52 protein-coding genes and 6 pseudogenes (1 of these 58 only partly in view) are annotated in these 55683 nt (G+C 70.5%); 31 read left to right on the plus strand and 27 right to left on the minus strand.

Going from position 1 to position 55683, the window contains the following annotated elements:
• Window positions 1-302 precede the first annotated feature (302 nt).
• Window positions 303-1070, plus strand: coding sequence for an enoyl-CoA hydratase/isomerase family protein (locus ABZS54_RS16850; RefSeq protein WP_355535859.1), 768 nt, complete (start codon window positions 303-305; stop codon window positions 1068-1070).
• Window positions 1071-1125: 55 nt separating this feature from the next.
• Here ABZS54_RS16850 and ABZS54_RS16855 read toward each other — a convergent pair whose 3' ends face one another.
• The 6 genes from ABZS54_RS16855 to ABZS54_RS16880 all read right to left on the minus strand — a co-directional run bounded on the left by ABZS54_RS16855 (window position 1126) and on the right by ABZS54_RS16880 (window position 6680).
• A complete protein-coding gene (locus tag ABZS54_RS16855; protein WP_355535710.1) occupies window positions 1126-2259 on the minus strand; it encodes a cytochrome P450 in 1134 nt (377 codons plus the stop codon).
• Window positions 2260-2629: 370 nt separating this feature from the next.
• On the minus strand, window positions 2630-3862 hold the full coding sequence (locus ABZS54_RS16860) for a cytochrome P450 (RefSeq protein ID WP_355535862.1): 1233 nt from the start codon (window positions 3860-3862) through the stop codon (window positions 2630-2632).
• A gap of 158 nt (window positions 3863-4020) precedes the next feature.
• Window positions 4021-4629, minus strand: coding sequence for an ATP/GTP-binding protein (locus ABZS54_RS16865; protein ID WP_355535713.1), 609 nt, complete (start codon window positions 4627-4629; stop codon window positions 4021-4023).
• The gene (locus tag ABZS54_RS16870; protein WP_355535716.1) at window positions 4610-4978 is read right to left on the minus strand and encodes a DUF742 domain-containing protein; all 369 of its coding nucleotides are present in this window, start codon (window positions 4976-4978) and stop codon (window positions 4610-4612) included. The genes ABZS54_RS16865 and ABZS54_RS16870 overlap by 20 nt, the downstream gene beginning before the upstream one ends.
• A complete protein-coding gene (locus ABZS54_RS16875) occupies window positions 4975-5376 on the minus strand; it encodes a roadblock/LC7 domain-containing protein (protein ID WP_355535719.1) in 402 nt (133 codons plus the stop codon). Before ABZS54_RS16875 ends, ABZS54_RS16870 begins: the two co-directional genes overlap by 4 nt.
• Window positions 5373-6680 carry an ATP-binding protein gene (locus ABZS54_RS16880; RefSeq protein WP_355535721.1) on the minus strand — a complete coding sequence of 436 codons (1308 nt, stop codon included), beginning with the start codon at window positions 6678-6680 and terminating at the stop codon, window positions 5373-5375. Before ABZS54_RS16880 ends, ABZS54_RS16875 begins: the two co-directional genes overlap by 4 nt.
• Before the next feature lie 1011 nt (window positions 6681-7691).
• Between ABZS54_RS16880 and ABZS54_RS16885 the strand changes: the two genes are divergently transcribed.
• Window positions 7692-9260, plus strand: a complete 1569-nt coding sequence (locus ABZS54_RS16885) for an FAD-dependent monooxygenase (RefSeq protein WP_355535723.1) — start codon at window positions 7692-7694, stop codon at window positions 9258-9260.
• 150 nt (window positions 9261-9410) lie between these two features.
• Window positions 9411-9833 (plus strand): DUF3052 domain-containing protein, encoded by a 423-nt coding sequence (locus ABZS54_RS16890; RefSeq protein WP_355535725.1) that lies wholly within the window; start codon window positions 9411-9413, stop codon window positions 9831-9833.
• 160 nt (window positions 9834-9993) lie between these two features.
• Here the strand turns inward: ABZS54_RS16890 and ABZS54_RS16895 are convergent, their stop codons facing one another.
• The 3 genes and pseudogenes from ABZS54_RS16895 to ABZS54_RS16905 all read right to left on the minus strand — a co-directional run.
• Window positions 9994-11130, minus strand: a complete 1137-nt coding sequence (locus ABZS54_RS16895; RefSeq protein WP_355535727.1) for a hypothetical protein — start codon at window positions 11128-11130, stop codon at window positions 9994-9996.
• Window positions 11131-11486: 356 nt separating this feature from the next.
• The gene (locus ABZS54_RS16900) at window positions 11487-11963 is read right to left on the minus strand and encodes an indole-3-glycerol phosphate synthase (RefSeq protein WP_355535729.1); all 477 of its coding nucleotides are present in this window, start codon (window positions 11961-11963) and stop codon (window positions 11487-11489) included.
• 490 nt (window positions 11964-12453) lie between these two features.
• Window positions 12454-12735: pseudogene (locus ABZS54_RS16905) on the minus strand (EamA family transporter); the annotation flags it as partial.
• A gap of 53 nt (window positions 12736-12788) precedes the next feature.
• Between ABZS54_RS16905 and ABZS54_RS16910 the strand changes: the two are divergent.
• The 5 genes from ABZS54_RS16910 to ABZS54_RS16930 all read left to right on the plus strand — a co-directional run bounded on the left by ABZS54_RS16910 (window position 12789) and on the right by ABZS54_RS16930 (window position 18903).
• Window positions 12789-13367, plus strand: a complete 579-nt coding sequence (locus tag ABZS54_RS16910; RefSeq protein WP_355535731.1) for a hypothetical protein — start codon at window positions 12789-12791, stop codon at window positions 13365-13367.
• 183 nt (window positions 13368-13550) lie between these two features.
• Window positions 13551-14192 carry a TetR family transcriptional regulator gene (locus ABZS54_RS16915; RefSeq protein WP_355535733.1) on the plus strand — a complete coding sequence of 214 codons (642 nt, stop codon included), beginning with the start codon at window positions 13551-13553 and terminating at the stop codon, window positions 14190-14192.
• The gene (locus tag ABZS54_RS16920; RefSeq protein WP_355535736.1) at window positions 14189-15862 is read left to right on the plus strand and encodes an acyl-CoA dehydrogenase family protein; all 1674 of its coding nucleotides are present in this window, start codon (window positions 14189-14191) and stop codon (window positions 15860-15862) included. Before ABZS54_RS16915 ends, ABZS54_RS16920 begins: the two co-directional genes overlap by 4 nt.
• Window positions 15863-16156: 294 nt before the next feature.
• Window positions 16157-18172: an aconitate hydratase gene (locus ABZS54_RS16925; protein ID WP_355535739.1), complete on the plus strand. Its 2016-nt coding sequence runs from the start codon at window positions 16157-16159 to the stop codon at window positions 18170-18172.
• Window positions 18173-18504: 332 nt separating this feature from the next.
• Window positions 18505-18903, plus strand: coding sequence for a hypothetical protein (locus ABZS54_RS16930; protein ID WP_355535742.1), 399 nt, complete (start codon window positions 18505-18507; stop codon window positions 18901-18903).
• Between the two features lie 85 nt (window positions 18904-18988).
• On the opposite strand, the gene ABZS54_RS16935 is transcribed toward ABZS54_RS16930, so the two are convergent.
• Together ABZS54_RS16935 and ABZS54_RS16940 are read right to left on the minus strand one after the other, a co-directional pair.
• Window positions 18989-19423, minus strand: a complete 435-nt coding sequence (locus tag ABZS54_RS16935) for an SRPBCC family protein (RefSeq protein ID WP_355535745.1) — start codon at window positions 19421-19423, stop codon at window positions 18989-18991.
• 234 nt (window positions 19424-19657) lie between these two features.
• Entirely contained in the window at window positions 19658-20299 is a 642-nt protein-coding gene (locus ABZS54_RS16940) for a helix-turn-helix domain-containing protein (RefSeq protein ID WP_355535748.1), read from the minus strand.
• Between the two features lie 204 nt (window positions 20300-20503).
• Here ABZS54_RS16940 and ABZS54_RS16945 point away from each other — a divergent pair, with 204 nt between their 5' ends.
• Both ABZS54_RS16945 and ABZS54_RS16950 read left to right on the plus strand, forming a co-directional pair.
• On the plus strand, window positions 20504-21304 hold the full coding sequence (locus ABZS54_RS16945; protein WP_355535751.1) for an alpha/beta hydrolase: 801 nt from the start codon (window positions 20504-20506) through the stop codon (window positions 21302-21304).
• A complete protein-coding gene (locus tag ABZS54_RS16950) occupies window positions 21304-22623 on the plus strand; it encodes a SpoIIE family protein phosphatase (protein ID WP_355535754.1) in 1320 nt (439 codons plus the stop codon). The genes ABZS54_RS16945 and ABZS54_RS16950 overlap by 1 nt, the downstream gene beginning before the upstream one ends.
• A gap of 211 nt (window positions 22624-22834) precedes the next feature.
• On the opposite strand, the gene ABZS54_RS16955 is transcribed toward ABZS54_RS16950, so the two are convergent.
• Both ABZS54_RS16955 and ABZS54_RS16960 read right to left on the minus strand, forming a co-directional pair.
• Window positions 22835-23065, minus strand: coding sequence for a hypothetical protein (locus ABZS54_RS16955; RefSeq protein WP_355535757.1), 231 nt, complete (start codon window positions 23063-23065; stop codon window positions 22835-22837).
• Window positions 23066-23342: 277 nt separating this feature from the next.
• Entirely contained in the window at window positions 23343-23957 is a 615-nt protein-coding gene (locus ABZS54_RS16960; protein ID WP_355535760.1) for a DUF2867 domain-containing protein, read from the minus strand.
• 124 nt (window positions 23958-24081) lie between these two features.
• Between ABZS54_RS16960 and ABZS54_RS16965 the strand changes: the two genes are divergently transcribed.
• Complete coding sequence (locus tag ABZS54_RS16965; protein WP_355535763.1) at window positions 24082-24651, plus strand: helix-turn-helix domain-containing protein; 570 nt, start codon at window positions 24082-24084, stop codon at window positions 24649-24651.
• 156 nt (window positions 24652-24807) lie between these two features.
• On the opposite strand, the gene ABZS54_RS16970 is transcribed toward ABZS54_RS16965, so the two are convergent.
• The gene (locus ABZS54_RS16970; protein ID WP_355535766.1) at window positions 24808-25647 is read right to left on the minus strand and encodes an NAD(P)H-binding protein; all 840 of its coding nucleotides are present in this window, start codon (window positions 25645-25647) and stop codon (window positions 24808-24810) included.
• 120 nt (window positions 25648-25767) lie between these two features.
• On the opposite strand from ABZS54_RS16970, the pseudogene ABZS54_RS16975 reads away from it, so the two are divergent.
• Window positions 25768-26565 (plus strand): annotated as a pseudogene (locus ABZS54_RS16975) (LysR family transcriptional regulator); the annotation flags it as partial.
• On the opposite strand, the gene ABZS54_RS16980 reads toward ABZS54_RS16975, so the two are convergent.
• Both ABZS54_RS16980 and ABZS54_RS16985 read right to left on the minus strand, forming a co-directional pair.
• Entirely contained in the window at window positions 26538-27389 is an 852-nt protein-coding gene (locus tag ABZS54_RS16980) for an alpha/beta hydrolase (RefSeq protein WP_355535769.1), read from the minus strand. The pseudogene ABZS54_RS16975 and the gene ABZS54_RS16980 sit on opposite strands and share 28 nt — an antisense overlap.
• Complete coding sequence (locus tag ABZS54_RS16985) at window positions 27386-27550, minus strand: hypothetical protein (protein WP_355535772.1); 165 nt, start codon at window positions 27548-27550, stop codon at window positions 27386-27388. Before ABZS54_RS16985 ends, ABZS54_RS16980 begins: the two co-directional genes overlap by 4 nt.
• 304 nt (window positions 27551-27854) lie before the next feature.
• Between ABZS54_RS16985 and ABZS54_RS16990 the strand changes: the two genes are divergently transcribed.
• Both ABZS54_RS16990 and nadE read left to right on the plus strand, forming a co-directional pair.
• Complete coding sequence (locus ABZS54_RS16990) at window positions 27855-28055, plus strand: hypothetical protein (protein ID WP_355535775.1); 201 nt, start codon at window positions 27855-27857, stop codon at window positions 28053-28055.
• Between the two features lie 245 nt (window positions 28056-28300).
• Complete coding sequence (gene nadE / locus ABZS54_RS16995; protein ID WP_355535778.1) at window positions 28301-29143, plus strand: ammonia-dependent NAD(+) synthetase; 843 nt, start codon at window positions 28301-28303, stop codon at window positions 29141-29143.
• A 106-nt stretch (window positions 29144-29249) separates the two neighbouring features.
• Here nadE and ABZS54_RS17000 read toward each other — a convergent pair whose 3' ends face one another.
• Window positions 29250-30272, minus strand: a complete 1023-nt coding sequence (locus tag ABZS54_RS17000) for a WYL domain-containing protein (protein ID WP_355535781.1) — start codon at window positions 30270-30272, stop codon at window positions 29250-29252.
• A 168-nt stretch (window positions 30273-30440) separates the two neighbouring features.
• On the opposite strand from ABZS54_RS17000, the gene ABZS54_RS17005 reads away from it, so the two are divergent.
• Window positions 30441-31550: a winged helix DNA-binding domain-containing protein gene (locus ABZS54_RS17005; RefSeq protein ID WP_355535784.1), complete on the plus strand. Its 1110-nt coding sequence runs from the start codon at window positions 30441-30443 to the stop codon at window positions 31548-31550.
• 131 nt (window positions 31551-31681) lie between these two features.
• Window positions 31682-32761, plus strand: a complete 1080-nt coding sequence (locus ABZS54_RS17010) for a MerR family transcriptional regulator (protein WP_355535787.1) — start codon at window positions 31682-31684, stop codon at window positions 32759-32761.
• Window positions 32762-32822: 61 nt separating this feature from the next.
• On the opposite strand, the gene ABZS54_RS17015 is transcribed toward ABZS54_RS17010, so the two are convergent.
• Window positions 32823-33827 carry a YafY family protein gene (locus ABZS54_RS17015; RefSeq protein ID WP_355535790.1) on the minus strand — a complete coding sequence of 335 codons (1005 nt, stop codon included), beginning with the start codon at window positions 33825-33827 and terminating at the stop codon, window positions 32823-32825.
• Window positions 33828-33990: 163 nt separating this feature from the next.
• Here ABZS54_RS17015 and ABZS54_RS17020 point away from each other — a divergent pair, with 163 nt between their 5' ends.
• Complete coding sequence (locus ABZS54_RS17020; RefSeq protein WP_355535793.1) at window positions 33991-34452, plus strand: VOC family protein; 462 nt, start codon at window positions 33991-33993, stop codon at window positions 34450-34452.
• 58 nt (window positions 34453-34510) lie between these two features.
• Here ABZS54_RS17020 and ABZS54_RS17025 read toward each other — a convergent pair whose 3' ends face one another.
• Window positions 34511-35632 (minus strand): hypothetical protein, encoded by a 1122-nt coding sequence (locus ABZS54_RS17025; protein WP_355535796.1) that lies wholly within the window; start codon window positions 35630-35632, stop codon window positions 34511-34513.
• 43 nt (window positions 35633-35675) lie between these two features.
• On the opposite strand from ABZS54_RS17025, the pseudogene ABZS54_RS17030 reads away from it, so the two are divergent.
• A pseudogene (locus ABZS54_RS17030) lies at window positions 35676-36026 on the plus strand (carboxylesterase family protein); the annotation flags it as partial.
• A gap of 144 nt (window positions 36027-36170) precedes the next feature.
• Window positions 36171-39152, plus strand: coding sequence for a Tn3 family transposase (locus tag ABZS54_RS17035; protein WP_355535799.1), 2982 nt, complete (start codon window positions 36171-36173; stop codon window positions 39150-39152).
• Between the two features lie 206 nt (window positions 39153-39358).
• Here ABZS54_RS17035 and ABZS54_RS17040 read toward each other — a convergent pair whose 3' ends face one another.
• Window positions 39359-40183, minus strand: a complete 825-nt coding sequence (locus ABZS54_RS17040) for a class I SAM-dependent methyltransferase (protein ID WP_355535802.1) — start codon at window positions 40181-40183, stop codon at window positions 39359-39361.
• Between the two features lie 70 nt (window positions 40184-40253).
• On the opposite strand from ABZS54_RS17040, the gene ABZS54_RS17045 reads away from it, so the two are divergent.
• The 5 genes and pseudogenes from ABZS54_RS17045 to ABZS54_RS17065 all read left to right on the plus strand — a co-directional run bounded on the left by ABZS54_RS17045 (window position 40254) and on the right by ABZS54_RS17065 (window position 43741).
• On the plus strand, window positions 40254-40856 hold the full coding sequence (locus ABZS54_RS17045; RefSeq protein WP_355535805.1) for a TetR/AcrR family transcriptional regulator: 603 nt from the start codon (window positions 40254-40256) through the stop codon (window positions 40854-40856).
• Between the two features lie 133 nt (window positions 40857-40989).
• Window positions 40990-41595: a recombinase family protein gene (locus tag ABZS54_RS17050; RefSeq protein ID WP_355535808.1), complete on the plus strand. Its 606-nt coding sequence runs from the start codon at window positions 40990-40992 to the stop codon at window positions 41593-41595.
• A gap of 44 nt (window positions 41596-41639) precedes the next feature.
• A pseudogene (locus ABZS54_RS17055) lies at window positions 41640-41954 on the plus strand (carboxylesterase family protein); the annotation flags it as partial.
• A 71-nt stretch (window positions 41955-42025) separates the two neighbouring features.
• Window positions 42026-42499 (plus strand): aminoglycoside 6'-N-acetyltransferase, encoded by a 474-nt coding sequence (gene aac(6') / locus ABZS54_RS17060; RefSeq protein WP_355535811.1) that lies wholly within the window; start codon window positions 42026-42028, stop codon window positions 42497-42499.
• 390 nt (window positions 42500-42889) lie between these two features.
• On the plus strand, window positions 42890-43741 hold the full coding sequence (locus ABZS54_RS17065) for an aldo/keto reductase (RefSeq protein WP_355535814.1): 852 nt from the start codon (window positions 42890-42892) through the stop codon (window positions 43739-43741).
• Between the two features lie 363 nt (window positions 43742-44104).
• On the opposite strand, the gene ABZS54_RS17070 is transcribed toward ABZS54_RS17065, so the two are convergent.
• The 3 genes and pseudogenes from ABZS54_RS17070 to ABZS54_RS17080 form a co-directional block, all read right to left on the minus strand.
• Window positions 44105-44500 (minus strand): hypothetical protein, encoded by a 396-nt coding sequence (locus ABZS54_RS17070; protein WP_355535817.1) that lies wholly within the window; start codon window positions 44498-44500, stop codon window positions 44105-44107.
• 226 nt (window positions 44501-44726) lie between these two features.
• Window positions 44727-45206 (minus strand): DUF1801 domain-containing protein, encoded by a 480-nt coding sequence (locus ABZS54_RS17075; protein WP_355535820.1) that lies wholly within the window; start codon window positions 45204-45206, stop codon window positions 44727-44729.
• Between the two features lie 110 nt (window positions 45207-45316).
• A pseudogene (locus ABZS54_RS17080) lies at window positions 45317-45631 on the minus strand (carboxymuconolactone decarboxylase family protein); the annotation flags it as partial.
• Between the two features lie 44 nt (window positions 45632-45675).
• Between ABZS54_RS17080 and ABZS54_RS17085 the strand changes: the two are divergent.
• Window positions 45676-46695: a hypothetical protein gene (locus tag ABZS54_RS17085; protein ID WP_355535823.1), complete on the plus strand. Its 1020-nt coding sequence runs from the start codon at window positions 45676-45678 to the stop codon at window positions 46693-46695.
• A 92-nt stretch (window positions 46696-46787) separates the two neighbouring features.
• On the opposite strand, the gene ABZS54_RS17090 is transcribed toward ABZS54_RS17085, so the two are convergent.
• Window positions 46788-47114, minus strand: a complete 327-nt coding sequence (locus tag ABZS54_RS17090) for a DUF6087 family protein (protein ID WP_355535826.1) — start codon at window positions 47112-47114, stop codon at window positions 46788-46790.
• A gap of 219 nt (window positions 47115-47333) precedes the next feature.
• Window positions 47334-47726, minus strand: coding sequence for a glycine cleavage system protein GcvH (gene gcvH / locus ABZS54_RS17095; protein ID WP_355535829.1), 393 nt, complete (start codon window positions 47724-47726; stop codon window positions 47334-47336).
• A gap of 379 nt (window positions 47727-48105) precedes the next feature.
• On the opposite strand from gcvH, the gene ABZS54_RS17100 reads away from it, so the two are divergent.
• From ABZS54_RS17100 to ABZS54_RS17110, 3 genes and pseudogenes are all read left to right on the plus strand, one after another.
• The gene (locus ABZS54_RS17100) at window positions 48106-49509 is read left to right on the plus strand and encodes an SMI1/KNR4 family protein (protein ID WP_355535832.1); all 1404 of its coding nucleotides are present in this window, start codon (window positions 48106-48108) and stop codon (window positions 49507-49509) included.
• Window positions 49510-49701: 192 nt separating this feature from the next.
• Window positions 49702-49923, plus strand: a complete 222-nt coding sequence (locus ABZS54_RS17105) for a hypothetical protein (protein WP_355535835.1) — start codon at window positions 49702-49704, stop codon at window positions 49921-49923.
• 193 nt (window positions 49924-50116) lie between these two features.
• Window positions 50117-50432, plus strand: a pseudogene (locus tag ABZS54_RS17110) (maleylpyruvate isomerase); the annotation flags it as partial.
• A gap of 98 nt (window positions 50433-50530) precedes the next feature.
• Here the strand turns inward: ABZS54_RS17110 and ABZS54_RS17115 are convergent.
• Entirely contained in the window at window positions 50531-51595 is a 1065-nt protein-coding gene (locus tag ABZS54_RS17115) for a DNA alkylation repair protein (protein ID WP_355535838.1), read from the minus strand.
• Between the two features lie 231 nt (window positions 51596-51826).
• Here ABZS54_RS17115 and ABZS54_RS17120 point away from each other — a divergent pair, with 231 nt between their 5' ends.
• From ABZS54_RS17120 to ABZS54_RS17130, 3 genes are all read left to right on the plus strand, one after another.
• Entirely contained in the window at window positions 51827-52522 is a 696-nt protein-coding gene (locus ABZS54_RS17120) for a class I SAM-dependent methyltransferase (RefSeq protein ID WP_355535841.1), read from the plus strand.
• A 137-nt stretch (window positions 52523-52659) separates the two neighbouring features.
• Window positions 52660-53262 (plus strand): NUDIX domain-containing protein, encoded by a 603-nt coding sequence (locus ABZS54_RS17125; protein WP_355535844.1) that lies wholly within the window; start codon window positions 52660-52662, stop codon window positions 53260-53262.
• A gap of 198 nt (window positions 53263-53460) precedes the next feature.
• Complete coding sequence (locus ABZS54_RS17130; protein ID WP_355535847.1) at window positions 53461-54030, plus strand: GNAT family N-acetyltransferase; 570 nt, start codon at window positions 53461-53463, stop codon at window positions 54028-54030.
• A gap of 170 nt (window positions 54031-54200) precedes the next feature.
• On the opposite strand, the gene ABZS54_RS17135 is transcribed toward ABZS54_RS17130, so the two are convergent.
• On the minus strand, window positions 54201-55683 hold the 3' portion of the coding sequence (locus ABZS54_RS17135; protein ID WP_355535850.1) for a dihydrolipoamide acetyltransferase family protein. It continues 20 nt past the right edge of the window; the window shows 1483 of its 1503 coding nt (coding positions 21-1503); its start codon lies beyond the right edge, outside the window — the gene reads right to left on this strand; the stop codon is at window positions 54201-54203.

The raw sequence follows: 55683 nt of genomic DNA on the forward strand, positions 1-55683 counted from the left end.
GGACCGGCCGGGCGCGCGGGGTGGGGCGGTTTTTAGTTTAAAAAACAAAAAACCACCCCCGTGGGCCGCGGGGGCGCCGCCCCCCCCGCCCCCCCCCCCCGGCCATTTCGGCGGTTCCCGGCGAGCCCGTGCCCACACCGGCGCCCGGCGGCCGGCCGGTCACGGCGTGGCGTGAATGCCCTGGTAGAGCCCTCGAATGGCGTGGATTCGGCTCCTCAAGGCGTGATCACCAATGCGACGATCTGGTGATCGACGGGGGCTTCCGCGTGGTGCGGCGGCGTTTCCCCTCGCGACCGGAAGGGATCACCCTCGTGGACTCGCTGGATCTGAAGACGGTGCGCACCAGCCTCGAAGGGGCGGTACTGCACGTGCGGTTGGCCCGGCCGGAGGGAGGCAACGCGCTCGACGAGCAGATGTTGGACGACCTCCTGGCAGTGCTTTCCCACCTGCGTACGCGCGATGACGTGCGCGTGCTCGTCCTGTCCGGGGAGGGGGATTCCTTCTGCCTCGGCGGTGATCGCGGCGAGTTCCTACGCCTGGCGGCCGAGGATCCCGGCGGGCCGGCCGTGCGCCGGATCGGCGACAAGGCGCGGTCGGTATGCGAAGGGCTGGCCGCGGCAGATCCGGTCACCATCGCGCGCGTTCACGGCCAGGTGGTCGGGGCGGGGCTGGCCCTGGCGGTCTTCTGCGACCTGCGGGTGGGCGATATCGAGACACGGTTTCGGATGCCGGAGCTGGCCCTGGGGCTGCCGACCGCGTGGGGCGGCGCGATGGCCCGACTCATCGGCGAGGTCGGCGCCGCCCGCATCCGCGAACTCGTATTGACCGCAGACGCGTTCGATGCCCACACCGCACATCGGTTGTCGATCCTGCACCAGGTCGTGCCGGCCGACGAGCTCGATGCGGCGGTGAGCCGCTGGGTCAAGCCCGTGGTGCGCAGGCCCGTCGCGGCACTGCACGCGTCGAAGACGCTGATGAACGCCTACAGCCGGAGCGACCGGTTCGGTGATCTGTCCATGCTCGACGGCCACTTCCTGTCGGCGTTCCTGGGCGCCGGAATCGCGCGCTGACGCCGACGGGGCCGGTCGCGTCGGTGTGACGCGACCGGCCCCGTCATGCGATCGCTCAGCGCACGCTCACCGGCATCCGGATGATCCGGCGAAAGGCCAGCCGGGGCTCCCAGGTGGGCGGTGCCACGACCCGCAGCGCGGGCAGGCGACGCAGGATCGTCTCGAGCAGCACACCGGCCTCCAGGCGGGCCAGGCTCGCCCCGATGCAGTAGTGGATGCCGCCACCGAAGGAGATGTGCCGGGCCCGACGTGTGACGTCGAAGGCGTGCGCGTCGGGCGTCACGGCCGGGTCGTGATTGGCCGCGCCCAGCATCGTGTGCACGACCTCGCCCCGGGCGATGGGCATGCCGCCCAGGACCAGGTCCCTACCCGCGTGGCGGGTGGTCACGTGGATCGGCGGGTCGTAGCGGAAGACCTCCTCGACGGCATCGGCCAGGGCCGCCGGGTGCGTGCGCAGCCACTCCCGCTGCCCCGGGTGCCGGTCGAAGGTCCAGATCATCGTGGACAGCAGCGTGGAAGTGGTCTCCAGGGACGCGATGACCACGAACATGGCGAGCGAGTAGACGTTCTCGTCCGCCAGTTCCCGATCCGGCTCCAGCGCGTCCCAGGCGCGCAGCCACCCGGAGATCACGTCGTCGCCGGGGTTCGCACGGCGGCGCGCGACCAGGGCGGTGAAATACTCGCGCAACCCCCGGATGGCGTCGTCCGCCGCCAGGAGCTGCCGTTTGGTGGGCAGCAACTCCTGGGCGTACGCCTGCGCGTGGGTCAGTGCGCGCAGCAGGTCGAAGTCCTCGGCCGGCAGGCCCAGCCAGTGCCCGACGGTGGCCACCGGCAGTTGTTCGCCGACGAGTTCGGCGAAGTCCGCGTCCGCGCCTTTGGCGTGCTCGATCAGGGTGTCGAGCAGTGTGTTCGCCACCCGTTGCACCGTCGGGCGCAGCGCTTCGAGGGTGCCGCGGTCGAAGATGTTGTTGACGGATCTGCGGATTCGGGTGTGCTCCGGCGGATTGAGTGCCACCAGGGTCTGTTCGAGTTCGCGGGACGACGGTGTCGACCAGCGCGGGCCGTCGGTCTGTCGGGCGCGCCACGCCCGGTCCAGAGCGAGCCAGTCAGGGCTGCGCAAAACCTCGTCGCACGCGCGGTAGCCGGTCACCAGGAACCCGCCCCAGGGTGCGGGCACCACGTCGCCCATCTCCCGTAGACTCGCGTACAGCGGTAGGGGGTCCGCCTGGCCGGCCACGGAGCGTAGCCGGGACAACAGGGCGACGACACTTCGGCTGTCGATGACGGTGGTGGGCGCTGAAGACTGCACGACGGCTCCTTCGAACTCGACACGAGGTCAACTGACGACTCGGCACAGCGTTGATCGATCGGCCGCCCCGGGTGTGGGCGGTCGACGGTGAAGGGTGTCTGCGGTTGTCGGGCGGGGCGTTCGACGCAGGCGTCTTTCCCGCCCCGCTCGAAGGCGCCGGTGCCCGGCCCGGGAGAGAGCGACTCTCCCGGGCTGTGGCACCGGCACCGGTGGTGGCCGGCCCCGCCTGGTGTGGCGGGTCAGGGTGCGGCTATTGGCCTCGCCACCAGTTCAGGAACGAGCTCCATACCCCGCCCTTGCGCGCGCCGGGGTCCGGGCGCTCGGGGGCGGTGGCGGAGCGTGCGGGCGCCTGACCCGCCGGCCGAGGTACGGTGCGCGGCGGGATGGGCGTGAAGCGGGCCGGCAGCGCGGTGAGCGCCCGGTTGAAGGGGCCGGGACGCCAATCCAACTCCGCGACCGGAACGGCGAGTTCGAGGTCCGGCAGGCGGTTGAGCAGCTTTTCGATCGCGGCGGTGGCGATCAGCCAGGCGGAGTCCTTGGCCGGGCAGGCGTGCGGCCCCGCGCTCCAGGCCAGATGAGAGCGGTTGTTCGGCCTGCGGCCGTCCGCGAACAGGGCGGGGTCGCTGTTGGTCGCGGCGAAGCTGATCACCACCGGGGTGCCCCGGCGGAGCGTGACGCCCGCCAGGTCGACGTCCCGTACCGGGTAGTGCACCGCGTAGTTGGCCATCGGGGGGTCGGTCCACAACACCTCGTCGAGCGCGTCCTCGACGGACGCTCCGCCGCCGAACAGGCTGACCGAGAACCGCTCGTCGGAGAGGATCAACCGCAACCCGTTGGCGATCAGGTTGCGTTGCGGTTCGGTGCCGGCGCTCATGAGCATGACGAGTTGGTGGATCATCTCCTCGTCGTTGAGCCGGTTGGGGTGGGCCATCAGCCACGAGGTGACATCGGAGCCGGGCTGTTCGCGTTTGAGCGCGACGAGTTCGACCAGGGCGCCGGTCAGCAGGTGGTTGGCCGCTTCCGCGTCCCCGACCGCGTCGAAGATGCCGGCGATGCCCGCGACCAGGCGGTCGCCCAATTCGGGCGGACTGCCGAAGAGTTCGCTGAACACCAGGAGCGGCAGGGTCTTGGCGTAGGAGTTCAGCAGGTCGACGCTGCCGGTGCCCGCCCACTGGTCGACCAGGTAGTCCGAGCTGCGTTCGACGAAACGGCGCAGCTGGTAAGGGTCGATCCGGTCGAGGCTGTCGGTGACGGCCTGGCGCAGCCGCAGGTGCTCGGCGCCGTCGGTGAACAGGCAGTTCGGCCGGTGCATCATCATGGGCACGACCGGGCTGTCGGCGGGGACCGTGCCGTCCGCCAGCGCGAGCCAGCGTCGGGGGTCCTTGGCGAACAGTTCGGGGGAGTGCAGGACGCGCAGTGCGGCGGCGTGGTCGGTGACCAGCATCGCGTCCACCCCGGGTGCCAATTCCACCGATCCCGCCACGCCCTGTCGACGCAGGTGTTCGTACACGGCGCGGGGGTCGGCGGAGAACGCCTTGTCGTGCAGCGGGACGGCCCCGCCGGCGTGGTGTGCGGGGCAGCCCGGGGGCGGTGTGGGGTGATCGCCGGAAGAGGGTGCCGGACGATCGAGTGGGCCAGTGTTCACACGAGTTCCTTGGATGCCCGGAGCTGGAGGTAGCGGACGAGGGCCATCAGGGCCTCGGTCGAGGAGGCGCGGTCGCGGGCGTCGCAGGTGACCAGCGGCGTCTCCGGCAGCAGGTCGAGCGCGGTGCGCAGCTTCTCCAGGGGATGTTCGACGGCGCCGTCGAACCGGTTGATGGCGACGGCGTACGGCACGTCGTATTCCTCCAACAGGCCGATGACGTCGAAGGATTGGTCGAAGCGCTGGGGGTCGATCAGGACGAGGGCGCCGAGTGCGCCGAGGGTCATGTCCTTCCACACCTGGGCGAAGCGCTGCTGCCCGGGCGTGCCGAAGAGGTAGAGCACGAGTCGGTCGCTGAGGGTGAGTCGGCCGAAGTCCAGGGCGACCGTGGTGGTGGTCTTGCGGCCCGCGCCCGTCAGGTCGTCGACGTGTGCGCCGGCCTGCGTCATCGTCTCCTCGGTACTGAGGGGCCGGATCTCCGACATGGTGCCGACGAACGTGGTCTTGCCGACGGCGAAGTGCCCGACCACCAGGATCTTCGCCGCGACCTTGACGGAGTCGGCCAGGTAGACGTCGGTGGCGCCGCCGCTAGAGACGGGCGAGTCCATCCAGCACCTCCTGTAGAAGTTGGGTCTTGGGAAGCTCGGCGGTGGGGATGGGTCGGCGGGTGGCCACCAGGCCGGTGTCCATGAGGTCGGACAGCAGCACCTTGACCACGCCGATGGGCAGTTTCAGGTGTGCGGCGACCTCGGCGACCGAGAGGATCCCGCCGCGACACAGGTCGAGCAGGCGCGTGCTTTCGGGGTCGAGGATGTGCGGGGACTGGTCGCCGGGCAACGCGATCACCAGACTGACCAGGTCCAGACCCTCGCGGGTCGGGTGGCCGCGGCCGCGGGTGATGACGTAGGGGCGTACTAAGTCGGGGGCGTCGGTTTTCGCTGTGGGATCGTTGGTCATACCGAATGGTCCGCATTCCGTCGGGGCGGGCTGGTCAGTTCCTTTCCGAGTTGGCGAACCAGCTGTTGCATGCGGAACGTGATGATTTCCATGTCCACGTTCTGCGTGGCCGATACAGCCAGATAGGCGCCGGGACCGGCCGCCACCAGGAAGATGAATCCGTCGCCGAACTCGACGAGCGTCTGACGCCACGGCGTCTCGGAATCGCCGATGAACTCAGCCGTGCTTCGGCTGATCGATTGCAGCCCGGACAGCGCCGCGGCCTGACGATCGGCTTCGTCCCGGGATATCCCGTCGGAATGTGCGCGCAATATTCCGTCCGCGGACAACAGGATGGCGTGCCGCGCCTCCGGGACCTTGAGGGCGTCGTTGAGAATCCAGGCCAGGTCGTTGTTCATCGGTTTTCTTGCCCTTTGTCGTCTGTTTCGGGAACGCGGCCGGAGCGGGTTCCGCGCAGGAACGCGCCCATCAGCCCCGCCGTCTCCGCGTCCGATCGGTCGGCGGCCTCGGTCGGCGCCGGTTGGTGCGTGCGGTCGACCTGCAGCGGGGCCCGGCGGCGGCGCTGCGGCAGTTCTCCGTCCAGGGCGGCGGTTCCTTCGTCGGCGACGGGAGCGGTGGTTGCGGGTGTGGCGGGCCGGGCTTCGCCGGTCGCGGCGCGGGGGACGCGGGCAACGCGACGCTGCGCGGGGACCGGGGCGGGCTCGACGTCGACGGCGGTGGTGAGCAGTTCGGAGGGGAGCATCACCACCGCGCGCATGCCGCCGTAGGGCGATCGGGTGTCCACCGAGACGGTGAAGCCGTATTGGGCGGCGAGCATGCCGATGACGGGGAAGCCGAACTGGGGCGGGTGTCCCAGCCGGGTGATGCCCACCGGCTCGGTGGCGTCGAGGTAGCGGGCCGCGCTCTGCCGGGCCTCCTCGTGCATGCCCACGCCCGCGTCGTCGACCATGACGCACACCCCGTTGGGTACGGTCTGGAAATTGATTTCGACGGTGGTGTGCGGTGGGGAATAACTGGCGGCGTTGTCGAGGAGTTCGGCCACCGCGAGCGCGACCGGCTCGACCGCCCGGCCGATGACGGCGACGTTGGATTGCATCCGGATCTCCACGCGGAGGTAGTCGCGGATGCGGCCCTTCGCGCCGCGCATGACGTCGTACAGCGGTGCCGCGGCGCGTTGGCGTCCGGTCCACCCGCCGCAGAGTGCGGCGATGACCTGGGCGCGGCGGCCGAATTGCGAGTTCATGTGGTCGATCGCCAGCAGGTCCTGGAGCAGTTGCGCGTCGACGTAGTTGTTCTGCATGTCGGAGATCGCCAACTGCTGTTCCCCGGCCAGCGCCTGGAGGGTGCGCATGGCGGCCTTCAGCGCGTTCTTGGCCGAATGGTCGGCGCGGTCGCGGGCGTCCTCGACGGCGGTGGTGAACATCTCCACGACCGTCTCGATGTTTTGTGCGTACGGCGTGGCACGAAGTTCCGAGTGGAGGAGGAGCGATCCCTTGAGTCGTTCCCCGGTCTCGACCAGGGCCGGCAGCAACACCCGGACGACATTGTCGATCTCGTCGTCGCGCATGCGCACGTCCTCGGCCAGCAGGCGATTCCTCTCCCTCAGGTCCCTGACGGTTATTCGGCTGCGGGCCACGTAAACGGCCGCGGCACAGGTGCCGGCCACCCCGTACCAGAGTGCGGGGTCCTGTACAAAGTTCATTCCCACGGTCCTCGTCGCGCAATCAGGCGGGCAACGGCGCGCGCAGCGAGTGGATTTCGGCGTCGTCCGTGTGCACGAGGCGCGCCACACGGTCTCCGTCCGGCGCATCGCGGATAGCGCGACCCGCCCGCTGCACGTATCACTCTCCGCTGCTCTCTCGTCGATGGGGCGTAGCGAGTGTAATGGCGTCGACTTCCCCGTTCCCGGGGACGATGACACTTCTTCTTTCGCGTCGGCTACCCGCGGGTGATCATTCCCGGGATCGGGATATATGTCCGGTATATCGATTGATGGCAACCGAATTCGATGCGTCGAGCGTCGGGGGCGAATACTCGGGAAACCGGCCGGACGGGCGGGGGAAATGGTCTGAATGCATGGGTCATTCGGAGCATTGCGACCATTGCGACCGCCGAAACCCGGGCGCGTCGCAGGAGAAGCGGACGGCATCACGCCCCACCCGCCGAGCGCCGACGGCCCCGCTCGGCGGGCAGTCCGAGGAGATGCTGTGAGGATGTTCACGCACTGGGGACCCGATCGGCACAAAGTTCACGGCGGATGCCGGGGTGCGCGCGGCCCGGCTTCTCGTCCGGGAGCTGCCATGGCCGGTCGGTTGCCTCGATACCGGCCCGGAGCCGTCGACTTCGCCACGACGCGCATGGCGCTGCTTCAGCGGTTCGCTGACGCGGGCCCTGACGCCGGCGGCAAGGCAACGACTTCCGAACGGGTCCGGAGTCATCGTCCCGCCCGTCCGGCCCCCACGACACGCCGGTCGCCGGGTAGTGGCCGGCATGCGCCCGGCACGTCAAGGACGGCACTACGGTCGACCACATATCGGGACACATCCGAGCCACGTCGCCGGCCCGCCCCGTCCGGCGCCGTCCCCCACCCCCGAACCCCCTTTCGATCAGGGCGTGATGGCCGAGCCGAGCCGTCGACCGCGCGCCCGCCACGTCACAGTCACCGAGTGCCGAGACAGACCCGAGGTGACGAGGTGAGCAGGAGGAACTCGACATGCCCGGAGCAGACGCCGAGGTGGACGTATTGATCGTGGGTGGCGGGCCCGTCGGGCTCACCGCGCGAGCACTGCTGGAACGCTGGGGCGTACGGGTACTGCTGGTCGAGAAGCGCCGCGAGCTGTCCCCGTTTCCACGCTCGCGACTGGTCAACGTGCGCTCGATGGAGATCTATCGTCAACTCGGGCTCGCCGACGAGATCACGGCCGCCGCGTTCGCACCCGAGTACGCCCGCATCCGCTTCCGCGACACGCTGTACGACCGCGACTTCGCCACAGCGGCGATGGTCGGGGTCAACGCGCCGGTACCCGAGAGCCCCGTGATCGGCGTGCTCACCTCGCAGGATCGGTTGGAACCCATCCTGCTCGGCGCAGCCACCGCACACGTGCGGTTCGGCGTCGAGGTCATCGGCCTGACCGAGGGCCCCGACGGCGTCGTGGCCTCGCTCGTCGACCACCGGCGCGGGGGCGAGATTCGCGCCCACGCCCGCTACGTACTCGCCGCGGACGGCGCGAACTCCACCGTCCGGCAACTGCTCGGAATCGACACCACCGGCCCGGGAGTGCTGGGGGACTTCACCACCGTCGTATTCGACGCCGACCTCAACCGCTGGTGCGCGCACCAGCCCGCCGGGGTCTACGTCACCGCGCACGGATCGTTCCTTCCGCTCTACCCCGAAGGGGGATGGGCCTGGTTCGGTGTCACGCCCGAGGACGCCGCGCACGCCGACTGGCCCGACCTCGTTTCGCACGCCCTCGGTCCCGGTGCCGACGTACGGGCCGACGTGTTGCGGGTTCAGCACTGGGTCATGAACGCGTTCGTCGCCGAACGCTATCGGCACGGCCGGACCCTGCTGGTCGGCGATGCCGCGCACGCGCTCCCGATCACCGGCGGCCTGGGCATGAACGTCGGCATCGGCGACGTACACAACCTGTGCTGGAAACTGGCGGGTGTTCTGCACGGGTGGGCAAAACCAAGCCTGTTGGAGTCCTACGAGACGGAACGACAACCCGTTGCCCACCGGACGCTCCACCAGGCGGTGGCCAACACTCGCCTGATGCTCCAAGTCCAGACCCGGCGCCGGAACCAGCTGCAAACCGGCGAAGCAGCGACGGCCAGGATCGAACTTCCCTGGTCGGAACAGTACTTCGCTCAACTCGGTCTCGTACTCGGCGTCAGCTACCGCTCCGGTGCCGTCCTCGCCGACGGCAACGGCACGCCACCCGAGCCCTCGGCACGTGGCACCGACTACATCCCCTTCGCAGCGCCGGGCCACCGCATGCCCCACCTCCGACTCACCGACGATCGCTCCACGCTCGACGCCTTCGGCGAATGGTTCACCCTGCTCACCCCGAACCCCGCCCAATGGGAGCAACACACCACGCCACAGCCGCTGCGCATCGAGACGCTGCCCGCCGAGCACGCCGAGTTCTGCGGCCTCGGCCCGCACGGAGCCCTGCTCATTCGACCCGACGGCCACATCGCCGCCTGCCGGCCCGACCGCCCATCGAGCGACAGCAGCCTCCTCGACGCCCTCACCACGATCACCCGCTCGACAGCCCCCTGACAGCCCGGCACACCGCTCGAAAAGGACGTCCCCCGCTCATGGCAGCCTCGACTCGTGACCTCGCTCCACGTGAATCACGCGGATCACAGCGAGTATCTGGTTGGCTACGGTCGAGACGCGGCGAGCGCGTCCACGACACCGGAGGCAGTGATGAGCAGCGCCACGGCGGACCAGGCGGAAGAGCGCACCAACCCCGCGACGAGGCTGGACTTCGCGCCCGGCCAGATCGTCCAGGAGATCGGCTACGACGAGGACGTCGACCATGACCTCCGCGAGAGCATCGAATCGCTGACCGGTCAGGACCTGGTCGACGAGAACTACGACGATGTCGCCGACGCCGTACTCCTTTGGTTCCGCAGCGAGGACGGTGACCTCACGGACGCACTGGTCGATGCGATCGGGCTGCTTGAGGACGGTGGCCTGATCTGGATCCTCACCCCGAAGAAGGGCCGGGACGGATACGTCGAGCCCGGCGACGTCAGCGACGCCGCGCACACCGCGGGCCTCGGCCATACCGAGTCCGTCGGCGTGGGCAAGGACTGGAGCGGCTGCCGCCTCGTCAACGCCAGGTGACAGCCACTCGGGTCCGCTCCGGCCGGCCGAGGAGATCGCCTCGCGTGCACGTGGACGCGTGAGGCGCTCTCGTCGGCCCGCCGGTTCGCGGGCGGGAGTCGGCGACGGGACACGGTCTCGGAACGCCTGGCCGCTGCGGCCGCTGCGTCGGTGGCCTGCTCTACCCGGTCCTGCTCCGGTAGGGGCAGGCCAGTTGGGACAGGATCGCCTGTGCCATCAGATCTTCGGGGCCCTTCAGCGCGTCCGCCAGTTCGCGGTCGAGGGGGAACACCGTCTCCGCCGCGACGTTGTCCTGCACGATCCGGGCCAGGTTGTCGAGGGCGACGAAGACGGCATCGGCGGGCGGCTGGGCCGTCGGGAGGTCGATCAGGTGCGAGTCGGCGTTCGCGGGGTCCATGAAGCGCTTGACGATGATCGAGTTCTGGTTGAGAGCGGATGTCGTCCAGATCGACAGAACGACGATGTACAGCCCGGGCCAATCCGCCGCGCCGACCTGGTCGCGCCAGCGCGTCATGAGCGCTTCCACGCCCTCGATCTGAGCCTGCGCCGCATGTTCGATGTTGATGGCGATGTCGTTCGTCAACCTGCTCGTGTAGCTCTCGAACGACGTCATGTCGATGGAACTCCGTCGCACCGACGCGTCGACGAACTCGAGCGACGCGTCGAGGATTCGCGTGCTCGATGCTTCGAGCCCGTGTGGCATGCGTGCGTCGCCGAGTTGCCGGCGGGCGCCGGCCAGGGTGGTGGCGAACGAGCGAAGCGGACCCAGCCAGTCGGTCGTTCCGGGCCCTTTGAAGGCCACCATGTCCAGGTCGTGTCGGTCGAGGCGCGTCGAGCCGGGGAGGTCCGGGATCCGGTGGCTCAGGTACGGCGCGATGATCGAGTAGATGCCGAGGGGCGCGTGGGCGATCGACTTGGCCGACTCGAACATGTCGGATACCGGGTGCAGGGATTCCTGCGCTCCGTCGTGGATGAGGGTGTATCGGCCGCCCCGGTAGTCGTTCTGGACGATGATGACCGGGCTCAGCTGGTGGATCAGTTCGGCCCGGAGCGCGTCGTAGTACGTCCGGGTGTCGGTGTCGATCGCGAAGATCGCGTTGCGGGCCTCGCCTTGCTGCGCGAGCGGATCCGGGTCCCGAGTGTCCGCGTCGGGGTCCGCGATTGGGTCCGCGTCCGCGTTCGGGTCTGCGTCCAAGGCCGGGTCTGCGTCCGTCGAGGCCGCGGCTGGGCCGGCGCCGAGGAACGTCATGGCACCGGCGGTGGTGACGCCGCCGAGGAACTCTCGTCGTGTGGTCAATGTCCGCCCCTCCCCGTGCGCGCCTCGATCAGGCGATCGATCGCCGTGGCCGTGGGGGCCGGAATCCGTACCGGAGCGTCGACTTCACCGACGTGGCAACGGTCTCCCGGTATCCCGGAGACCGCGCGAAGCGCTGCGACGCGACGCGGTTCCGCCCCGAACTCCCCACGTCGGGTCAACGGCTCCGTAACGGAGTAGGACACGGTCTCGGTCCCGAAAATGCCACGACGGACGGTGCCGTACGCATCGCGACGGACGGGCCGAACGCCCGTCCGTCGCGGGTGGCTTCCCTCAGTCGAGCGGGCGGCGCCGTCGCGGCGACGGGTCGCCGGTGCGTACCCGTGGTCCGGGCCGGATCACTCCTGCTCATCCTCGCTGTGGGCGTAGAGCTTGAGCACAGGGACGCCCACCTTGTGGCGGGCCCGGCTCGCCCAGTCCCGGTGAAAGAACTCCTCGACCAGGTGCGGGGCGGTCAACACGACCACCTCGTCGGCGCCGACCTCCTCCACGACCGATCGCAGGACATCCAGTGGGTGGCCGTCGACGACCTGGCCGATGGCCTCGCAGCCGGCCTCGCGCAGCAGGCGGAGTGTGTGTTCCAGCGCGAGGGCGGCGGGCCGTCGGGCATCCTCGCCCTCGGGCTCGTCGCCCTCGTGGACCGCCTCTTCCAGTTCACCGAGGGCGACGTCGTCGATGGTGCGCAGAAGTCGGTCCTCCGAGCCCCGCGCGTTCATCAGGACGACGAACGACATTTTCTCGTCGTGGAGGGTGGTGACGAAGTCGACATCTGTCATGGACAACGGTTGCTCGACCATCAGGACGCTCGTGAACACGGCGGACCTTCCCTCGGCGCACCCGAACCGGCGCGGACGGGGAGTAAGGATAGCGACCCCGATCGCTCCTGCTCCCGACCTTCGGCAAGGTCACGACCGGCGCGTCGTCCCTTCGGTCACCCGCCGCACGCCGTGCGTCGCGGGCGCGTCGAGCGTGAACCTCCGGTCCGGCAGGCCCAGGCTCGGTGCAGTTCGACGGCCCGGAGGCCGGCTCGACGCCGGCGTGCATGGGCAACAGTCCGACGGCCGCGAGGGCGGCGAGGGTGAGCGTGCCGATCACGAGACCGGCGCCGGTCAGGGCCACCGGCGGCAGGCCGGTGTCGATGTCCGCCGCGATGAGGAAGTACGCCGTCAGGCCCACCATCGCCGCGAGCGCCCAGGCCATGCCCGACCATGCCAGGTCGGCGCCGGAGATCAGATCGACGGCCGACACCAGGCCGGCGGCCGCCATGCCGGCCCCGGCCAGGGTGTACGGCCGCGGGCGCTGGCCCCGGCGCGCCCACAACCACACCACGACGGCCGCCGGGGCGGTGTACTCGATGAGCAACGCCGGTGCGACGTCCATGGTGGTGACGGCGGAGAAGAAGCAGAACTGCGCGCCGGCCAGGCCCAGTACGCCGTACACCAGCACGGTGTGGGCCTGCGCACGCAGCCGATGCCAACGGCCGCGCAGGGACGCGGCGGCGAACGGTGCCACGACGAGCGCGGCGATGCCGACCCGGGCCCCGCAGCTCACGCTTCGGGGTTCCCATGCGGGGTAGGAGCCGGGCACCCGTGGTCGGGCACGGCCCCGGACCGATGTCGATCCGGAGAGGTACCCCGCCGATGCCCACCACCCGCCATGAGGAACTCCGCGCTGCGATCACCGCCGCCCGCGGGGCACTCGCCGCCCATCCCGACGCCGCGACCGCTCCGGCCCTGGTCGACCTGATCGCGGCCGCCGAGCCCTTCGCCAACTTCGCCCCCGCCGTACCACCGCCCGCGCCGCGCGTGAGCAGACGGGCGAGCCGATCCGTGGCGCGGTCCTCGGAACGGTGGGACGCCGACTCCGACCACGTGGGCGTGGTGATCGAGGATCCGGTCGACGACAAAGCTCGCGGCTCGGTTCCCCACCTGCGACAGGCGGACCCGGGCAGCTGCGACCGGCAGCCGCTGATGCGCCTCGACCGGGACGATCGTGCCGTCGGCGACGACGTCGACACGCCCATGGTCACACCCCCGGACCGGGGAGGCGTCGTTCACGCGTTCTCGCGGCCCTGGAGTTCGCTGACGTGGCGGGCGCTCGTGATGACGACGAAGGGGTGGCCCCGGGCGGTGTTCCCGCCGTCGATGTGGAGCTCGCCCTCGGTGCCGACCGGCATCTTGGGACCGTCGGGGATCACCGCACTCCAGGTGAACGGGTAGGCGAGCCAGGCCACCGGCCCGTCGTGCAGGGCGAAATCGACCTGCAGGTGATCCAGGCGGCACGGTGAGACGGCCGTGCGCCTCGACGATCTCCATCCTTCGAGTCCGACCCCGTTTCGGCGGTGAGCCCCTACGTGGGCGTCGACCTTGAGCTGAAGCTCTGAATAATGGTTCACTGTTTACATGGCGTATCGCAAGTCACCCGCCGAACACGACCGCCTGAACGCGGCCCGCGAACACCTGGTCGAGCAGGCCACCACCGTGGTCGCCGACGTGGGCTGGGCCAATGCCTCGGTGACGGCGGTGGCTGCCGCTGCGGGCATGTCGGCCGGCTCGGTCTACCAGCACTTCCCGTCCAAGGCCGCCCTGGCGGTCGAGGTCTTCCGCCGGGCCTCCGGGCGCGAACTGGAGGTCCTGGGCAAGGTCCTGCACGACGCGGACGGCGATGCCGCGCACCGCCTCGCGCAGGGTGTCGCGGTGTTCGCCCGCCGTGCCCTGGAACGGCGCGGCCTGGCATACGCCCTGCTCGCCGCGCCCGCCGAACCCGCCGTGGGCGAGCAGCGGCTGGAGTTCCGCCGTCGCTACCGAGAGCTGTTCGCGCGAGTGGTCCGCGAAGGCATGGCCGCCGGGCTCATGCCGGCCCAGGACCCGGAGATCACCGCCGCCGCCCTCACCGGCGCGATCGGCGAGGTCCTGGTCGACCCGCCGGCCGCGCCGGCCCAGGAGGCCGCCGAGGACCTCGTCGCCGAACTGACCGCGATGTCCCTGCGCTGCGCGGGCGCCCGCGTCGACGCACGTTCCGTCCATCCAGGAGGTTCCCGATGACCGTGATGGCAACGCCGCCGCAGCGCAGCAACCCGACCGCCCGCACCCACGAAGTCACCAACCAGCCCCCGCCGCTCGTCGGACACGACGTCGCCGACGACCCGGTGCTACTCGAGGGCATCCGGCGCGAGGGCGCCGAGTGGTACGAGGCGGACCTGCACCGGGTCGGGCGGCTCGCCGGCAGCGAGGAGGTTCGGCTCCAAGCGGAGCAGGCCAACCGCTGCGAGCCGGTGCTGCACACCCACGACCGCTACGGCAACCGCATCGACGAGGTCGAATTCCACCCCGCCTACCACCAGTTGCTGGATGTCGCGGTACGCGAGGGACTGGCCGCGGCCCCCTGGGCCGACCCCCGTCCGGGCGCCCACGTGGCCCGCGCGGCCGGGTTCATGGTGTGGACCACCCCCGAGGCCGGGCACGGCTGCCCCATCTCGATGACCTACGCCGTCGTCCCGGCACTGCGCGCCACCCCCGAACTCGCGGCGGTGTACGAGCCGTTGCTCACCAGCCGCAGCTACGATCCCGGCCTGCGCGCGCCCGCGTCCAAGCGCGGCCTGCTCGCCGGCATGGGGATGACCGAGAAGCAGGGCGGCACCGACGTCCGCAGCAACACCACGACCGCCACCGAACACGCCGACGGTACCTGGCGGTTGCGCGGCCACAAGTGGTTCACCAGCGCCCCGATGAACGACCTGTTCCTGGTCCTCGCCCAGACGCCCGGCGGCCTGTCCTGCTTCCTGGTACCCCGGGTGCTCCCCGACGGCAGCCGCAACACCTTCCGCATCCAGCGGCTCAAGGACAAGCTCGGCAACCGCAGCAACGCCAGCAGCGAGCCCGAGTTCGACGACACCGTCGCCTGGCTGGTCGGCGCCGAGGGGCAGGGCGTGCGCACCATCATCGACATGGTCACCATGACCCGGCTCGACTGCGTCCTCGGCTCCGCGTCCGGCACTCGCGCCGCCCTGGCGGAGGCCGCCCACCACGTGCGCCACCGCTCGGTGTTCGGCCGCAAGCTGATCGACCAGCCGCTGATGCGCAACGTGATCGCCGATCTCGGCGTGGAGTCGGAGGCCGCGAGCACGCTCGCCCTGCGCGTCGCCGGTGCCGTCGACCGGGCCGAGCGCGGCGACACCCACGAACGCGCCTTCCTGCGGCTGGCCACCGCGGTGGCCAAGTACTGGGTGTGCAAGCGGCAGCCCGCGGCCGTCGTCGAGGCGCTGGAATGCCTGGGCGGCAACGGATACGACGAAGCCTCGGGACTGCCGCGGCTGTATCGCGACGCTCCGCTCAACGGCATCTGGGAGGGCTCCGGCAACGTCCAGGCGCTCGACGTCCTGCGCGCGCTGCGGCGCGAACCCGAATCCCTGGACGCGTTCGCCGCCGAAATCGACGCCGCGTCCGGCGCCGACGCCCGCCTCGACACCGCCTGGCGCGCGCTCCGTGACGAACTGGTGCCGACACCGGACATCGAACTGCGGGCCCGCCGCCTGGTCGAACACATGGCCCTGGTCCTACAGGGCTCCCTGCTCGTACGGCACGCGCCGGCCGCCGTCGCCGACGCCTTCTGCGCCTCTCGCCTGACCCCCGAACGCGGTCTGGCCTTCGGTACCATGCCCGGCGGCCTGGATCTGGCCCCGATCCTGGACCGGTTGCCGGGACGCATCGGCTGACGCGCGGGCCGCCTCCGACGGCCGGCCGTCGGAGGGCGTGGGCATTGGGCCCCACCGATTTCGCGCCGACCCCGGACGGGATGCTTCGGTCACGGTGTCCGCACCGGTGCGGGTGCGCGGACCTCGATTTTCCATCGCGGTGTTTCGGGACGCACAGTGGAGATGGTCGACACAGCGGTCGGCCGTAACCCTCCGTGCAACCGTCGATCACTTCCCAGCCCGTTACAACACCGTCATTCCGGGCAGCCACGCAGTAGTGGCTGCTTCCCGCCCGGTGTCCGAAGAGGTGACGTGATGACGAATCCGCTCGGCATCGCCCAACAACTGATCGCCGCACACCTGGTCGACGGCTCGATGGTCCCCGGCACGGAGATCGCCCTGCGGATCGACCAGACGCTGTGCCAGGACGCCACCGGCACGTTGGTGATGCAGGAACTCGAAGCGCTCGGCGTGGACCGTGTCCGCACCGGGCTGAGCGCGCAGTACGTCGACCACAACATCGCCCAGGCCGACGAACGCAACGCCGACGATCACCTGTTCCTGCGCTCCGCCGCCCAGCGGTTCGGGTTGTGGTACTCCAAGCCCGGCAACGGCGTCTCACACCCCGTCCACATGCAGCGCTTCGGCGTGCCCGGCGCGACCCTGCTCGGCTCCGACTCGCACACCTGCGCGGGCGGCGCGCTGGGCATGCTCGCGATCGGGACCGGCGGCCTGGACGTCGCCCTCGCGATGGCCGGAGAACCGTTCCACCTCACCATGCCGCAGATCTGGGGCATCCACCTGGACGGCGAGTCGGCGGACTGGGTCAGCGCCAAGGACGTGATCCTGGAACTGCTGCGCCGCCACGGCGTCAAGGGCGCACACAACCGGATCCTGGAGTACCAGGGACCCGGGCTCGCCTGCCTGACCGCGATGGACCGCCACGTCATAGCCAACATGGGCGCCGAACTCGGCGCCACCGCAAGCGTGTTCCCCGCCGACGACGCCGTCCTTCGGTTCCTGCGCGCGGAAGGCCGCGAAGACGACTTCCAGCCGATCGCGGCCGACCCCGACGCCTGCTACGACCTCACCGACCGGCTCGATCTGTCCACTCTCGAATCGATGATCGCCATGCCGAGCTCGCCGGGTAACGTGGTTCCGGTCCGTCGGGTCGCCGGCACCCCGATCGGCCAAGTCGTCGTCGGCTCGTCGGCCAACCCGGGGTTGCGCGACTTCGCCGTCTGCGCCGCGATGGTGAAGGGCCGCAACACTTCCGCCGAGGTCAGCTTCGACGTCAACCCCAGCTCGCGCGAGGTACTCCAGGACCTCCTGCTCACGGGAGCCGCGTTCGACCTCATCACCGCCGGAGCACGGATCCATCAGGCGGGCTGCCTGGGCTGCATCGGCATGGGCCAGGCCCCCGCGACCGGGCGTCACTCGCTGCGCACGTTCCCACGCAACTTCCCCGGCCGCTCGGGGACCTCGAACGACTCGGTATGGCTGTGTTCGCCCGAGACCGCCGCCGCCTCGGCGCTGACCGGTGTGATCACCGATCCGGCCGCGTGGGCGCGCGACGAGGGGGTGGACCCGCCGCAGGTGGCCCTGCCCGAACACGCCTCGGTCAACGACGCGATGTTGGAAGCACCGCTGCCGCCAGGGCGGCCCAAGGCGGTCGAACTGGTACGCGGCCCCAACATCTCGGCGCTGCCCGCACTCGATCCGCTGCCCGACGAACTCGATGTCCCCGTCCTGCTGAAGATGGGCGACAACGTCTCCACCGACGAAATCAGCCCCGCCGGCACGCAGGCCCTGCCGTACCGTTCCAATCTGCCGCGCCTCGCCGATTTCACGCTGACCCGGATCGACCCCGACTACCCGGATCGCGCCCGCCGGGCAGGCGCGCATCTGATCGTCGCCGGCGACAACTACGGTCAGGGGTCCTCGCGCGAACATGCCGCCATCACCCCGCGTCTGCTCGGCCTGCGCGCCGTTGTGGCCAAGTCGTACGCGCGCATCCACTGGCAGAACCTCGCCAATTTCGGTGTGCTGCCCCTGGAGTTCGCCGACCCCGGAGACCACGATCGGATCGACCAGGGCGACCGACTGCTGTTGACGCGCCTGCGCTCGACCCTCGACCGGGACGGCGACGGCGCCGGGTCACCGCCGACGACCGTGCACAACGCCACGAAGAACGAGGACTACCCGGTCACCCACCGACTCTCCGCACGTCAACGTACGGCGGTGCTTGCAGGCGGCGTGATCCCCGCGGTGTCCGCCTCGCCCGGTTCCGGAGCGGTCGGTGCCCGACTTCGCGGCGTGAATGAATCATGATGGCGGATCCGGGTAGGCCGTTGGTCGAGCGACCCGAGGGAGAGAATCCGATGACCATTCCCATGCCGGTCGACCCGGACACCCGCCCGCCGCGGCCGTCACCGTTGCCGGATCCCGATCCGGTGCCCGAGCCGCCCCCGTCCCCGATACCGCCCAGCCCCGAACCGGAGCCGGAGCCCGAGCCGCAGCCCGTGTAGGACCGGCGGCGTCGGCGGCTCGCGCTCCCGCCGGGACGCGGCGCCGCAAGCAGACCGCGGACCCTCCGGCCGGCCCGGGACGGGCGTAGCGTTGACCGGGAGGGCGCCGCACCAGGCAGAACGGATGTGAGTGTCGTGATCGTCATCGGACTCCTCCTCGCGACGGTGTGCGCCGCATTCGCGGCCCTGCTCGTCGCGTACAACACCTCCGGGGGTCCCGAGTACACGGTGAGCATGTTCGACCAGGACATGGTCACCCTGAATACGTTGGCGGCGTTCCTGGCCGGCCTCGCCTTGGCCCTGCTGTTCTGTGCGGCGTTGGCGCTGATCGTCACCGGGATGCGGATGCGGATGCGGCGACGCCGTTCCGCGGCCCGCGTACAGGGGGGGTACGACACGAGCGGGCGCGCGGCTCGATACGCCGCCGCGCACGAATGGCAGGCCGAACCCACCGCCCAACCCCGAGGCGCAGACCTGCGCCGGGACCGGTCGGCATCCTCGGAACCGCCCGAGCCGCCGGTCGCCGACCGTTAGTGATCGGCAGGATTGGTGATCGGCAGGATCGGCGTCCGGGAGGTTCGGCGTCGGTCCGGGGCAACGCGGCTGTGTCGGATGTCGGTCAGATGTCGCCGTGTTCGCTTTGGGTTTCGACGAACTCCTTGAAGCGCAGGAGGTCCCCCTTGACCCGCCCCTGGGTGAACGGTGGTGCGGCGGCGTCCGTTTCGGCGAGTCCTTCGGGTTCGATTTCGGTGACGACGTTCACCGTGGTGTGGGCGGCGTCGACCGCCCGGAAGGTGACGAGGGCGTGTTGCCGGGGTTCGTCCGAGACCGTGCGCCACGACAGGCGCTCGTCCGCCAGTTCCTCGACCGTCTCGGTGCCGAACTCGCGGGTCGTCTCCCCGGTGAACGTCCTCCAGTAGTGGTGGTGGGCATCGAGCCGAACCACCTCCTCGACCCCGTCCATGAACCGCGGAAAGTCCTCGAATCGGGTCCACTGGAGATACGCCGTGTGCAGCGGGACGTCCACATCGACGGACTCCGTCAACGCAGCCATTCCGGTCACCTCCCACGGTCGGACGGACCGTACACCTGCGGCGTGCCCGACGGCCGGGCGCCCAAACGACGCCGGGGCCGCCTGCGGACCGGTGCACGCGCCTCGCGCCGGTGCGCCGACGGCCTTCACACTCGGCCGGGTGGCCGATCGCCCCGGCCGATCCACAGATCCCACGAGTCCGGCCGGGCACCGATGACGATGTCCTCGGGCGCGACACGCTCCGTGGTCCCGACGCTAGGGACCCGAAGTGCGCAGTCGCTCCGCGGGGCGGGGTGGGGCCGGGTCGGCCACCGGGAGGTCGTACATCCGGAAGAGGCGGGCGCGGACCGCGGCCAGCGGGTACGTGTCGGGGTAGACGGCCAGCTTGAAGATCACGCCTTCGAGGACGCTTCGGAGCGTGGCCTCCTCGGCGCCCGGGTCGACCGCGCCGCGTTCGGCGAAGATCGCCCGGATGCCATCCTCGGCCTCCTCCAGCGCGGCCAGGTTCGCCTGCTCGGCCTTGGCGTACGTTGCTCGGGTGGCCGGCTGCAACATGAGCGACAACAGGAGCCGTTGCACATCGACGCTCGCCGCCGCGCCCTGCAGCGTCCGGTCGATGAGCCCGGCCAGTCGCTCGTCGGCGGTTCGCTCGCCCGCCGACGGTGCGACCGCCCCGTACATCACCTGCAACGCCTCGGACAGCAACGCCTCCAGTAGCTCGTCCTTGGTCGAGAAGTAGTAGGTAATCAGGCCCCTGGCGACCTCGGCGCGGGAGGCGATCTGGGAGATGGTCGCTTCGGTGTAGCCCCGCTCGGCGAAGACAACGAGCGCGGCGTCGAGGATGCGCCGGCGCGAGCGCTCACGCAGTTCCTCGTTGGCCGAAGGCGTCCGTGGCACTTGTTCCACCCCTCCCCGACACGCGCGACTGTTTCGGCCATTGTTCCGGATGCGCGGGCCCTGAACACCGCCGACCCATGGACGCACCCGGAGCGGGGGAAAGCGCTCGCGCGGGTGCGGCACAGGTCGTCGGTTGGGCGTCCCACGCAGTGTCCGGCGTGTGGATGGTGTGGCTGGTCGCGGGAGGAGTGCGACCATGGTCGCATGCGTGTTCGGAGCGGGAATCATGTGCTGGTGTCGGGTCAAAAGGACGGTCCCGTCCTTTTGCTGGCGCACGGGTTCGGTTGCGACCTGAACATGTGGCGACTGGTCCTGCCCGCGTTGGAGGAACGCTTCAAGGTGGTGCGATTCGACCATATCGGTGCCGGGCGGTCGGACCCCGCCGCATGGGACCCCGAGCGGTACGCGACTCTCGCGGGCTACGCGGACGATGTCCTGGCCGTCTGTGCGGAGGCGGAGCTGCGGGACGTGGTGTTCGTCGGGCACTCGGTGAGCGCCATGATCGGTGTCCTGGCAGCCATCCGTGAGCCCGATCGCTTCGCCGGTCTGGTGCTGCTCACCCCCTCGCCGTGCTACATCGACGACGGCGACTACCGAGGCGGCTTCAGCCGCGCGGACATCGAGGAACTGTTGGACTCGCTGGACAGCAACTACCTGGGCTGGTCTGCAGCGATGGCCCCGGTGATCATGGGCAACCCCGAACGCCCGGAACTGGGCGAGGAGTTGACGAACAGCTTCTGTCGTACCGACCCGAAGATGGCCCGGGTGTTCGCGCACACCACGTTCCTGTCCGACAACCGCGCCGACCTGGCCGAGGTCGGTACTCCGACCCTGGTGATCGAGTGCCGCCACGACGCGATCGCCCCGCCGGAGGTGGGCCGATTCGTCCACGAACGGATCCCGGGCAGCCGCCTGGTCACGCTGGACGCCACCGGCCACTGCCCGCAGCTGAGCGCTCCGGAGGCGACCGCCGAAGCCATCGTCGACTTCGCGAGCGCACGATGATGTGCGCGTCCGGATCGGAGCCGGACGGAGGCGGGACGGGGGGCGGGGACGGTCCGCCGGACGGCGACGCCGCCGCCTTCGCAGCCCTGCTGGAGGACAGCGCCGAGGACCTGTACGAAAACGCACCCTGCGGCTACCTGTCCACGCTCCTGGACGGCACGATCGTCAAGGTCAACGCCACCTTGACACACTGGCTCGGGTGCACCCGCGAGGAACTCGTCGGCCGGCGTCGCTTCGCCGACCTGCTGACCGTCGGCGGCAGGCTCTACCACGAGACACACTTCGCGCCGCTGCTGACCATGCAGGGCGAGATCGGCGGCGTCGCCCTCGAACTGAAGGCCGCCGACGGCACCCGCCTGCCGGTCCTGGTCACCTCCCTGGTCAAGACGGGCGGTGACGGCCAGCCCCTGCTGATCCGCACCACGATCACCGACGCCCGCGATCGGCGCGCGTACGAGGTCGAACTGATGCGCGCCCACCGCGAAGCCGACGCCGAACGCGAACGCCTGCAACGCCTGGCCACCACCCTGCAACGCACCCTGCTGCCCCCGACCCTGTCCCGGGTCCCGAGCCTGGAGGTGGCCGCGTACTACCACATCGCCTCCGCCGACCGGGTCGGCGGCGACTTCTACGACCTGTTCCCGCTCGCCGACGGCCGATGGGGGTTCTTCCTCGGCGACGTGTGCGGCAAGGGCGTCGCGGCCGCGGCCGTCACCTCGCTCGTGCGCTACACGATGCGCGCGGCGGCCGTGTACGACGCGGACCCGGTCGCGGTGCTGCGCAACCTCAACACCGTCCTCAACCACGAATACCAGGGGGACGACCCGCGCTTCTGCACGGTGATCTTCGGTCTGATCACCCCGGATCTCGGCCCGATCGGCGCCGAGGCCGGTCGGATCGCCCCCGACGCCCACGGCTGCACCATCGTGCTCGCCGCGGGCGGCCACCCACCCGCGCTGCTCCTGCGCGCCGACGGCGGCGCCGAATTTCGGCCCACGCCCGGCGGGCAACTCGTCGGAGCCCTCCCGGACGCGCACTTCACGACCTCGACCATGCGCCTGGAACCCGGCGAGACGCTGCTCCTGTACACCGACGGCCTCACCGAGGCTCGCGTCCCGGGATCGAAGTCCGACCGCTACGGCGAGGAGGCCCTGTTCGACTTCGCCACCGCCTTGGCCCCCGCGGGCGCCCGTGCCGCCGTGGACGCGGTCACCGACCTCCTGGCTTCCTTCGGATCGGGCCTGGACGACGACGCCGCAGTCCTGGCGCTGGGCGTCCCCCGCCGGAGCGAGGAGGAAGCGCCGCTCTCGTCCGGCTGACGACAGCATCACGGAGCCGGGTGTTACCCAACCAGGCCCCGGGGTCCACTCGTCGCACATTCGGGCCGGCGCGCCGCAGAATGCCGGGCGCGCGCGTTCCGGGACGTTCGATGCGGCCGGGACCGTTGTACGGGGTGGGCGGGACCTCCTCGGGGACGATCCGCTGCTCGATGCGGAGGAAGGCCCGCACGCCGGCGCCGGCGGGCGTGGGTCACCCGCCGGCGTGGCGGTCGAGGTGGTCGATCAGTGCCATCTCCTTGCGGAGCAGCCGAGCGCGCTCGTCCGCAGGAAGCGATGCCAGGACGTCGACGAGCCGGCGTGCGCGGGGGATGTACACCATCGCGCCGAGGTAGATCCGACACCCGGAACACCACGCCAGGCCGATGCACCGCTCGAACATCGTGGACTCGGGTGGGTAGTGACGGTATTGGTAGGTGCGCACAGTCGTTCCGCACGCGGCGCAGGCTCGTCGATCCCCGTCCTCGACGGTGTCCCAGGTCGTGACCTTGATCCAGCGCTGCCGCCCGGCCGGTGCTCTTCAAGTCGTCATGCGTGGCATTCTCTCCCACGACCACGCGCGCCAGGCGGCGCCCCACGGTATGGGTGTTGAACATCGCCACGGCTGCGGGTACTTGCTGCCCCGCAGATTCGGTAAGCCGCGTCGGCGGCCCCCGGCCGTCGGACCGTCGCGGCTGTCCTGGTGCGCTGGGGGGCGGTGGTCACGGGCGGGGGTCGGCGGCCTCGGGGAGCGGGAAGGTGCGTTCGCGCCAGGCGCGTTCCCACTGGCGGGTCAGGGCCGGATAGACGATCAGGTAGCGGAACGGCGCGATGACGGCCATGTACAGGCGCCCGAAGCGGCCGTTGGGCTTGACCAGGACGGCCATCCGTAGTTCGTGGTCCCCGTCGCCGGAGGGCACCCAGCCCAGGTGCATCACGGTGTGGCAGGTCTTGTTGGCCAGTTCGCGAGCGGATTCGTCGGCCAGTTCGTACATCGGGGTGAACGGGGTGCCGCCGGTCTCGGTGACGTCCACGGTTTTGGCGAGGTCGTCCGGGAGACGGTCGCGCAGCGGCCGAACCCGCGCCCCCAGGCCCGCCGTTGGCCTGTCCCAACCGAGCAGGGCGCCGAGCTTCCAGCGCACCGCGAACAGGAACCGGACCGGAGGAGCCTGCTTGGCGAATCCGCCGCCGGTGCGCATCGCGGCGAGCATGGCGGGGAAGTCGTCCGGCCCGGCGCCTGGGGTGCGATAGGACCATACGTCCTCGACCCGGAAGTCGCGGGTGAACTCGTGGATCCGCCAGGGCTGATCGGCGTGGGCTGTGCGAACCCGCTTCATGGCTGCTGCCGCCTTTGCTGCGGTGGGATGATGTCTCCTCACCTGTTATACGCTTGCGTATAAGACAAGGCAAGATCGAATATGCGGTTGCGTATATCCGGATGGAAGAGTGAGGTGGGACACCGTGGGCGCTGCTCGCACGCCGCGCGACAGATGGGTCGAGGAAGGTCTGCGGGCCTTGGCCGACGGTGGCCCGGACGCCGTCCGGATCGAGGCGCTGGCGAAGCGCCTCGGCGTCACCAAGGGCGGGTTTTACGGCTACTTCGCCGACCGCGACGCGCTCCTGGAGGCCATGCTCGACACCTGGGAACACGAGAGCACCGACGAAGTGATCGAAAGGGTCGAACGCGAAGGCGGCGACCCCAGAACCAAAGCCCAGCGCGCCGGCAAGCTCACCTTCTCCGACGATCGACTGCTCCCCATCGACCTCGCGGTCCGCGACTGGGCCCGCCGCGACGAGGCCGTCGCGGTACGCCTGCGACGCGTGGACAACCGACGCATGGACCTGCTCCGCGAAATGTTCGGCACCTTTTGCTCCGACCCCGACGAGGTCGAGGCCCGCGGCCTGATCGCCTTCTGCGTGGCGATCGGACACCACAGCCTCGCCGCCGACCACCAGGGCCGTACCCGCGCCGAGGTCCTCGCCCGGGCCGGCGACCTGATCATGGACCGCGTCCGCGACCACGACCGGTAGAGCGCCGGGACGGTTCGCTGGGGGGCGCCCGGTATCGATGAGTCGTGGTCAACGCGCCTCCCTTTGTGGGCCGGCAGCCGAACCGGCCCCGCCGCCGGCCCCGAGGCCGGCTCCGGGGTGAGGGGGCTGCCCCGGAGCCGGCGGTGTGCGGCCGGTCTACGAGGCGGGCGGGTTCCAGATTCCGGCGGTGGCGGTGGCTCGCGCGTAGTCGGCGAAGTCGCGCGGAGCGCGGCCGAGGACCTGGCGGACGCCGTCCTCCGGGTGCGCGTTGCGCCCGTCGAGGACCGTGGTGAACAGGTAGAGGAGGAAGTCGACGTCGCCGGAGGGCAGGCCGGCCTCCTCGAGCGCCTTGGCGTACTCGTCCGCGCCCACGGACATGAAATCGATGGAGCGCCCGGTGGCGGCGGCGATCTCCGCGACGGCCTCGGCGAACGTGAGTAGACGCGGTCCGGTCAGCTCGTAGGTGCGCCCCTGGTGCCCGTCCTCGGTAAGTACGGCGACGGCGACCTCGGCGATGTCGTCCGCATCGACGAACGGCTCGCCGACGTCACCGACCGGCAGCACGACCCGGCCTTCCAGGACCGGCTCGATCAGGTAGTTCTCGCTGAAGTTCTGGCTGAACCAGCTCGCCCGCAACACGGTCCACGGGATCCCCGAGTCCGCCACGACGCGTTCACACGCCTGGGCCTCCTCCTCGCCCCGCCCGGACAGCAGCACCAGGTGCCGTACACCAGCGCTCGTCGCCACCTCCGTGAAGGCCCGGATCGTCGCCGGTGCTCCGGGGACCGCCAGGTCCGGGAAGAACGACACGTAGACCGCGTGCACGTCCTGCAGTACGGGAGCCCACGTCGCGGGGTTCTCCCAGTCGAACGCCGGGGTGGCGCCGCGCGAGCCCACCCGCACGTCGGCGTCGCGCGCGCGAAGCAGATCCACGATCCTGCGCCCGGTCTTGCCGGTACCGCCCAGCACCAGGAATTTGCTCGAACTCAGCGTCATGTCACGTCCGTTCGTCGTTGCGAATGTGCTCCTCCACGATCGATCCGGCAGCGGCCCCGAACAAGGACGTCAAGATCAACTATTGTTGAGCAGCACTCAACGATCGGGACGGGGGCCTGCGTGGAACGATACGAGATCGAGGCGTTTCTGACGGTTGCCGAGGAACTGCACTTCGGTCGCACGGCGGAGCGGTTGGGCGTGTCCACGGGCCGGATCAGCCAGATCATCAGCAGGCTCGAACGCCGCGTCGGAGCAGCCCTGTTCGACCGGACCAGCCGATCCGTGAGCCTGACCACCATCGGCGCACGGTTCGAGCAGGACCTGCGCCCCGGGTACGAACAGGTGCAAACAGCCCTGGAGCGCGCGATCATGGCAGCCCGCGGCTTCGAGGGTCCCTTGCGGGTCGGCTTTCTCAGCGCCGCGGCCGGCGCGCTCGTCCTGGAGGCGGCCCGCGCCTACCGCACCGCACATCCCACCGGTGAGGTGCTCATCCATGAGCTCCAGATGGACAACTCCTTCACCGAACTGCGCGAGCACCGAACCGAGATGGTTCTCAACACCCGACCCATCGAGGAACCCGACATGGTCGCCGGGCCCGTCCTGTGGACCGAACCCCGATACCTGGCCGTCTCTTCCCGCCACCGACTCGCCACCCGATCCCGGGTAAGCCTGGAGGACCTGGCCCGCGTCACCCTGCTGCGCATGCCCGCCAACGCACCCCCCGCGATCGCCGCCGACCGCATTCCGGCAGCCACTCCGCTGGGCAGGCCCATCGAGCACGGCCCTCGCGTGGCCTCGTTCCAGGAGGCTCTGGCCATGGTCGGCGCCGGCGAAGGCACCTTCACCGTCGGCGGTCAGGTGACCCGCTTCTACAGCCGCCCCGACATCACCTACATCCCCTTCTCCGACGCCCCGCCGATCGCCTGGGGCTTCGTCTGGCGCGCCTCGCACGAAACCGCCCGCATCCGCGCCTTCAACACGCACGCCGTCGCCCTTGGCTCCGCGTCCCGACCCGGGCGGTAGCCGAACACGTCCACGCGCCGACTCCGTGACCGGCGACTGTGTGCCCGCCGACTCCGTGACGCCGACTGTGTGACCGGCGACCGGGTGCCTGCCGACTTCGTGACCGCAGTCACGGAGTCGGCGCCCCCGGGTCGGCGGGTCGCGGCCCCGCGCCGTGCCCGCGTTCCGCTGATCGGAAACCCGGCCGCGACCACGTCCTCGGGCAGCCCGAACTCCGCCTGCCAACCGTCGACCATCGTCATTGCGGCCAGGTGACCCCCTGCCGAACTGCCGCCCACGACCACCCGCGAACGATCCAGTCCATGCCGCGGCCCCTCGTGGTACACCCACGCGATCGCCGCGCGCACCTGCCGGGTGATCTCCTCCAGGGTCGCGCCCGGAGCGAGCGTGTAGTCCGGCACGACGGTCGCCACACCGTGCTCGGCCAACATCCGCGCTCCGAACGCCGACTCCCCACGCGACAACGCCCGCCAATAGCCGCCGTGTACGAATACGAACACCGGTCGTGGCGCATCCGCCGAGCCGGGCCCCCACACGTCCAGCCGCTCCCCGCTCGCGACGTCGTAGACCACACCCGCCACACCCGGCAGATCGGTGACCGCCGCCACCGAGTCCGCGCGGTAGCGCTCCATCAACCGCGCGAACCGCTCCGGTCCCACCGTCGCCCGCGCGTCGAACGCGACCTCGACGAGTTCCGCGTCCACCGCCGCGTCCGTCATGCGCCGGCACCTCGTGCGAACTCCGCCATCGGGCGCGCGACGGCCTCGGGCAGCTGACACCCGCCGCCGTCCGGCACCAGGAACCGCGGTCGACCGCAGCCCTCGTGTCCTACGGTCATGTCGTGGTCGATCGCGTATGTGCCCCACGTCACGGTCGGCATGTCCGATACTTCCTTCCCGGTCAGCAGTGCCCGACAAGCACAGGCAGCCTGTTCGATCAGGACATACCGATAAAATGCCTATATCGAAAGCGTCTCATGCCGTAATTGGTATGGAGTTCCACCGGCGGCGTCCTGGCGAGGAGTTCCCGCGCGCCGTGTCCGCTCCCATGCGCTGCCGTCGACTCGGCGAAGAAGCCGCCCGGACCGTGAAGAAGCCGCCCGAACCGTCGTCGGGTGCGTGTCCCGGCGGCCGGTCGATCGTTGGCGTGATGAGGCTTGTTCCGCATCCTTGGAAGGAATTCCCATGCGCCGAATCTGTACGGCGACCGCGTTGGCCGCGACCGTATTGACGCTGGGATCGGCCGCCGCCGCGCACGCCGATGCCCACAGGCCCCCGCTCCTGGACCGGCTCGCCCACATCGACCCGTCCGGCGTGGGTCATAGCGTGGACGGCCCGACACAGAAGGCGGCCGGCATCGTGACGTCGCCGAACACCCAACGCTGATCGCCGGCCCACCACGGCGGGCGTGCCGGGCCGTGCGGGAACCGGCCGCGGATCCCGTACGGGCACGCCCGCCGGTGCGCCCGAAATCCGCCGTCGCGGCTGCCACGACACCTGCACCCCCGGTCATTGCCGGGCCGGCCAGGTCGCCTCGCGAAATCCGGTGCGAAGCCCTGTTCCGGGAGGGCCCGGTTGCCGTGGCCTGGTCACTACGCAGGCTGATTCCGGCCGGCCGGTACAGTACGTGAATGGTGAACCCACGGGAGCAGATTCTTGCCGAGCTCGGCGTCAAGGCGACCATCGTGCCCAAGGTCGAGATTCGGCAACGGGTCGACTTCCTCAAGCACTACCTGAGGTCGACCCCGGCCAAGGGCTACGTGCTCGGGATCAGCGGCGGCCAGGACAGCACACTGACCGGCAGGTTGTGCCAACTCGCGGCCGAGGAACTGCGGGCCGAGGGGCACGAGGCCACGTTCGTCGCGGCACGGTTGCCCTACGGCGTACAAGCCGACGAGCACGACGCGCAGATCGCGCTGGAGTTCATCCGGCCCGATCGCTCGATCACGGTCAACGTCAAGCCCAGCGCGGACGCCGCCGCCGCCGAGGTGGCACTCGGCTTGGCGGAGCTGTCGGATGACGCCCCCGGGCTGCGGGACTTCGTGCGCGGCAACATCAAGGCGCGCGAACGCATGGTGATCCAGTATTCGATCGCCGGCCAGCTCGGCCTGCTCGTCGTGGGCACCGACCATGCGGCCGAGGCGGTGACCGGCTTCTTCACCAAGTACGGCGACGGCGGCGTCGACATCACGCCGCTGACCGGGCTGACCAAGCGCCAGGGCGCGCTGCTGCTCCAGGAGTTGGGCGCACCCCCGAGCGCCTGGGAGAAGGTGCCCACCGCCGACCTCGAGGACGACCGACCCGCACTGCCCGACGAGGTGGCACTGGGCCTGACGTACACCCAGATCGACGACTACCTCGAAGGTCTCGACGTCACCCCGGAGGTGGCGGAAAGGCTGGAGTCCATCCACCGCGCCACCCGCCACAAGCGCACCGTCCCGGTCACCCCGCTCGACGACTGGTGGCGGGGCTGACCCCACGCCGATCGGACCCCACGGTGGTCGGCGCAAGCGCGCGAGTGTCGATCCCGGCCGAACTTCGGCCGTCCTGCCGTCCATCCGTGGTCGACGCGAACTCGGCTTATGGGACGGTCGGGTGCCGCGCGGTCGGTCGGTCGGAGGCGGCGTCGACATAGCGGCGGGCCAAGCGCGCGAAGGCATCCCTGAGTTCGGGCGGGCCGACAACCTCGATGTCGGCGTCGAATGCGCCGACGGCGGCGGCCAGGCCGGGCCAGGACCACGAGCCCAGGACGAGCCGGCAACGGTTCGGGCCGAGTTCCTCGACGATTCCGTCGCGGACGTAGCCGGAGACTGCGGCGGCGGGCAGGTCGAGGAGCACCTCGCCGCGGCAGGGCCAGTCGCCGGAGCCGTCGGAGTCCCGGAAGCGGCCGGCGACGAAGGTGGCCACGTCGCCGCCGGGCAGCTCGCGCCGGGTGAAGCGGGGCCCGGTGGGGATGTGCGGGGCGATGCGATCCGCGCGGAACGTACGCCAGTCCGCGCGGTCGAGGTCCCACGCCACCAGGTACCAGCGCCCGCCCCACGTGACCAGGTGGTGGGGTTCCGCGCGGCGCGGTGGGGACTGGGCTCGGTCGTCTGCGCCGGCCGCCGTCGCGGCTGCGGGGACGTAGTCGAAGCGCAGTACCTCGCGGGCGTGCACCGCAGCGCCCAGGGCCATGAGTACACCGCTGTCGACCGGCGAGTCCGGTCGCATCGTGGGCGGCTGGACGGCGGAGATCCGGAGGATGTCGATCCGGCGGCGCAGCCGCGGCGGCATGACCTGTCGGACGGTGGTCAGTGCCCGGGCCGCGGCCTCCTCGATGCCGACTCCGGCCGTGCCGGCGATCTGCAGTGCGATGGCGAGGGCGACGGCCTGCTCGTCGTCGAACAACAACGGCGGCAGTTCCGTGCCGGCGCCGAGCCGATAGCCGCCGTCGGGCCCCTTGAAGGCCACGATGGGGTAACCGAGTTCGCGCAGGCGGTCCACGTCACGACGTACGGTGCGCGGGCTGACGTCCAGCCGCTCGGCCAGCAGCGCGCCGGGCCAGTCCCGGCGTGCCTGGAGCAACGAGAGCAGCGAGAGCAGTCGCGCTGAGGTCTTCGGCATGCCTCCATTCTCCCTCGAGTAGAGGACACTCCCTGGCCGCTTCCGCTGGGATCGTCGTCTCGTGCCGAAGAACGAGAACGACCGGAACGACCACACCGACGACCACCACCACGAGCGGGCCCGCCAGCCGGACGCGCGCACCTCGGCGACCGACGAGCGTGCCGCGACATGACTCCGACGACCGTCCTCGACACCCGCACGCTCAACCGCGCCACGCTCGCCCGGCAGTTGCTTCTCGATCGCGCCGACCTCCCCGTCCTCGACGCCGTCGCCCACCTCGCCGGTCTGCAGGCGCAGGAACCGCAGGAACCCTTTGTCGGACTCTGGTCGCGGCTGCACGCCTTCGACCCCGTGACGCTCTCCGAACTGCTCGTCGAGCGGCGCGTGGTGCGGACTCACCTGATGCGCCGCACCGTCCATCTCGTCACCGCCGACGACGCCCTGGCCTGGCGCGCCCGACACGACACCATGCTGCGCCAACGTGTCCTCGGCACCTACCGCAGCGACCTCGACGGGGTCGACCTCGACGAACTCGCCGCAGCGGGCCGGGCGATCATGACCGACGGCGAACCCCGCACGATGACCGAACTCGCCCGCGCCGTCGCCGAACACTGGCCCACACCACAACCGCGCGCACTGGGAGAGATGCTGGTCGCCGCCCTCGTGCCGATGGCGCAGCTGCCGCCGCGCGGGCTCTGGCGCACCAGGGCAGGAGTACGGAACGCTCGACTCTCGTCCTGGCTGGGCCGCGAGATCGATCCGCCCTCCCCGGACGGCTCCGATCCCGTGGGCAAGGCGCTGGTACGGCGCTACCTCGCCGCGTTCGGCCCCGCTGCCACCGCCGACCTGCGCGCCTGGAGCGGCCTCTCCGGACTCCCGGCCGCGGTCCGCGCCGTTCGTGAGGAACTGGTCACCTTCCGCGACGAACAGGGCCGCGAACTGCTCGACCTCCCCGACGCACCGCGCCCCGCCCCCGATACGCCCGCCCCGGTACGGTTCCTGCCCGCGTTCGACAACGCGATCCTCGGCTACCGTGACCGCACCCGGATCATCGACGACGCCCACCGCGGCCTGTCGGTGGCCGGCGCACGCGTCGTCCTGGTCGACGGCCGCGTCGCCGCGACCTGGACCGTCGAGACCGACGCCGTGGTCGTCACCCCGCTGGGCCGCCTCTCCCGAGCAGACCGCACCGCCGTCGCCGAACAGGGGCGGGAACTGGCCTCGTTCCTCTCCGACCGCGCCGGCGACCGCGTGCGGATCGCCGCCTCTCCCGGCTGAGCTACTGCGGACGCGCTCCGACGGCAACCGGCCTGGCACCGGTTCGGTCCGGACACCGATTGACCTTCACCCGGGGGCAAGCCCCAGCATCGATGAAGCCGGACGACGTACCGGCACGAGGAGGGGTGGCCATGACGCTGCTGACCATCGGGGCGTTCGCGAGATTGTCCCGCCTGTCGCCGAAGGCGCTACGCCTGTACGACAAGCTCGGACTGCTGCCCCCCGCCCGCGTCGACCCGACCACCGGTTACCGGTTCTACGCCCCCGAGCAACTGGAGCGGGCCCGCCTGGTGGCGTGGCTTCGCAGGCTCGGAATGCCGCTGACGCGCATCCACCGGGTGTGCGAACTGGAGGCAGCTGCGGCGGCCCGGGAAGTCCGTACGTACTGGGCCCAGATCGAAGCCGACACCGCCGCGCGCCGCGACCTGGCCAACGTCCTCCTCGACCACCTGTCCCGGAAGGACCCAGCCATGCCAACGGCCGCCGAACCCCTGCACATCCGCTACGCCGCGCTGTCCGACACCGGCCTGGTTCGTGCCGGCAACCAGGACACCGCGTACGCCGGACCCCGACTCCTCGCCGTGGCCGACGGCTTCGGCCCCGCCGGCGCTCCCGCCGGCGCAGCGGCCGTCGAGGTTCTCAAGCGCCTGGACACCGAGCACATCCCGGCGGGCGAACTCCTCAACGTCCTGGGCGATGCCATCGAACAGGCCGGACAGGCCGTGCACGCCCTCGCCGCCGCCGACCCCACCGCCCCGGAGCCGGGCACGACCCTGACCGCGATGTTGTGGACCGGATCCCAACTGGCCCTGGTCCACATCGGCGACTCCCGTGCCTACCTCCTGCGCAGCGGAGAACTCTTCCAAATCACCCACGACCACACACTGGTGCAGGCGATGGTCGACGAAGGCCGGATCAGCGCCGACGAAGCCGCGTCCCACCCACAGCGATCCCTGCTGATGCGAGCCCTGACCGGGACTGCCGAGGCCACCGCCGACATGCACCTGCACGACGCCCGCGCCGGAGACCGATACCTGCTCTGCTCGGACGGGCTGTCCTCGGTCGTTCCCTCCCAGGACATCCACCGCATTGTCTCCACCGTCGCCGACCCCGAACACGCCGTACGCGAACTCATCACCCTGGCCGACCACTTCGGCAGCCCCGACAACGTCAGCTGCGTGATCGCCGACGTACTGGAGCTTCGGCGGTAGCAGATCGAGCGCCTTGCATGGTCGCGCCGAGGAACGTATCGCGGTGGCGCCCGGTCGAGGCTCAGGACTTCTGTGCGTCCGGTGGTTCCGGTGGGGTCGTCGTGCCGACCGAGAGCAGTTTTCGCGCCAGCGCGTGAGCGCGTGTCGCGAGTTCGGGAGGGTCCAGTACCTCGAAGTCGTGTCCGAGAAGGAGTACGTGCATGAGGATGGCGTCGAGGGTCCCGGCGCCGCTGAATACCTCGCAGAGCTCGCCTCCGCGCGGTCGTACGACGGCCGCCGACGCGGAGATTTGTGCGCGGACCGTGTCGGCCGAGGCGTGTACGAGGAAGCGCGCCCGGTGTGGGTAGACCCGGCCGGCTACACCCTCTTGGACGTAGGTGGCCGCGTCGGGGGCCGCGCGCGGCTGGTAGCGCCAGGTGCGTGCGGCCACGTCGGTCATGCGGTCGATGCGGAAGCTGCGCCAGTCGTCGCGGTCGAGGTCGAAGGCGAGGAGGTACCAGCGGCGGTCGGAGGCGACCAGACGGTACGGCTCGACCCGTCGCCGTCGTACCTCGTTCCCGGACGGGTAGTCGAAACCGGCCTCGACCTCGTCACGGCAGGCTCCGGCCAGGGTCATGAGCACTTGGGGGTCGATCGGCGTGGGGCCGGCGCCGAAGGATGCGACCGCGGCCGAGAGCGCCCGTACCTCGTGTCGTAGCCGGGTGGGCAGCACGCGGTCGAGTTTGGTCAGGGCCCGCAATGCGGCGTCGCCGGCGCCGGGGACCGCGCCGGCGGCGCCCGCGATGAGCGAGACGACGGTGGCGATCGCCTCCTCGTCGTCGAGGAGCAGTGGCGGCAGGTCCGTGCCCGCGCCGAGTCGGTAGCCGCCGCCCACGCCCGGGTCGGCGTGTACCGGATAGCCGAGTGTGCGCAGTCGTTCGACGTCGCGCCGCACCGTGCGTGCGGTGACGCCGAGGCGGTCGGCGAGTTCGGGGCCGGTCCAGGCCCGGCGCTGTTGCAGCAGGCCGAGGAGGGTGAGGACTCGCTCCGTCGTACGCCGCTCGTCGCTGCTGCTTGCCGCGTCCATGTCGTTCACCCTGGCAGAGATGGCGGACGGATACCGTCCGCATGGAGTGCCAGGGTGGGTCCATGTCCATGAACGCGGACGAGCTCGACTGGAATCGCACATTGCGCAACCCGTGGGAGTTCCACTGGAAGCGTCGGGTCGCCATTACGAACGGAGCAAATCGATGAGCCGCCACATGCAGGTCACCTTCGACGCCCACGACCCGCGGGCGCTGTCGTCCTTCTGGCGAGACGTGCTCGACTACGTCCACCCCGGGCCGCCGGGAGTCGATGTGCCCGAGGGCGTCGACCCGCTGTCCGCGTGGGACGACTTCCTGGCGCGGATCGGCGTACCGGAGGAGCAGCGCAACACGCGCTCGGCCATCGAGGATCCGGAGGGGCAGGGTCCGCGGGTGTTCTTCCAGCAGGTCCCGGAGGGCAAGGTCGCCAAGAATCGGGTGCACCTGGATGTTCGTGCGGCTCCCGGGCTGCAGGGGGAGGAGCGGATGGCGGCGTTGGAGGTCGAGTGCGCGCGGCTCGTCGCGTTGGGGGCGAAGCGGGTACGTCGCGAGGAACCGGCCCCGCCGCTGGGCGCGGGCCACATCGTGATGGCCGACCCCGAGGGCAACGAGTTCTGCCTGGACTGACCCGGTTCGATGGTGCTCGCGGTTGCCTCGGACGCCCCGGTGGTCGCGGTCTCGGCGCTCAACGCGAGGGCGGCCGCACGGTCGGCGCCGGCCAAGTCGCCAAGCTCGACAAGTAGGTCACGCAGCGGCCCGACACCTTGGCCGTCGAGGGACGGTTGGCGGGGTGCGTCGTTGTTGGGGTGGATGTGGGTGGCCGGGGGTCAGGTGTCGGCGTCGATGGGCTCCCCGGCCGTGCGCCTGTCCACCGTGCTGCCCGTGACCGAGACCTGAACGCCGCGTGGTTCGGCGTGGGTTCGCAGGTCGCCGACCCAAGGGCTCGCTCCGCCGCCCGGTCCAGGGTCAACGCACGGCATCGGTCCAGCGCCATGGCGAATACGGGCTCATCCGGCAGAGGCGGTCGTGCGGCGAAGTAGCCGGTGTCCCGGCGGGCCCGGTCCGCTGCGCCCAGGAGGAGTCCGACCCGCTCGGGTGTGCCGGCCGGCGCTGCCAGCGCCTCCAGGCTGTCGATGCAGCCGAGGACCAGGCCGTGCCGGAGTCGGATGCGCAGCGCGTCACGATGCAACGTGGCCGCTGCCGTCGGATCTTCGGGCGTGGTCAGATGGGCTCGCTCCGCCAGGGCCACGGACCTGAGTTGTGGCATCGCGGCGAGAGTCGGGGATGCCTCGGCCTGCTCCAGCCTGAGCCGCGCAGCCGGCGCATCGCCGGCGAGGCGCAGCGCCGCCGTGTGGGTGAGCAGCAGGTCGGGGGTGAACGCGTGCCGTTCCCGCTCGCACCAGCGCAACGCCTCCGTCGCGGCGCCACGCCACAGGGCCGGCTGGGCGCGCGTCGCGGACCAGCCGGGAACGCACGGGGCGGTCGACGCCTCGTCGATCACCTGCTGCAGCTCGCCCAGGATCGTCTCGGCCTCGTCCGACCGGCCTCGCAGCGCGAGGATGCGGGCCGGCCCCCAGGCCGCGGTGCCGATCCGGAGGAAGTCGTGCAGCGGGGCGGCGGCGTCCCTGGCGCGGAGGGCGCTCTGCTCGGCTGCGGCCAGGTTCCCGGTGTGGGCTTGGCCGACGGCCAGGGCGGCAAGGCCCGTGGTGGCGACGGCCCGATCGCCGCGGTGCGTCGTGCGGCTCAAATGGCCGGCGCGGATCTCCGGTGCGGCGGGATGATGCGGAATGGCGTGCGGGACCGACACGATTTCCCGTGGTCGCGCTCCACCGTCCCGAGAGGGAGTCGTGATGACCACTGTTGCATCCGAGCCGTTCGAGGGTCGGCCCGAAGTCCGTGCGCCGGGCGGAGCGGTACGCGGCACTCGGGAGGCGGGTGTCGCGGTCTTCCGGGGCATCCCGTTCGCCGAGCCGCCCGTCGGTGCGCTGCGATTCGCCGCGCCGCGGCCGGTCCGGGGCTGGGACGGGGTGCGGGAGGCGGTGTCGTACGGGCCGCCGCCTCCGCAGGGCGGCGCCCTGGGCATGGCCGAGCTGTCGCAGGAGGCGGTGGGCGACGACTGGCTGACGGTCAACGTCTGGTCGCCCGACCCGGGACCGCGCGCGGGGCTGCCGGTGATGGTGTGGATCCAGGGCGGCGCGTACACGGCCCCGTAGTCCTAGCTCGGACACCAGGGAGCAAGTAACCCGCCGGTAGCTTCCGAGGGGCTCGGGTCTGCCGTTTCCTGCCGCTCGGGCGCCTCGTTGGGGTGATCAGGTGAACCGACGGTCCGACGGCAAGGGGCGGGTGTGCGGCAGGAGTGGTCACCGGAAGACGTGGTGGCGTGCTGGACGTTGGTGGATGGTGACTGGGACCTGGTGGCCAACAAGTCCGGCCCGACCAGGCTCGGCTTCTGTCTGATGCTCAAGTTCTTCGAGATCGAGGGCCGGTTCCCGGAGTTCATCGAGGAGTTCCCACAGCCCGCTGTCGAGTACGTCGCCGGTCTGGTCAAGGTGCTGGCGGCCGAGTTCGCGAAGTACGACTTGGCGGGCGCGAAGCGGCACCGGAAGCAGATCCGCGATGCGCTGGGGTTCCGGCCGTCGACAGTGGCGGACGAGGAACGCCTGACGGAGTGGATGGCGACGGAGGTCTGCCCGGTCGAGCTGGTCGAGGACCGACAGCGGGCGGCGCTGCTGGTGCAGTGCCGTGTCGAGCGGATTGAGCCGCCGGGCCGTACCCGTGTGGAGAAGGTGCTGGTGGCGGCCCGCAATCGGTGGGAGCGGGCGTTCTGTACGCGCACCATCGAGCGCCTCGGTGACGTCGCCACGGCCCGCCTGCTGGCGCTGGTGGCGGAAGACAACGAGGACGGCGCCGCCCTGCTGGCCGCGCTCAAGCGCGATCCGGGCGCGGTCGGTCTGGACTCGCTGCTGACCGAGATCACCAAGCTGAACGGCGTGCGCAGACTCGGCCTTCCCGAGGGGCTGTTCGCGGGCTGCTCGGAGAAGATGGTGGCCGCGTGGCGGGCGCGGGCAATCAAGATGTACCCCTCGGACTTCCGCGACACCGCAGAGGACGTACGGATCACGCTGCTCGCGGCGCTGTGCTCCTCCCGCCAGGCAGAGATCACGGACGCGCTGGTTGAGCTGCTGGTGGCTCTGGTCCACAAGATCAACGCCCGTGCCGAGCGGCGGGTGGAGAGGCAGCTGACGGCGGAGCTGAAGAAGGTCCGGGGCAAGGAGGGCATCCTCTTCAAGCTCGCCGACGCGGCGATCGGCAAGCCGGACGAGGTGGTGCGCACAGCGCTGTACCCGGTGGTCGGGGAGAAGACGTTGCGCGACCTGGTGGCGGAGGCGAAGGCGAACGAGAAGGTCTTCAAGGCCAAGGTCCGCACAACCCTGCGCTCCTCGTACAGCTCGTACTACCGGCAGATGCTGCCGCCCTTGCTGAAGACGCTGGGCTTCAAGTGCAACAACACCGCCTACCGGCCGGTGATGGACGCGATGAAGCTGCTGGAGAAGTACGCCGAGGTCGACGGCAAGACCCGCTTCTACGACGCCGCCGACGAGGTGCCGATGGATGGCGTCGTACGCAAGGACTGGCGCGAGGCCGTCGTGGACGACAAGGGCAAGGTCGAGCGCATCCCGTACGAGCTGTGCGTCCTGGTCGCGCTGCGTGAGGCGATCCGGCGCCGCGAGATCTACATCGAGGGCGGCCTGCGCTGGCGCAACGCAGAGGACGACCTGCCCGGAGACTTCGAGGCCACCCGCACCGTGCACTACGCCGCGATCCGCCAGCCCCAGGACCCTAAGGAGTTCATCCGGAGTCTGAAGCAGCGGATGACGGCCGGCTTGGACCGGCTGTCCGCCGCTTTCGCGGACGGCTCGGCGGGCGGGGTGAAGGTCACCACCCGCAAGGGCGAGCCGTGGATCACCGTGCCGAAGTTGGAGAAGCTGGACGAGCCCACCGGCTTGGCGGCCCTGAAGGAGGAGGTCGTACGCCGCTGGGGCGTGCTCGACCTTTTGGACGTGCTCAAGAACGCTGACTTCGACGCCGGCTTCACGGATGAGTTCGCCTCAGTCGCCGCGTACGAGCGCATCGACCGAGCCACCCTCCAGCGCCGCCTCCTGTTGGCGCTCTTCGCGCTGGGCACCAACATGGGCATCCGTGCCATCGTGGCGACCGGCGAGCACGGCGAGACCGAGGCCGCCCTGCGGCACGTCCGAAAGCACTTCATCACGGTCGACAACCTGCGGGCCGCCGTGACGAAGCTGGTGAATGTCACCTTTACCGCCCGCGATACGTCATGGTGGGGCCGGGGAACGGCGTGCGCGTCGGACTCCAAGAAGTTCGGGTCCTGGTCCAGCAACTTCATGACCGAGTATCACGCCCGCTACGGCGGCAACGGCGTGATGATTTACTGGCACGTCGAGCGGAAGAACGTCTGCATCTACTCCCAGCTCAAGTCCTGTTCGTCGTCCGAGGTCGCGGCGATGATCGAGGGCCTGTTGCGGCACTGCACGGATGCCGAGATCGAGTCGAACTATGTCGACACGCACGGCGCGAGCGTGGTCGGGTTCGCCTTCACCGAGCTGCTCAACTTCCGCCTGCTACCCCGGCTGAAGAACATCGGCAGCATTCGCCTGTACCGCCCGGACGACACCCCGCCCGGCTGGCCGGCCCTCGGTGGCTCGCTGACTCGGCCGATCCGCTGGGACCTGATCGAGCAGCAGTATGACCAGATGGTCAAGTACGCCACCGCCCTGCGCCTAGGGACGGCGGAGGCCGAGCAGGTGCTGCGGCGCTTCACCCGCGGAGGTCCGAAGCACCCCACCTACGCTGCGCTCGAAGAACTCGGCCGTGCGGTGCGCACGATCTTCGCGTGCGACTACCTCGCCAGCCCGGGCCTGCGCCGCGAGATCCACGGTGGCCTCCAGGTCGTGGAGAACTGGAACAGCGCGAACACCGTCCTGCACTACGGCAAGGACGGCGCCCTGACCGGCCCGGACAAGGAGCACGCCGAGACCTCGATGCTCGCGCTCCACCTGCTCCAGTCGAGTCTCGTGCACATCAACACCCTGCTGCTCCAGCAGGTTCTTGCCGAACCGGCCTGGGCGAAGAAGTTGTCGGACGAGGACCGGCGGGGCCTTACCGCCCTGTTCTGGTCGAACGTCAACCCGTACGGCACCTTCCGTCTCGACATGGACAAGCGGCTCGACCTGCTGCCCGTGACCGTGCCCGGACCCCGCCAAGCGGCCGACACCCCGGCACGGTCGTTGCGCTCAACACCGTGAGGCGACCAGAGCACACCTATCGACCCCCGCCTGCGCGCACTGCACCGAAGAGGCACCCAGCCCCGTCGGCATCCCCGTGGTCGCCGGCAGCCCGCCTGGCCAGCAGCTCCGGGCCGCCCACGCGGCTGGCCGCACTCCGCCTGCGCCCGGCAGAGCATCGAACAGCCGCGCGGATTCCCAGGTCGGCGGCGACTTGGCGGATGGACTCAGGAGGCGGCGCGTACGGCGGTCGCGGCCAGGGTGGTGTAGTTCATCGTGAAGCGTCCGCCCAGGGAGTCGATGGCGCCCCCCACCGCGTCCAGTATCTCGGCCAGCTGATCGGGACGGAGTTGGGTGAGGCCGCCGGTGGTGGGTAGCAGGTCCAGCCATTGGTCGCGCGTGTAGGACTGCTCCCAGTCGAATCGCCATTGTTCAGGATCGTTGAACTGTTTGGTCTCGCGGACCTTGTCGGCAACCTTCGCGTATGCCGCCTGGTAGAGGTCGAGCGGACGTCGGGCCGGTTGACCGTTGAGCGGGGAATCGGGCGCCACCCGTCGATAGGCAGAGGCGAACGGGTCGGCCACCTCGGCAGGCGGCTCGTACACGTGCCCGAAGATCGCCAGTCGTCCCCCTGGACGCAGCGCACGTGCCGCCTTCACGGCGCCGGCGGCCGGATCCACCCAGTGCCACGACTGGGCGGCGACGACCGTGTCGAACGTCCGGCCGGACGGCTGCCAGGCTTCGAAGGCCGCCACCTCGACCTCCAGGCCACGGGCTCGCGCGAAGTCGGCCATCCGCGCATCGGGCTCTACGCCGAGCACGGCGCAGCCGGCGGCCTGGAACTGGCGGCCTGCGATGCCGGTGCCGCAACCGACGTCGAGCACGTCAGGCCCCGGGCTACCGGCGACGATCCGTGCCACCAACGCATCGGGGTAGCCGGGCCGGGCTTGGTCGTAACGTTGCGCGTCCACGCCGAACGACTCGGCCATCCGCCGAGCCTTATGCGGCTCCGCCGGAGACGGTTCTGGTTGTTCTCGCGGTAAGGTGGGCATGCGCCCACCTTAGTGGGCGCATGCCCACTAGGCAACACATGCAAGTGGGCTGACACGAGAGGATCTGCGAGTGCCGACTGGGGTGCACCTTCGCGACGCGCGGCAGCAGCTGTTCGACGCTGCCGAACGCGTGCTTCTGCGGGACGGGCCGAACGGTCTGACCAGCCGCGCCGTCACAGACGAGGCGGGCTGCGCCAAAGGCGTTCTGCACCGGCACTTCAGCGACTTTGACGCCTTCCTCGCCGACCTCGTGCTCGACCGGGCCGCGCAGCTTGAGAGGCAGGCGAGTGCGCTGCGTGAGTCCGTCGGCACCGGCACGGTGGCCGACAACCTCACCAGCGCGCTGACCACCCTGTTCGGACCGATTCCGGTGGCAATCATCCCGCTCATCACCTTCCGGGACGAGCTGCGCGCACGACTGCGGAAGGCGAGGTCCGGAGGCGGCATCGCGATCCTGGCCCAGGTCGCGACCGCGATCTCCGCTTATCTGGCCGCCGAGCGTGAACTGGGCCGCATCGCGGCCGACGCCGACATCGACTCGCTCACCCTCTCTCTGGTCGGTGGCGGGCATCTCCTGTTCGCAGACCGCGATCCCGGCCCGCCGGCCACGGCAGTCGTCAACAAGCTCGTCACGGCGGTCATCGCCGATGCGGTACAACGACGACCCGCCTAGGGACCCCTGAGTGTCGGCAAACGACCGTTTGCCGACACTCGCGCACGTAATCGCGAACCCGCAGGTGGACACTGTCGATAACTCGCGTCGGAAATCAACGTCGGAGAACGGTATGGCCGATAGATTCCGACACATGCTCATCGGCTACGCGCGCGTCTCGACCGCCGACCAGAACCCCGACCACCAGATCGACGCCCTGCTCCGGGCCGGCGTCGACCGCGACCGCGTCCACGTCGACACCGCGAGCGGCGCGAAGGCGTCCCGGCCGAAGCTCGACCTCGTCATGCAACTGCTGCGGGAGGGCGACACATTGAAGGTCACCCGGCTCGACCGGCTCTCCCGCTCGGTGCTGCACCTGGTGACGCTCGGGGCCGAGCTCCGGGAGCGCGGGATCGGGCTGCACGTCATGGAGCAGGGCATCGACACCTCCACCATGGAGGGCCGCGCCATGTTCGGGATGTTGTCCGTGCTCGCCGAACTCCAGCGCGAACTGATCGTGGCGAACACCAACGACGGGCTCGCCTCCGCACGGGCCCGCGGCCGGGTCGGCGGGCGTCGGCCCAGGCTCACCGACGACCAAGCCTCGCTCGCCCAACAACTTTACGACGAGCGGGAGAAGACCGTCCAGCAGATCGCCGACATGTTCGGCGTGCCGCGGTCGACGGTGTACGGACACCTCGACAAGACCAAGACCGTCCCACGCCAACCGAGGAAGAGCATGGTCACGAAGCCGAGATAGCTACTGGTGGGTTACTTGTTTCCTGGTGTCTGGGCTAGGACTCCGGGGCCTACACGGTCGGCATGTCCGCTCTGCCCGAGTACGACGGCGGCCGTCTGGCGGGTGAGGGCGGCGTCGTGGTGGTGACGTTCAACTACCGGGTGGGCCTGGAGGGTTTCGGGCAGTTCGACGGGGCGCCGGCCAACCGGGGTCTGCTCGATCAGGTCGCCGCGTTGGAGTGGGTGCGCGACAACATCCGGGCCTTCGGCGGCGATCCGGAACGGGTGACGGTCTTCGGTCAGTCGGCGGGTGCCGGGTCGGTGGCCGCGCTGTTGGCGATGCCGCGTGCGGTCGGGCTGTTCGGCCGGGCCGTTGCGCAGAGAGCGGTGCTGCGCTTGTCCGGCCGACCCCGATTCCGGTCCGGGGGTCGCGGCCGATGAAGAATGAGCGCATGGAACTGCGTGGGGACAAGGTCGTGTTGCGGTCGGTCACGGATGAGGATCGAGAGGTCCTCGACACGATCGTCGCGGAGCCGGAAGTCGCGGCTTGGTGGTCGCCGCCGGACGACTACGAAGACATGGCGGCCGTCGTTTTCCGGGGTGAGGTCATCGGCGCCGTCCAGTTCGACGAGGAGACCGACCCCGAGTTCCGCCGTGCCGGCATCGACCTCTTCCTGACGGCGAAGCACCACGGCAAGGGTTTGGGCGCCGACACGGTGCGCACCCTGGCCCGTTGGCTGGTGCAGGAACGCGGCCATCACCGGCTGACCATCGATCCGGCCGCGGCCAACACCGCGGCGATCCGCTGCTATGGCAAGGTCGGGTTCAAGCCGGTGGGCATCATGCGGCAGTACTGGCGCAACCACCGCACGGGCGTCTGGCAGGACGGCCTGCTGATGGACCTGCTCGCGGACGAACTGGCCTGACACGGGGCCGGCCGACGCGCCGGACCCCCCGCCCGGCCCCGCGCGTGAGTGGTCTCGAACCGTAAGGCATCTCTACCCCGAAGAGCCCGGCCTGTCACCAGGGGTGAAACGACGCAGGGGTGAAACGGCGCGAAGGTGGACACACGACGCCGGAGGGCGAACGCAAAGAACGGAGGGACCCGATGCGTCAACGGCCGACCAACTCGGCCAACCGACCCGCCTGCCTGCGGCGGCCGGAGCCGGCTCGCGGAGGCCGCGGCATGCGGACGCTCGAACGCTGAGCACCGGCTCTGCCACGCTCACCCGTTCATCTCGCTCGTCCGGTTCAACCTGCGCGTCTCGTTCAGCCTGTTCGTCCCGCCCATTCCGTACAGACAGAAGGAAGACCTGATGCGGAACGTCACCCTGAACAACGGCGTCGAGATGCCGATCCTGGGCTTCGGCGTGTACCAGATCCCGCCGGAGCAGACCGAGCAAGCCGTCTCCGAGGCGCTGGCCGCCGGATACCGGCTGCTCGACACCGCCGCCGCCTACGGCAACGAGGAAGCCGTCGGCCGCGCCATCAGGAACAGCGGCATCCCGCGCGAGGAACTGTTCGTCACCACCAAGCTGTGGGTCCAGGACGCGCCGGCGCAGGAGAACACCCGGCGAGCCTTCGAGACGTCCCTGACCAAGCTCGGCCTGGACTACCTCGACCTGTACCTGATGCACCAGCCCTACGGCGACGTCTACGGCCAGTGGCGTGCCCTGGAAGACCTTACTCGCGAGAGCCGGGCCAAGGCGATCGGCGTCGCCAACTTCCATGCCGACCGGCTGGTCGACCTCATCGTCAACAACGACGTCGTGCCTGCGGTCAACCAGATCGAGACCCACCCGTTCTTCCAGCGCACCGCCGACCAGGAGCTCATGCGTGTGCACGGAGTGCAGATCCAGTCGTGGGGCGGCTTCGCCGAAGGCAGGAACAACCTGTTCACGCACCCGCTCCTGAGCGAGATCGCCGAGAAGCACGGCAAGTCCGTGGCGCAGGTCGTGCTGCGCTGGTTGACCCAGCGTGACGTCGTCGCGATCCCCAAGTCGGTGCGCGCCAAGCGGATGGCGGAGAACATCGACGTGTTCGACTTCGAGCTCACCGACGACCAGATGGCAGCCATCGCCACCCTGGACACCGGGGCCTCGCTGTTCTTCGACCACCGCGACCCGGAGATGGTCACCTGGCTCGCCAAGCGGCGCCTGGATGCCTGAGCCCGGCGCCGGCGGTAGGAAATAGGGCCGGGCGGCCGAGGTATGGGTCGAGCGGGACGGCATCGGGCTGATAGCGCCCGAAAGGCAACAACCCATGCAATGCCGCCATGCGGCAGGCGATGGCGGCGGGCGTACCGGTCGGCCCGATCGTGGTCGGCTACAACGCCCACCTGGCGGAGCGTGCCGTGCCGAGCGCCCGGCCGACGGTCGGGCGCTCGATACCGCAGTGGCCGTGGCGCGCCGGGTTGCAAACACCGCTCTGCCACTCTGTGAGGGGCCGCCCGTGTCGGCCCGGAGACCCCATGAACACTGCACCAGGGGCAATCTCATCGGGGCGCCCGAAGACGACCGGGAGGGGAGGGCTCAGGGCCGGGCGGCAGCGTCGAGGGCATGTTCCTTGAGGAATGCGCCCGCGTGAGCTGCGGCTTCTTCCGTCGTGGCGTAGTACGTTCCATCGCCGGTGGCACCGGATGTTCCGTCGGCGCCCTTGCCGGTCCACTTCCAGCCGCCGGATGGCACATGCACCAATTCGGCGGTCCCTCCGAAGAGTTCAAGGCTGCTCGTGTGTGCCGTCGGGGGCGCCGTGCGGTTGACGGCGTCGGGCCATTTCTTGCGGGCGCCCTGCCGGGTGATGCCCCACACGGCCCCCAACTGCTCGTACCTTGCGCCGTAGGAACCGGCGGTGGCTGCGGCGTTCGCCGTCAGGCGCTTGACCTCCGCGTCCACCACCTTCCACGCGGCAAGGACGGACAGGGTCACATCGACGGAATCCGCGTCCCACATAGGTGCGGCGGGAAGCCGGGTCTCTCGGGAGCGAATCGCCGCGGCCAGTGGATTCAAGGCGTCGTCGGCAAAGTGCCGGTGGTCGGCGTACCGGCACGAGCGCCGACCGCGCCGCCACCGTCGCGTCCTGCCACCGGTCGAGCCGAACCCTCGTTGCCGAGGGCTTCGGCCCGATGTACGGGGCGAGCCCCACACTTCACGGTCAACCCGCCGCCTTCTTCACGAGCTCGGCGATCCGTGCCTCGTCAGCGGTGGTGAGTTCCTTGAGGGCGTAGGAAGTCGGCCACATCGCGCCGTCGTCGAGGTTCGCCTGGTCGCTGAAGCCCAAGGTCGCGTACCTCGCGTTGAACTTCTGCGCGCTCTGGAAGAAACAGAGGACCTTGCCGTCCCTGGCGTACGCGGGCATGCCGTACCACAGCTTCGGCGCGAGGTCCGGTGCGCTCGCCTTGATCACGGCGTGCAGCCGTTCGGCCATGACCCGGTCGGAATCCTGCATCTCGGCGATCTTCGCGACGACGGCGGCTTCCGCCTCCGCCGCCTTGGCCGCCTTCGATCCGCCGCGCGCGGACGCCTTCAGTTCCTTGGCGTGTTCCTTCATCGCGGCGCGTTCCTCGGCCGTGAATCCCTCGAACGACTTCTCGGTCGCGGTGGCGCGTGCGGCGGTCTTCTTGGTGCTGCTCATGGCGGGTTCCTGTCGGTAGGTCCGGATGATGTCCGGCGGTCCGGCGGTCTGGCGGTGATCGACCCGTACGGGCCGTTACCCAGGAAGTGTCGGAGTCGTACCTGCGCCCGTCATCCCCGCGCGCCGGCGATCTGGCGGGTCGTGGCGTTGAGTCGGTTGAACAGGTTGGTGACGCTGATCATCAGGACGATCGCGGCCAGCTGCTTTTCGTCGAAGTAGGTGGCGGCAGCGTCCCAGACCTCGTCGCTCACCGGGTCGGGCAGGTCGGCCGGCCGCGTCGCGGCCTCGGCAAGTGCGAGCGCCGCGCGCTCGCCGGGGCTGAAGTACGGGGCCTCCCGCCACGCGGCGACCGCTGCCAGCCGCTCAGTGCTCACTCCGGCCTCGAGGGCCGTCCTGGCGCCGGCGTCCACACACGCCGCTGGCCCCGCGGCTGGCTGCGGCCCGGCTGCGGCACCGGCCGGGCTGGACCGTGGGCGTCCTGGTCGACCGGCTGTCGCGGGGAGCCGGCGAGTTCGACGCGGTGTTCGCCATGTCGGTGCGGCAGTTGCCCGGGTCTGAGGCCCGCCTGTTCCGGATGCTGGGCCTGCTGCCCGGGTCGTCCTTCGACGAGTACGTGGTCGCGGTCGTGGCGGATGTACCCGTGGACAGCGCCCGGGCGGCGCTCGAAGACCTGCTCGACGCGCACCTGGTCCAGCAGCCGACCGTGGGCCGCTACCGGCTGCACGACCTGGTGCGCGAGCACGCGCGCCGGGCCGTTGCGCAGCAGGACTCGGCGATCGTTCGAGAACGCGCGCTGGGCCGGATGCTCGACTACTACGTGCACGCCACCGCCGCCGCCGACGAGGCGATGGCATTCCTGGCGCCCGGCCGGCCGGTCTCCGCAGGGCGACCTCCGGCCGAACTACCCCGATTCGCGGACAAGAACGCGGCCTTCGTCTGGCTCCTTGCGGAGTACGAGAACCTGCCGGCCGCCTTCGAGATCGCGGACGCCACCGGGGCCGACGTGCACGCGTGCGAACTGCCGCGCTTCATGCGGGCCTACTTCGCGCGACGCTGTGGCACGACGCACCTCAACCACCTCTTCGAGCGCTCGCTGGCCGCCGCGCAGCGCCTGGACGATCCGCTGCACCTGGCCGAGGCGCACAGCGACCTGGGATTCGCGCGCTACAACGCGGGCCGGATGGCCGAGGCCGACGCCGCGTACGAGGCCGCGGAACCACCGCTGTCCCGGTCCGGGGCCATCGGGGCGCAGGCCGAACTCGCCATGCGACGCGGCTATCTGAGGTGGGATCAGGGATACGTCGAGGAGCCGCTCGAACTCTTCCGGACGGCGAGGACGGCGTACGAGGCAGCCGGTTGCCCGACCGGCGCAGCGCAACCGGCGGCCGGGCCGGCGCCGGGCCGCCGGTTGCGGGTGCAGCGGATCCCGACAAGATGTCGCACCACGCGACTGCCCGAGTATTCGATGCGCCGAGCGGGGGCGGTATGACCGGCCCGACGTGGTGTGGGCCGCAGCGTTCGGGACGGCGGCTCGCCCAGGCGGGCCGCCGTCGACGTCCGAGCGGCCTCGGACCGCCACCGTCAGCGGGTCCTGCGATGCCTGCCGGTGCCCGGGCCCAGTCCGGTCCGGCGCTCGGGCGACCCGGACCGCACCGACGGGTCGTCGCCGCCGAGTGTCATTTTGTGGGCGTCCGGGTAGAGCAGGCGGGCGGCCTCGACGTAGTTCGCCACGACCGCGAGCGTGACCCACTGGTATCCGTCCCATTCGAGTACGACGCGCGGCGCCTCACGGTCGACGTGCGGCGCCCGTGGCGGTCCGACGAGGTGCACCGCCTTGCGTTCGCCAACCGGGCGCAGTCGCATCTCGCGACGAGCGGCCCATCGTTCAAGGGATTCGTCTTCGCTCACGTGCACTCCATGACTATTTGCGGCACTTTCGACGAGAACCGTATCCAGGCAGTCGACGTCCCGAGTCCCGATCGGGCGAATTGCGACCGGTGGGCGGGATGCGGCGACCGGCGGCACCGCCGCTGGTGACCACTGACGAAGACCCACCGCGGCGACGACGACGGCGCAGATCCGGCGAGCTGCCGCACTGCGGTGTCGGCGTACCGGATCTTCGGGCGGTCAGTCGGCGGACTCGGCCTTGATGTAGTCGTCGTATTCCCGGGCTGTGAGCAGGTCCGCCGTCTTCTCGCCCTCGGCGAGGGTGAGCTCGATCATCCATCCGTCGCCGTAGGGGTCGGTGTTGACGTTCTCCGGCGAGTCGTCGAGTTTCGTGTTGACTGCGGTGATCGTGCCGGTCAGCGGCATGTAGACCTCGGTCACCGCCTTGACGGACTCCACGGAGCCGAACGCTTCGCTCGCCTCGCGCCGCTCGTCCACAGAGGGCAGTTCCACGTAGACGACGTCGCCGAGTTGTTTCTGGGCGAAGTCCGTGATCCCGATCGCGACCCGCTCGCCGCCGAGCGATCGCACCCACTCGTGGTCCTTGGTGTACCTCAGGTCTTCGGGGTTCACGGGTACGCCGCCTCCGGGAGATCGTGGCCGAGGTTCCGTCACCCTTCGGCAACCGTCGCCGAGCATGCTATAAACGTCCCGAATTCGGTGGGATATTCACCCGAACGGGTGGGTTGCTGCGCTTCGGCGGGTCGTCCACGTCCTCCTTCCGGCTGTTGGTCCATTCGGTGGTGTTCGTCGGGGGTCGATCGTCACCGCAGCGGTGGAACTCGCGGCCACGCGCTCGCGGGCGGGCTCCAGGGCGGGGTGTCCGGAGGACAAAGTCCGCGAAACGGCAGAACAGAACTCCTCCGGATTGTGGACGTGATCCGGGCTCGCGGATCTTCAGGTCCCGGATCGGGCGACACACGGCGTCGGTGGCCCCGCGTACGGTCTGCACATGATCGATCGCAAGCCCTCCTCGTCCTTGATACGCGACTTCGCGACCTGGGAGCCCATGCTGCGGCTCCTGCTTGCCGGCAACGCGGAAAGACAGGCCGGTCCGTCCGCCCGCGTGGCGGGGCGCATCGGCCTGCACAGTTGGAGTCCGGCCATGCGGAGACCTTCGCCGCCGCGCGGTCGGGCCGCCCAAGTCGAGGACATGCAGGACGAGTTCGACGCGGTGCGGCGTGTGCAGAGCGCGCTTGCGAACGCCGGTATCGACGACCTCTCGTTTACGGCGGAGATATCTTCGACCGGGAAGGCCGTGCTTCACCTGCTCGGCCCCAGTCCCGCCGTGGAGCCCGGTATCGGCACTCCGCACCCGGGGGCGCTCATCCTGGTCGAGGGTGCCCTTCCCGAGCCCTGGCGCCGCCTTCCCGATCCGGCCCCCGGAGCGGTGCCGGCCCCTTCGGCGGATCCGGCTCTGCTGGAGCGCACGCTCCGCGAGCGGTTGCCCGACGCCATCGGCGCGACGGAGGAGGAGATCGCCGCTGCGGAAGCGCGTCTCGGCGTCGCGCTGCCCGACGAACTCAAGGTGCTCTACCGGGTGACACGGGCGCGGTGGGAGGACTGGGGTGACGACTACGCGGCGGCGGCACGTGTCTACGCGGCCGTGGGCTGCGAACTCTTCTCCTTGGACGACCTGTACGTCGCCGGTGCGTCGTCCCGCTACTGTCGCTGGGAGTTCGCGGCGATGACGGCGGCCGTCACCGCGCCCGACGCCGCGGTACAGGGCCTGGTCGGGTCGCCCGGATGGATCGTCTTCGGGGACAACGGCGGCGGGGACCGGCTCGCGGTCGACCTGACTCCGGGCCCGCGCGGCCATGTCGGACAGATCATCATGCTCGGCCACGAGGACGACATCGGGGCCGAACTGCTCGCCGACTGCCTCCTCGACCTGGTGGCGGAGCGGCCCAGTGCACGTCGCGGCAACCGTCACGACGACCGCCCGCCGGCCGTGGCGCGGGTCAACACCGGGAACCTGAGGAGCGTCGAAGCCGCCGCCCACGCCGACTTGGAGGTCCTGTCCATCGGTGTGTGGGACGACGAGCCGCTCAGCCTCGCTTCCGTCATCGGGCTGCCGCGCCTGAGGACCCTCACGGCCTACCCCGGTACGCTCGCCGACCCGCTCGAGATCGCGGAGCTGACCGGCCTGGAGTTCCTGGAACTCGGGCCGCAGGAGTGGCGCGTCCTCCTCGACGCCGGAGCCGTCCCACGCGGCCTGTCGGCCGCTGCAATCGAAGTGCGCGGCAATCAGGATCCCTTGCCCATCGTGGCCATCGCCAATGAACTCCTGGCCCTGTGGGACCGGCCCCGGATCATCCAAACCGTTTGCGAAGGCGAACTCGGCCCCGTCGGGTAGCCGGAGGGGCGCAGGACGGGTCGCGCACGGGACCACGCCTTCCACCGGAGTCGCCGACCGACCGCCGCGGGCTCGACGCTTGTGATCCGGCGGCAAATATGCTGCTCAGCCTCGGACTTCTCGTGAGCTCCCGCGAGCTTCTCCCGAGTTGTCACACGATTCGTGGCATCGGCGATTGGGCAGGTGGCGAGTATGGCTTTGTTCAAGCGAAGGATCGCCGGTCAGGCGGGCGAGTGGTATTACTGCCTGAAGCACGGCACGGTCGAAGAAGGCCCCGAGTGTCGGGCCGCCGACCGTCTCGGTCCGTACGAGACTCGCGAGGCAGCCGCTCACGCGATGGACACGGCACGAGAGCGCGAAGCGGAATGGCGGGAGGACCCGCGTTGGAACGACGACGGGGGAGCGGACCGCTAGGGCGTGTCTGCGGCATCCCGCCGAGCACCCCGATGCCCGGCATCTGTTTGGCGGCCTCCCCGCTGCGCTCATCCGCCCTGCGGGCTTCCCGCTGCGCTCGCCGCGCCGGGTGGTTCCCCGGGGGTCCCCACTGCGCTCGCCGCCCCGGGGAGACAACCGAATAGAACCACTATGCGGATGTTGCCCGGCGGGCCAACTCGCCGCCCCCGACTTGCGGGTCGGTACGCAGGACCAGGTCCTCATCACGCGACTACCTCGACGCGTACGTCCTGGAGTGGACGCTGCACCACCTCGATCTGATCGCGCACCTGCCGGACGCCGCCGAGCCACCCGCGGAGGGCCTCGCCCTTACGCGCGAAATGCTGGAGAAGATCGCCGGGGTCGCGTTCCCCGCGTCGTTCTCCGACAGGGACGCGCTGCCGGTCGGCACCGGAGGGCGCGCCGCGACCGACGCGGAGCAGGCCGAACTGGGCGAGGTGGCCGCTAAACTACCGCTCGTCCTCGGCTGATCCCCCGGCCCCGCGTCGGTAGGACAGGCGTTGCCGGCGGCCGGCGGCGAGGTCCGGGGTCGCGGCCCGGGAGCGCAGTGCACCCGGGGCGACGGACGTCACGGGAGCAGGGTGAAGGGCGCCGTCGCGCGGACCTCGCCGTTGACGACGATCTCCAGGCCGCGGGGGCCGGGCGGTTCGGCGCGCGTGGTCACCGGGCGGAAGGAGTGGGACCTGGCGAGCACGAACGTATCCCCGGCGCCCTGCGCGACGCGCTCGGTCAGATGGAACACCCGGCGGGAACCGTCGCGGCAGACCGCGTACTTCAGTACAAGCGGCCCGGGCCCGTCGGCGCGCACGGTGACAGTGAACAGGAGGCGGTCGCCGGTCACGACGGTGTCCGCGACCACGAGCGATTCCACCGTGCCGCTACCGTGTGCCGCACCGACCAGGGCGAGCGCCTCGGGATGCCCCGCTCGCAGGAGACCGCGGGCGGCGTGGCGCACCACGCGGTCGGTGTGCTCGCCGCCTTCGGCACGCCAGCGGCTCAGCACGGCCAGCGCCGTGTCGGGATGGTCCCGGGCGATGTCGTTGACGTGGTTGGAGACCGAGCGGCGTACGTACTCGCTCGGGTCGTCGCGCAGCCGTTCCAGGATCGGCAGCGTCGGGCCGGGGGCCATCAGCCACCGCACGCGCCCGCCCCAGGGCAGGCGTGGCCGGGTGCCCTCGGACGCGAGGCGGCGCAGGTGCTCGTCGGCGTCGTCGGCCCAGTCCCGGATGATCTTCAGCGCGATGTCCTGGTAGCGGTCGAGGTACGGGCGTACCGCGAACTCGGCCGTGGCGAAGGGGGTGATCACGGCGAGCGTGGACATGGCCTCGTCCAGGTGCTCGACCCCGTGGACCGCGACGTAGTCGGTGGCGGGCCAACCGCTCCACATGTCCAGGCCGGTGTGCGCCGTCGCCTCCCGCAGGACCGCGGCGGCCTGCGGAAAGGGCAGATCCAGCGTCGCGTGCAGGGCCCGAGCCACGTGGGCGACGCGAGCCTTGAGCTCCAGCCCGTCCAGCCCGTCGAGCGCGTCGGCGACGAAGCGGTCGCGGGGGAAGGCGCCGCGGGCGGCGGCGACACCGTCGGCCAGGGCGGCGACGGAGGTCGCGTTGATCATGTCCTTGAGCGGTTGGGCCATGCGGCCAACGGTGCCAGACCGGTCCGACACCGGCCGGATCCGTAGTGTGATCCGGGACCCGACGGCGGCGACCCTTCGCGCCCCGGATGGCACCTGGTCATCGGGGTCGACACCGACACTGACACCGACAGCGGCGGCGACATCACCGTTATCGTGCTTGAAGTTCGCTATGTTCCACCTGCTGCATCAGCGTAGTGGCCGCATGGCCGCGAGGAAGGCGGTGGCCGGACGATGCCGAAGTCGCAGACGGTGCGTAGGCCGGTGTTCGCGCGGTTCTACGCGCATGTGGCGGGCCCAGGGCTGGAGAAGGCAGGCGTCGGCGAGCATCGAGCCCGACTGCTGCGGGACCTGACCGGTGAGGTGCTGGAGATCGGCGCGGGGCACGGCGCGAACTTCGCGCACTACCCGCCGTCGGTGGCGCACGTGGCCGCCGTCGAGCCGGAGCCGCGGTTGCGAGCGTTGGCGATCGAGGCAGCCCGGCGCGCCGCGGTGCCGGTGGACGTCCGCGACGGCTTGGCGGACGGACTTCCGTTCGAGGATGCGACGTTCGATGCCGTGGTGTTCTGCCTGGCGCTGTGCTCGGTGCCGAACCCGCATGCGGCGCTTGCCGAGGCGTACCGGGTGTTGCGACCGGGCGGCCAACTGCGGTTCTTCGAGCACGTGCGGGCGAGCACCGCGCGGATGCGTCGGATGCAGCGGGTGGTGGACGCGACGGTGTGGCCGCTGCTGTGCGGGGGCTGTCACACCGGACGCGACACCGAGGCTGGGATTCGCCGGGCCGGCTTCGCGGTCACCGAGCTGGACCGCTTCGTGTTCCCGGCCACCCGGATCCCGACGCCCGCGGGCACCCACATTCTCGGCATCGCCGTACGCCCCCGGGCCCCGGGCGACGGCGACCCCGAGACCCGCACGCAAAGCCGGGCTTGACGACCGCGAAATGGAGTCGTGCCGGGGTCATGCGTGCGTGACGCCCGGGCAACATCCCCGAGTCGCCACCACCCGCCACCGCGGCTGCCGATGGGAGCGCACGTCCCGGCGCACCGGCATCCGAAGGGACGTCCCGCATGACACAGGAAACCCGCCCCGAGGTCGGATTCCCGCTCGACGTACACGTCTTGCTCCGCCGCGGCCGCCGGCTCCTGCTCCTGCGCCGGGCCACGACCTCCCCGTACGCACCCGGCCTGCTGTGCCTACCCTCCGGCAAGGTCGAACCGGGCGAGGACGTGATCACCGCCGCCGTCCGCGAAGTCGCCGAGGAGACCGGCGTCGTCCTGCACCCGCGCATGCTCCGATGTGACCTTGTCCTGCAACACCGCCCGCCCCGGGGGCCGTTGCGCATCGGCTGGTTCTTCACCGCCGACGGATGGCCGGGAGCCCACAACCTCGACGCGACGGACGACGTACGCAACACCGAACCGCACAAACACGACGAACTCGTCTGGGCGGACCCCGACGACCTGCCGGCCGACCTCGTCGCCTATACGCGCGCCGGTCTGGACGCCATCCGCGCGGGCACCTGCTACGCCCTCCACCTCCAGCACCCCGGGGACGCCGTCCACGACGACGGACCCAGCACCCGACGCCTGCTCCCCATCCGCGGTATCGATGGGGGACGAGGCGACGACCGAGGTCCAACAGACCGGGTTTCCCCACGACTTCGGGGGTAGTCCAGCCGCCGACCTGCCGGAACGGCGGGTGCCGCCCTTCCCGGGGTTGCTTCGGCGATCTCTTGCGACCCGGGCCTACGATCAGCCCGTGACCCCAGCCTCGCTGCCCGGCGGCTGCTCGCTCACGTTGGGTCCGTCGACGCGTACGAGCACCACCGGGCGTTGCGGAATGCCGTTCTGCGAACGATCCTGGCCGGCATGGCGCGACCGAGGCGGACCATCGAATGTGAAGACTTCGTCCTGCGATGCTGGCGGGGGCAGGGGGACTTCGCTGCGGCATTCGAGTTGATCGAGGAGTCCCTGGACCACCTGCGTCCCTGGGAGCCGTGGGTCGCCCGGCACAGCGAGGAGAACACGCGAGACCTCCTCGCCAAGTTCGAGTCGAGATGGGCAACCGGTGATGTGTACAACTACGCCATCGCCAAAGACGGCACGCTCATCGGCATGTGCCAGAGCTCGCGCGGGATCGAACCCCAGGGCCGGCGCATGGGGTATTGGCTGCACCCCGCCGCCACGGGTCAGGGCATCGCCACGAGAGCGACAGCGACCATGGTCACCGAGATGTTCACCCTGCCGGACGTGGAGTACCTGGAAATCGCGCACGATGTGGCCAACGTCTCCAGCGCAGCCATACCGCGCCGGTTGGGCTTCACCGAGCTCCGACGTGAACAGGCAACGCCGCCCGTGGCTCCCGCCGGCCGCGGGATCGACGTGGTCTGGCGGCTGAACCGCCCCGCGCCACCCGTCGACGGCACTCGCTCCCCCTGAAGATCCGCACCCACCGACCTCGGCTCCCGCCCCTTCGGCATCGAACGGGCCGGCCCCGGCAAGGGGCGCGGCTGCGACGCCTCCGGGCACGGGCGTCGACCGCGCTCCGGTGGCTCCGCGTGGCGGACGCCCCCGCTCCGGCGGCGCCGTGCCGCCGGAACGGGACGCGCTCACAGGTCGGCCAACAGCGTCGCCGGCCGCTCGACGCAGTCCGCCACGTAACGCAGGAAGCCGCCCGCCACACCGCCGTCGCACACGCGGTGGTCGAAGCTCAACGACAACTGGGTGACCTTGCGCACGGTGAGCGCGCCGTCGACGACCCACGGCTTGTCGACGATGCGGCCGACCCCCAGTAGCGCGGCCTCGGGATGGTTGATGATCGGGGTGGAGCCGTCGACGCCGAACACGCCGTAGTTGTTCAGCGTGAACGTGCCCCCGATCAACGCCTCGGGCGGCAGCGCGCCGGTGCGGGCCAGCGCGGTCAACCGACCCAGCTCGGCCGCGAGTTGCCCGGTCGTCAGGGTGTGTGCGTCGCGCACCACGGGCACCACCAGGCCGCGTTCGGTCTGCGCGGCGAAGCCCACGTTCACGTGCGCAAAGCGCACGATCTCCTCGCGGGCGGTGTCCACGCTGGAGTTCAGTGCCGGGAAGCGCCGCAGGCCCGCGACGCAGATCCGGGTCAGCAGCGCCAACAGGCCGATGCGCTGCTCCGGATGCGCGGTTTGGAGCACGTCCTTGGCCTCCAGCAGCGCCGTGGCGTCCACGTCCACCCAGGCCGTGGCGTCCGGGATCTCGGCACGGCTGCGCGCGAGCTTGTGCGCGACCGCACGCCGGATGCCGCGCAGCGCGATGCGCTCCACGCCATGGGCGCCGACCGACGCGCCCGCTGCGGACGAACCTGCTTGCCGTTCCCGGGCGATGGCCAGTTCCACGTCGACGCGGCGGATGATGCCGTCGGCTTTGCCGGCCGCCAGGCGGGCCACGTCGATGCCGTGGTCGCGAGCCAGTCTGCGCACCAGCGGGGAGATCACCAGGCACGTGCCGACCCGGCTCGCTGTCGCCGCCGGCTGCGCATCGCCGTCGACGCGTACAGGCTGCCCGGGCTCGGCGCCGACCCGGCCCATCTCGGCCGCCGGTGCGTCACCGCCGGCGACGCGTACGGGCCGCCCCGGCGTGGTGGCCCCGGCACCCACCCGCAGGCCGTGTGCCGCGGCGGCGGGCGAAGCCGGCCCTCGGCGGCGACGCCGCGAGACGGGCGCGTGGCCGGTGCCGTAGCCGATCAGGACGTTGCCGGAACCTGCCTGCTCCTCCTCGCGATAGCGGTCCGCGGCACCGGAGTTCGTAGTACCGGGGTTCGTCGTACCCGGGTCCGCGGCACCGGGGCCCGGCGCATCGGGAGCCGCCGAGGTTTCCGTGGGCGCGGCGCCGACCGTGATCAGCGGCCGGCCCACCGCGAGCGCCGTGCCGGCCTCGGCGTGCAGGCACAACACGGTGCCCGCGTACGGCACCGGCACCTCGACGGCGGCCTTGGCGGTCTCGACCTCGACCACGATGTGGTCGACCTCCACCGTGTCGCCGACGGCGACCTTCCACTCGACGATCTCGGCCTCGGTCAAACCCTCGCCCAGATCCGGCAGCAGGAAGACCTGCGCA

Source organism: Embleya sp. NPDC005575 (assembly GCF_040605455.1).
Lineage (GTDB): Bacteria > Actinomycetota > Actinomycetes > Streptomycetales > Streptomycetaceae > Embleya.

Coding starts and splice junctions, on each gene's coding strand:
- ABZS54_RS16855 (WP_355535710.1), bottom strand. CDS start 2,259: ATGGGCGACGTGGTGCCCGCACCCTGGGGCGGGTTCCTGGTGACCGGC.
- ABZS54_RS16865 (WP_355535713.1), bottom strand. CDS start 4,629: ATGGACTCGCCCGTCTCTAGCGGCGGCGCCACCGACGTCTACCTGGCC.
- ABZS54_RS16870 (WP_355535716.1), bottom strand. CDS start 4,978: ATGACCAACGATCCCACAGCGAAAACCGACGCCCCCGACTTAGTACGC.
- ABZS54_RS16875 (WP_355535719.1), bottom strand. CDS start 5,376: ATGAACAACGACCTGGCCTGGATTCTCAACGACGCCCTCAAGGTCCCG.
- ABZS54_RS16880 (WP_355535721.1), bottom strand. CDS start 6,680: ATGAACTTTGTACAGGACCCCGCACTCTGGTACGGGGTGGCCGGCACC.
- ABZS54_RS16885 (WP_355535723.1), top strand. CDS start 7,692: ATGCCCGGAGCAGACGCCGAGGTGGACGTATTGATCGTGGGTGGCGGG.
- ABZS54_RS16890 (WP_355535725.1), top strand. CDS start 9,411: ATGAGCAGCGCCACGGCGGACCAGGCGGAAGAGCGCACCAACCCCGCG.
- ABZS54_RS16910 (WP_355535731.1), top strand. CDS start 12,789: ATGCCCACCACCCGCCATGAGGAACTCCGCGCTGCGATCACCGCCGCC.
- ABZS54_RS16915 (WP_355535733.1), top strand. CDS start 13,551: ATGGCGTATCGCAAGTCACCCGCCGAACACGACCGCCTGAACGCGGCC.
- ABZS54_RS16920 (WP_355535736.1), top strand. CDS start 14,189: ATGACCGTGATGGCAACGCCGCCGCAGCGCAGCAACCCGACCGCCCGC.
- ABZS54_RS16925 (WP_355535739.1), top strand. CDS start 16,157: ATGACGAATCCGCTCGGCATCGCCCAACAACTGATCGCCGCACACCTG.
- ABZS54_RS16935 (WP_355535745.1), bottom strand. CDS start 19,423: ATGGCTGCGTTGACGGAGTCCGTCGATGTGGACGTCCCGCTGCACACG.
- ABZS54_RS16945 (WP_355535751.1), top strand. CDS start 20,504: ATGCGTGTTCGGAGCGGGAATCATGTGCTGGTGTCGGGTCAAAAGGAC.
- ABZS54_RS16950 (WP_355535754.1), top strand. CDS start 21,304: ATGTGCGCGTCCGGATCGGAGCCGGACGGAGGCGGGACGGGGGGCGGG.
- ABZS54_RS16960 (WP_355535760.1), bottom strand. CDS start 23,957: ATGAAGCGGGTTCGCACAGCCCACGCCGATCAGCCCTGGCGGATCCAC.
- ABZS54_RS16970 (WP_355535766.1), bottom strand. CDS start 25,647: ATGACGCTGAGTTCGAGCAAATTCCTGGTGCTGGGCGGTACCGGCAAG.
- ABZS54_RS16980 (WP_355535769.1), bottom strand. CDS start 27,389: ATGACGGACGCGGCGGTGGACGCGGAACTCGTCGAGGTCGCGTTCGAC.
- ABZS54_RS16985 (WP_355535772.1), bottom strand. CDS start 27,550: ATGCCGACCGTGACGTGGGGCACATACGCGATCGACCACGACATGACC.
- ABZS54_RS16990 (WP_355535775.1), top strand. CDS start 27,855: ATGCGCCGAATCTGTACGGCGACCGCGTTGGCCGCGACCGTATTGACG.
- nadE (WP_355535778.1), top strand. CDS start 28,301: ATGGTGAACCCACGGGAGCAGATTCTTGCCGAGCTCGGCGTCAAGGCG.
- ABZS54_RS17000 (WP_355535781.1), bottom strand. CDS start 30,272: ATGCCGAAGACCTCAGCGCGACTGCTCTCGCTGCTCTCGTTGCTCCAG.
- ABZS54_RS17005 (WP_355535784.1), top strand. CDS start 30,441: ATGACTCCGACGACCGTCCTCGACACCCGCACGCTCAACCGCGCCACG.
- ABZS54_RS17010 (WP_355535787.1), top strand. CDS start 31,682: ATGACGCTGCTGACCATCGGGGCGTTCGCGAGATTGTCCCGCCTGTCG.
- ABZS54_RS17015 (WP_355535790.1), bottom strand. CDS start 33,827: ATGGACGCGGCAAGCAGCAGCGACGAGCGGCGTACGACGGAGCGAGTC.
- ABZS54_RS17020 (WP_355535793.1), top strand. CDS start 33,991: ATGAGCCGCCACATGCAGGTCACCTTCGACGCCCACGACCCGCGGGCG.
- ABZS54_RS17040 (WP_355535802.1), bottom strand. CDS start 40,183: ATGCCCACCTTACCGCGAGAACAACCAGAACCGTCTCCGGCGGAGCCG.
- ABZS54_RS17050 (WP_355535808.1), top strand. CDS start 40,990: ATGCTCATCGGCTACGCGCGCGTCTCGACCGCCGACCAGAACCCCGAC.
- ABZS54_RS17065 (WP_355535814.1), top strand. CDS start 42,890: ATGCGGAACGTCACCCTGAACAACGGCGTCGAGATGCCGATCCTGGGC.
- ABZS54_RS17075 (WP_355535820.1), bottom strand. CDS start 45,206: ATGAGCAGCACCAAGAAGACCGCCGCACGCGCCACCGCGACCGAGAAG.
- ABZS54_RS17100 (WP_355535832.1), top strand. CDS start 48,106: ATGATCGATCGCAAGCCCTCCTCGTCCTTGATACGCGACTTCGCGACC.
- ABZS54_RS17105 (WP_355535835.1), top strand. CDS start 49,702: ATGGCTTTGTTCAAGCGAAGGATCGCCGGTCAGGCGGGCGAGTGGTAT.
- ABZS54_RS17115 (WP_355535838.1), bottom strand. CDS start 51,595: ATGGCCCAACCGCTCAAGGACATGATCAACGCGACCTCCGTCGCCGCC.
- ABZS54_RS17120 (WP_355535841.1), top strand. CDS start 51,827: ATGCCGAAGTCGCAGACGGTGCGTAGGCCGGTGTTCGCGCGGTTCTAC.
- ABZS54_RS17125 (WP_355535844.1), top strand. CDS start 52,660: ATGACACAGGAAACCCGCCCCGAGGTCGGATTCCCGCTCGACGTACAC.
- ABZS54_RS17130 (WP_355535847.1), top strand. CDS start 53,461: ATGGCGCGACCGAGGCGGACCATCGAATGTGAAGACTTCGTCCTGCGA.